Source organism: Polyangium jinanense (assembly GCF_028435265.1).
In the GTDB taxonomy this organism is placed as follows: Bacteria; Myxococcota_A; Polyangia; order Polyangiales; family Polyangiaceae; genus Polyangium; species Polyangium jinanense.
In genome coordinates this window covers 9,750-67,420 of sequence record NZ_JAGTJK010000007.1, presented here as the reverse complement: position 1 = coordinate 67,420, position 57,671 = coordinate 9,750, and the positions used below count along the sequence as shown (strand labels likewise).

The 57,671-nt window shown below is 67.5% G+C and carries 35 protein-coding genes (1 of these 35 only partly in view); 25 read left to right on the top strand and 10 right to left on the bottom strand.

Annotated elements, in window-relative coordinates; translation table 11 throughout:
* A protein-coding gene (locus KEG38_RS16980) for a non-ribosomal peptide synthetase (protein ID WP_272420602.1) crosses the window boundary here: on the bottom strand, positions 1 to 3,838 show its 5' portion. The gene continues 1,250 nt to the left of window position 1, outside the view; only the first 3,838 of its 5,088 coding nucleotides appear in the window; it begins with the start codon at positions 3,836 to 3,838; the stop codon falls past the left edge of the window.
* A gap of 213 nt (positions 3,839 to 4,051) precedes the next feature.
* On the opposite strand from KEG38_RS16980, the gene KEG38_RS55535 reads away from it, so the two are divergent.
* The 7 genes from KEG38_RS55535 (at position 4,052) to KEG38_RS16945 (ending at position 19,439) form a co-directional block, all read left to right on the top strand.
* Positions 4,052 to 5,890: a sigma 54-interacting transcriptional regulator gene (locus KEG38_RS55535; RefSeq protein ID WP_272420601.1), complete on the top strand. Its 1,839-nt coding sequence runs from the start codon at positions 4,052 to 4,054 to the stop codon at positions 5,888 to 5,890.
* A gap of 78 nt (positions 5,891 to 5,968) precedes the next feature.
* Positions 5,969 to 9,199: a serine/threonine-protein kinase gene (locus tag KEG38_RS16970; protein WP_272420599.1), complete on the top strand. Its 3,231-nt coding sequence runs from the start codon at positions 5,969 to 5,971 to the stop codon at positions 9,197 to 9,199.
* 85 nt (positions 9,200 to 9,284) lie between these two features.
* Complete coding sequence (locus KEG38_RS16965; protein ID WP_272420598.1) at positions 9,285 to 10,976, top strand: alpha/beta hydrolase domain-containing protein; 1,692 nt, start codon at positions 9,285 to 9,287, stop codon at positions 10,974 to 10,976.
* 155 nt (positions 10,977 to 11,131) lie between these two features.
* On the top strand, positions 11,132 to 14,260 hold the full coding sequence (locus KEG38_RS16960; RefSeq protein ID WP_272420587.1) for an AAA family ATPase: 3,129 nt from the start codon (positions 11,132 to 11,134) through the stop codon (positions 14,258 to 14,260).
* 173 nt (positions 14,261 to 14,433) lie between these two features.
* Positions 14,434 to 15,822, top strand: coding sequence for a GntP family permease (locus KEG38_RS16955; protein ID WP_272420585.1), 1,389 nt, complete (start codon positions 14,434 to 14,436; stop codon positions 15,820 to 15,822).
* A gap of 56 nt (positions 15,823 to 15,878) precedes the next feature.
* A complete protein-coding gene (locus KEG38_RS16950; protein WP_272420584.1) occupies positions 15,879 to 17,462 on the top strand; it encodes a hypothetical protein in 1,584 nt (527 codons plus the stop codon).
* A gap of 24 nt (positions 17,463 to 17,486) precedes the next feature.
* Positions 17,487 to 19,439 carry an acyl CoA:acetate/3-ketoacid CoA transferase gene (locus KEG38_RS16945; protein WP_272420583.1) on the top strand — a complete coding sequence of 651 codons (1,953 nt, stop codon included), beginning with the start codon at positions 17,487 to 17,489 and terminating at the stop codon, positions 19,437 to 19,439.
* A 6-nt stretch (positions 19,440 to 19,445) separates the two neighbouring features.
* Here the strand turns inward: KEG38_RS16945 and KEG38_RS16940 are convergent, their stop codons facing one another.
* Positions 19,446 to 20,555, bottom strand: a complete 1,110-nt coding sequence (locus KEG38_RS16940) for an AgmX/PglI C-terminal domain-containing protein (RefSeq protein WP_272420582.1) — start codon at positions 20,553 to 20,555, stop codon at positions 19,446 to 19,448.
* Between the two features lie 276 nt (positions 20,556 to 20,831).
* On the opposite strand from KEG38_RS16940, the gene KEG38_RS16935 reads away from it, so the two are divergent.
* From KEG38_RS16935 to KEG38_RS16905, 7 genes are all read left to right on the top strand, one after another.
* Positions 20,832 to 22,463, top strand: a complete 1,632-nt coding sequence (locus KEG38_RS16935; protein WP_272420580.1) for a DEAD/DEAH box helicase — start codon at positions 20,832 to 20,834, stop codon at positions 22,461 to 22,463.
* Positions 22,464 to 22,676: 213 nt separating this feature from the next.
* Positions 22,677 to 23,021 (top strand): hypothetical protein, encoded by a 345-nt coding sequence (locus KEG38_RS16930; protein WP_272420578.1) that lies wholly within the window; start codon positions 22,677 to 22,679, stop codon positions 23,019 to 23,021.
* 654 nt (positions 23,022 to 23,675) lie between these two features.
* On the top strand, positions 23,676 to 23,879 hold the full coding sequence (locus KEG38_RS16925) for a hypothetical protein (protein ID WP_272420576.1): 204 nt from the start codon (positions 23,676 to 23,678) through the stop codon (positions 23,877 to 23,879).
* Between the two features lie 119 nt (positions 23,880 to 23,998).
* The gene (locus KEG38_RS16920; RefSeq protein WP_272420574.1) at positions 23,999 to 27,100 is read left to right on the top strand and encodes a type 2 lanthipeptide synthetase LanM family protein; all 3,102 of its coding nucleotides are present in this window, start codon (positions 23,999 to 24,001) and stop codon (positions 27,098 to 27,100) included.
* Between the two features lie 33 nt (positions 27,101 to 27,133).
* Positions 27,134 to 27,880 carry an ABC transporter ATP-binding protein gene (locus KEG38_RS16915; protein WP_272420572.1) on the top strand — a complete coding sequence of 249 codons (747 nt, stop codon included), beginning with the start codon at positions 27,134 to 27,136 and terminating at the stop codon, positions 27,878 to 27,880.
* A gap of 44 nt (positions 27,881 to 27,924) precedes the next feature.
* Positions 27,925 to 30,336: an ABC transporter permease gene (locus KEG38_RS16910; RefSeq protein WP_272420571.1), complete on the top strand. Its 2,412-nt coding sequence runs from the start codon at positions 27,925 to 27,927 to the stop codon at positions 30,334 to 30,336.
* Between the two features lie 70 nt (positions 30,337 to 30,406).
* Positions 30,407 to 31,570 carry a TIGR02281 family clan AA aspartic protease gene (locus KEG38_RS16905; protein WP_272420569.1) on the top strand — a complete coding sequence of 388 codons (1,164 nt, stop codon included), beginning with the start codon at positions 30,407 to 30,409 and terminating at the stop codon, positions 31,568 to 31,570.
* A gap of 247 nt (positions 31,571 to 31,817) precedes the next feature.
* Here KEG38_RS16905 and KEG38_RS16900 read toward each other — a convergent pair whose 3' ends face one another.
* On the bottom strand, positions 31,818 to 33,140 hold the full coding sequence (locus KEG38_RS16900; protein WP_272420568.1) for a PEGA domain-containing protein: 1,323 nt from the start codon (positions 33,138 to 33,140) through the stop codon (positions 31,818 to 31,820).
* A gap of 58 nt (positions 33,141 to 33,198) precedes the next feature.
* On the bottom strand, positions 33,199 to 34,755 hold the full coding sequence (locus KEG38_RS16895; RefSeq protein ID WP_272420566.1) for a serine/threonine-protein kinase: 1,557 nt from the start codon (positions 34,753 to 34,755) through the stop codon (positions 33,199 to 33,201).
* Positions 34,756 to 35,112: 357 nt separating this feature from the next.
* On the opposite strand from KEG38_RS16895, the gene htpX reads away from it, so the two are divergent.
* Positions 35,113 to 36,072, top strand: coding sequence for a protease HtpX (gene htpX / locus KEG38_RS16890; protein WP_272420564.1), 960 nt, complete (start codon positions 35,113 to 35,115; stop codon positions 36,070 to 36,072).
* A gap of 284 nt (positions 36,073 to 36,356) precedes the next feature.
* On the opposite strand, the gene KEG38_RS16885 is transcribed toward htpX, so the two are convergent.
* Both KEG38_RS16885 and KEG38_RS16880 read right to left on the bottom strand, forming a co-directional pair.
* Complete coding sequence (locus KEG38_RS16885; RefSeq protein WP_272420562.1) at positions 36,357 to 37,160, bottom strand: isocitrate lyase/PEP mutase family protein; 804 nt, start codon at positions 37,158 to 37,160, stop codon at positions 36,357 to 36,359.
* Complete coding sequence (locus tag KEG38_RS16880) at positions 37,157 to 37,615, bottom strand: carboxymuconolactone decarboxylase family protein (RefSeq protein WP_272420561.1); 459 nt, start codon at positions 37,613 to 37,615, stop codon at positions 37,157 to 37,159. The genes KEG38_RS16885 and KEG38_RS16880 overlap by 4 nt, the downstream gene beginning before the upstream one ends.
* 148 nt (positions 37,616 to 37,763) lie before the next feature.
* Here KEG38_RS16880 and pdxR point away from each other — a divergent pair, with 148 nt between their 5' ends.
* Entirely contained in the window at positions 37,764 to 39,203 is a 1,440-nt protein-coding gene (pdxR, locus tag KEG38_RS16875) for a MocR-like pyridoxine biosynthesis transcription factor PdxR (RefSeq protein ID WP_272420559.1), read from the top strand.
* 17 nt (positions 39,204 to 39,220) lie between these two features.
* On the opposite strand, the gene KEG38_RS55530 is transcribed toward pdxR, so the two are convergent.
* Both KEG38_RS55530 and KEG38_RS16865 read right to left on the bottom strand, forming a co-directional pair.
* Entirely contained in the window at positions 39,221 to 39,475 is a 255-nt protein-coding gene (locus tag KEG38_RS55530) for a zinc-binding dehydrogenase (protein ID WP_272420557.1), read from the bottom strand.
* Entirely contained in the window at positions 39,472 to 39,798 is a 327-nt protein-coding gene (locus KEG38_RS16865) for a zinc-binding dehydrogenase (protein WP_272420555.1), read from the bottom strand. The genes KEG38_RS55530 and KEG38_RS16865 overlap by 4 nt, the downstream gene beginning before the upstream one ends.
* Here KEG38_RS16865 and KEG38_RS16860 point away from each other — a divergent pair.
* The 3 genes from KEG38_RS16860 to KEG38_RS16850 all read left to right on the top strand — a co-directional run bounded on the left by KEG38_RS16860 (position 39,791) and on the right by KEG38_RS16850 (position 42,012).
* Positions 39,791 to 40,294: a substrate binding domain-containing protein gene (locus KEG38_RS16860; RefSeq protein ID WP_272420553.1), complete on the top strand. Its 504-nt coding sequence runs from the start codon at positions 39,791 to 39,793 to the stop codon at positions 40,292 to 40,294. The two genes, KEG38_RS16865 and KEG38_RS16860, sit on opposite strands and share 8 nt — an antisense overlap.
* A gap of 133 nt (positions 40,295 to 40,427) precedes the next feature.
* Positions 40,428 to 40,586 carry a hypothetical protein gene (locus KEG38_RS16855; RefSeq protein ID WP_272420552.1) on the top strand — a complete coding sequence of 53 codons (159 nt, stop codon included), beginning with the start codon at positions 40,428 to 40,430 and terminating at the stop codon, positions 40,584 to 40,586.
* 130 nt (positions 40,587 to 40,716) lie between these two features.
* Positions 40,717 to 42,012 carry a serine hydrolase gene (locus KEG38_RS16850; RefSeq protein ID WP_272420550.1) on the top strand — a complete coding sequence of 432 codons (1,296 nt, stop codon included), beginning with the start codon at positions 40,717 to 40,719 and terminating at the stop codon, positions 42,010 to 42,012.
* 321 nt (positions 42,013 to 42,333) lie between these two features.
* Here KEG38_RS16850 and KEG38_RS16845 read toward each other — a convergent pair whose 3' ends face one another.
* Complete coding sequence (locus KEG38_RS16845) at positions 42,334 to 42,915, bottom strand: hypothetical protein (RefSeq protein WP_272420548.1); 582 nt, start codon at positions 42,913 to 42,915, stop codon at positions 42,334 to 42,336.
* A 452-nt stretch (positions 42,916 to 43,367) separates the two neighbouring features.
* On the opposite strand from KEG38_RS16845, the gene KEG38_RS16840 reads away from it, so the two are divergent.
* The 5 genes from KEG38_RS16840 (at position 43,368) to KEG38_RS16820 (ending at position 55,619) form a co-directional block, all read left to right on the top strand.
* A complete protein-coding gene (locus KEG38_RS16840; RefSeq protein WP_272420546.1) occupies positions 43,368 to 48,881 on the top strand; it encodes an AAA family ATPase in 5,514 nt (1,837 codons plus the stop codon).
* Positions 48,878 to 49,258 (top strand): response regulator, encoded by a 381-nt coding sequence (locus KEG38_RS16835; RefSeq protein ID WP_272420545.1) that lies wholly within the window; start codon positions 48,878 to 48,880, stop codon positions 49,256 to 49,258. The genes KEG38_RS16840 and KEG38_RS16835 overlap by 4 nt, the downstream gene beginning before the upstream one ends.
* A gap of 270 nt (positions 49,259 to 49,528) precedes the next feature.
* Positions 49,529 to 51,898: a nitric-oxide reductase large subunit gene (locus KEG38_RS16830; protein ID WP_272420544.1), complete on the top strand. Its 2,370-nt coding sequence runs from the start codon at positions 49,529 to 49,531 to the stop codon at positions 51,896 to 51,898.
* A 2-nt stretch (positions 51,899 to 51,900) separates the two neighbouring features.
* The gene (locus KEG38_RS16825) at positions 51,901 to 52,740 is read left to right on the top strand and encodes a CBS domain-containing protein (protein ID WP_272420542.1); all 840 of its coding nucleotides are present in this window, start codon (positions 51,901 to 51,903) and stop codon (positions 52,738 to 52,740) included.
* Positions 52,741 to 52,862: 122 nt separating this feature from the next.
* Complete coding sequence (locus tag KEG38_RS16820; RefSeq protein ID WP_272420540.1) at positions 52,863 to 55,619, top strand: M16 family metallopeptidase; 2,757 nt, start codon at positions 52,863 to 52,865, stop codon at positions 55,617 to 55,619.
* A gap of 19 nt (positions 55,620 to 55,638) precedes the next feature.
* On the opposite strand, the gene KEG38_RS16815 is transcribed toward KEG38_RS16820, so the two are convergent.
* Positions 55,639 to 56,187: a hypothetical protein gene (locus KEG38_RS16815; RefSeq protein ID WP_272420539.1), complete on the bottom strand. Its 549-nt coding sequence runs from the start codon at positions 56,185 to 56,187 to the stop codon at positions 55,639 to 55,641.
* A 341-nt stretch (positions 56,188 to 56,528) separates the two neighbouring features.
* On the opposite strand from KEG38_RS16815, the gene KEG38_RS16810 reads away from it, so the two are divergent.
* A partial coding sequence (locus KEG38_RS16810; RefSeq protein WP_272420537.1) for a serine/threonine-protein kinase occupies positions 56,529 to 57,671 on the top strand: 1,143 nt, incomplete at its 3' end.

The following is a 57,671-nucleotide window of genomic DNA, read 5'->3' as shown; positions in this document are numbered from 1 at the left end:
GCACGCGATCGGCCGGCGTCACCTCGAACATGTGGATTGCAGCCTCGATGGCGCTGGTGAGCCCTCGATGCTCCACGAGCACGCCCTTGGGTTTGCCCGTCGAGCCCGAGGTGTAAATGACGTACGCGAGATCCGCCGGCCGGGCCTGCGTCGAAAGTTTTTCCGCGCGCGTGGTGGCGATTTCGCATGACTCCACGGGAAGGCAGACGGTTCGTCCACGATAACCGGCGAGCCGCGCGCGGCTCCGATCGTCTGTCAGGACCATCGGAGGCCCTGCATCGTTCAGCATGAAGGCGAGCCGCTCCGGCGGATAGGACGGATCGAGCGGCAGGTACGCGCCGCCCGCCGCAAGGATCCCGAGGACCGACACGATACGCTCGATCGAGGGCGGGAGGCAGAGCCCGACCAGGGTCTCCCGGCCGACGCCGAACGATTGCAGGTGGTGAGCCAGGCGGAGTGCCCGCGTATGGAGCTCGGCATAGGAGATAGCCTCGTCCTCGTGCTCCACGGCGACGGCGTCGGGCGTCTTCGCCACCCACGTTTCGAAGAGCTCGTGCACGCTCGCGGCGTGAGGCGCCCTCGCCGCCGTGTCATTCCACTCGACGAGGAGCGTCCGGCGCTCGTCCGGCGTGAGGAGGTCGAGATCGGAGACGCGCGACGCGGGCGCGTCGACGATCGAGGCGAGACATCGCTGCAAATGGCTCGCGAGGCGCCGGACGGTGCTGCATTCGAAGAGATCGACGGAGTACTCGATGCCGCCTCGGTACCCGTCCGGCGCCCGCTCCAGGGAAAGCGTCAGATCGAACCTCGCGCTCCTCCGCTCGACGGGCCAAGGCTCGACGGAGAGCTCGCCCATGCTCGGCGCGTCCACGGTCGCTCCCTGCAGAACGAACATGACCTGGAAGAGCGGCGTACGGCTCGCGTCGCGTGGCACGTGGAGCGCGTCGACGACCGTCTCGAAGGGCACGTCCTGGTGCGTGTATCCGTCGAGCGTCGCGCGACGGACCCGCCGCAGGAGATCCTCGATGGTCGGATTGCCGGAGAGGTCGACGCGGAGCGCGAGCGTATTGACGAAGAACCCGATGAGATCTTCGAGGTCTTCGCGATTGCGGTTTGCGATGGGGCTGCCGATGACCACGTCATCCTGGCCGGCATGGCGCGAGAGCACGGCGGCAAACGCCGCGAGCAGCAGCATGAACGGCGTCACGGCCGTGGTACGGGCGAGCGCGTCGATCCCTGCGCTCAGCGCTCCGTCGAATTGAACGGGCAGCCACGCGCCGCGCCCGGAGGACACGGCCGGCCTCGGGTGATCCGTCGGTAGCTCGAGTGTCGGCGCACCCGCGAGGTTTTCCCTCCAGTAGGACAGGCGACGCTCGAGGGCGTCGCCCGTGAGCCATCGCCGTTGCCATACCGCGAAATCCACATAATCGATCTTCGGGGCCGGGAGCGTTGGCGCTCGTCCGGTGGAGAATGCCGTGTAGGCGTGCGCGAGCTCGCGCATCACGATGTTCGTCGACCAGCCGTCGAAGGCGACGTGATGCACCTCGAGGAGGAGGACATGATCGTCGTCGCCGAGCGAATACGACGTGGCGCGCAGCATCGGGCCGCTCGACAGGTCGAAGGGCCTCTGCGCCTGCTCCGCGATGCGCGCGTGGAGCGCATCCTCGTCGGGGGCAATCTCGACGGAGAGGGCCCCTTCGCCCACCGCGGCGATGCATGCAAAGGGCCCGGCCTCGTCCTCGCGCAGCGTCGTGCGCAGGATCTCGTGCCGCGCGACGAGCCAGTCGAGGGCCGCCTGCAACGCCTTCACGTCGAGCGTCCGGCCGAGGCGCAGAGCCATCGGGATATTGTAGCGCGCCGAGCCGGGGCTCAGGCGATCGAGGAACCAGAGCCGCTGCTGGGCAAACGAGAGTGGCAATCGCGTCGAACGATCGGCCCGCGCAATCGGATCGCTCCCCGTCGCGTCTCCCGCGGCGTCGACGAGGCGCGCCTGCGCTTCGAGCGTGCGCGCCTCGAAGAGAGCGCGGAGCGGGATCTCGATGCCCAGGATCGACGCGATGCGGCTCGCGACGCGGGTCGCGCTGAGCGAATGGGCGCCGAGATCGAAGACGTCATCGTGCAGGCCCACGCGGTCGATCCCGAGGACTTCGGCCCAAAGCCGGGCAAGCCTCTGCTCCGTCTTCGTCACAGGCGCGACATAGGCCCGGGGCCGCAAGACGTCCTCGTCTGCGGGCGGCGGCAGCGCCTTGCGGTCCACCTTGCCATGGGGCGTCATCGGGAGCGCGGAGAGCAGGACGATGGCGGAAGGGACCATGTACTCGGGCAGCTTCGCGCGGAGATGCTCGCGCAAGGAATGCGTCGCAGGAGGGCCCTCGACGGGCACCACATACGCCACGACGCGCGGGTCACCCGGGACATCCTCTCGCGCCGCGGCCACGCACGCACGGACGGACGGGTGCAGCCCGAGCACCGATTCGATCTCGGTCAGCTCGACGCGAAATCCGCGAATCTTGACCTGATGATCGATTCGGCCGAGGTATTCGAGGTCGCCGTCGGGAAGAATGCGGCCGAGGTCGCCGGTGCGGTAGAGACGCGCCTCGGGCTCCTCGCGGAATGGGTCTGGCAAGAATCGCCCTCGTGTGAGCTCCGGGCGATTCAGGTATCCCCGCGCGACACCCGGACCGCCGACGTACACCTCCCCCTCGACGCCGACGGGCAAAGGTTGGAGGTCGGCATCGAGCACGTGCACCGTCGCGCCCGGCAGCGGTTTGCCGAGCGGCACGCCCCGCGCGTGCATGTCTTCGTCCGTGATGCGATGGGTCGCCACGATGCCGGTCGTCTCGGTATGGCCGAACATGTTCACGAGCTCGACCCGAGGCCCGGCGAGCGCGCGGAAAGCGCGAGCAACATCGGAGGAGAGCGCTTCACTCGCGGACAGGACCAGGCGAAGGTGGGGCGCGACGAGGCGCGTTCGCGTGGCCGGGTCGACCTCCGACAGCACGAAGTTCAAGCTCCTCCAGTGCGATGGAACTAGGTCCATCACGGTGACCCCGTGCCGCTCCACCGCCGCCCATAACTCCCTCGGCGAACGCCGCTGGTCGGACGTCGCGATCACGAGCGTCGCGCCGCACACGAGAGGGAGCAGGAATTGGCGTACCGAGGACGAGAACGCGATCGATGCGGTGTGGAGATACCGATCCTCGGTCGTGATCCCGAGCGTGGACGCGAGCGTCCTCGCATAATACGACAAACTGCCACGGGTGACCATGACGCCTTTTGGCTCGCCCGTCGTGCCCGAGGTGTAAATGAGGTATGCGAGATCCGAAGGCGCGCCCCGAGAGGTTTTTGGGCTCTCGGACGCGGTCGCGCGTGCCGGTTCGAGAAAAACGACGCGCGCCGATCGCAATGGCAGGCGTGAGGCCAGGTTCGGCTGCGTGAGCAACACGTCGACCTGCGCGTCCGCGAGCATGAACGAGAGCCGCTCCGCTGGATACGCGGGGTCGAGCGGCATGTACACGCCACCCGCTTTCAGGATCGAAAGGAGCCCGACGACCATCTCGAGGGACCGCTCGACGTAAAGCCCGACCAGGTCCCCCGGCCCGACACCCAGGGATCGCAGGTGATGTGCGAGCGCATTCGCCCGACCATCGAGCTCGCTGTAGCTCAGCCTCTCGCTCCCGAACACGACCGCAATGGAGTCGGGTGATCGGGCGACACATGCTTCGAATAGCTCGTGCACACCAGCTGCGTGGTTCGTCTCCGCCGCCGTGTCGTTCCGACCCACGATCAGCCCTGGACGGTTCAATTCGAAAGCAATGGCCCACGACTGAATATGCATGCCTCGTGCCACGAAGCGTAGCGCGCCTCGCGAGCCGCTGGAAGGGCCGGAGTTCCATGCGCCCCACGCGGAACATCGGGCCGGCTCGATCGAGCCATCTGGCTCGGATGATCGAGTCCGGAGCGGCTCGTTCGATCCTTTCCTGTCAAGCGAGCCGACTCGGGGGGCCAGAACCCTCGACATGCCCACAACGGCTCTGGCATCGTGACTCTCGTGCCTCAGCTTGTCACCTTCGAGCCCGGACAAGGCCCCGTCGCGATCGAGCTTCGAGCGTCGCTCGTCGCGGGGCGGGACGCCGAGAGCGAGTTGCCCCTCCGGTATCAGCAGGTCTCGCGCCGACACGCGCGCTTCGAGCCCGATGCCGAGGGCTGGTGGGTCCGGGATCTCGGCTCCGCCAACGGCACCTTCGTCAACGGTGTGCGCGTCAAAGAGGCCCGGCTCACCCAAGGCGACGTGATCGACATCGGGACGGTGCGGCTCGTCTTTCAAGAGCAGGAAGGCGCCGAAATCGTGCTCGTCCGGACGGCGCAGAACGACGAGACCCTGGAGATCGGTCGACCGAGCAAGCGGCTCGCGTTGCTCTACGAGGTGACGCGGGCGATCCGCACCCTGGAAGATCCGGAGGCCCTCCTCGGCCACATGCTCGAAGCCGTGCTCGAGCTCGTCGGAGGGGAGCGTGTGATGGCGGCGCTCGTCGAGGGGCCAGGGCGCGACGTGCTTCGACGCGTCACACGGACGCCGACCCACGGACCCGCGACGGAACAAATTGTCGTGAGTCGCACGATGCTACAGGCGATGCTCGTGCGTCGTGAGGCGGTCATCGTGCGAGATGGTCGAGAGCGGAAGGCGCCGCGTACGCTGACACGGCAGGGCATCCTGTCGGCGATGGGCGCCCCGCTCGAGATCGCGGGTCGCGTGATGGGCTTCGTGTATGTCGACGATCGGGGCCATGAAGCACGTTTTGGGGAGGAAGATCTCGATTTTTTGACCGCCTTCGCACGGATGCTCGCCGCTGCGCTCGACGGCGCGGAGCGGCTCCAGCGTGCGAACGCGCTCGCCGAGGCGGCCTCGGGGAAAGGGCCGCTCCAGGAGCTCCTCGGTCAGAGCCCGCCGATCCAGAAGCTTCGAGCCCAGATCGCCAAGAGCGCCGCGGCAAAGGCGGCGAACGTGCTGATTCGAGGCGAAAGCGGCACAGGCAAGGAGCTCGTGGCACGGGCCCTCTGCGCGGCGTCTCCGCGGGCGCGTCGGCCGTTCGTCGTCGTCAACTGCGCGGCCATCCCCGAGACGATGATCGAGGGCACGCTCTTCGGCTACGAGAAGGGGGCCTTTACGGGCGCGGCCCAGCAGCGGCGGGGTCAGTTCACGCTCGCGGATGGAGGGACGCTTTTCCTCGACGAGATTGGCGATCTCGGCCTCTCGGCGCAGGCCAAGGTGCTGCGCGCGCTGCAGGAGGGGGAGGTCCTGCCGCTCGGCGCCGAGGCACCGATCCGCGTCGACGTGCGCGTCTTCGCGGCCACCCACAAGGACCTGCGCCAGGAGATCGCCGCGGGGCGCTTCCGCGAGGACCTTTATTATCGCCTGAACGTCCTCGACATCGAGGTGCCGCCGCTCCGGGAGCGCGGGGCCGACATCGAGCTGCTCGCGCAGACGTTCCTCGAGGCCGCGGCGCTCAACGTGGGCAAGCGGATCACGGGCTTCTCGGCGGCGGCGCGCGCGGCGCTCTCGGCATACCCGTGGCCAGGAAACGTGCGGGAGCTGCGCAATGAGGTCGAGCGCGCGGTCGTCCAGGCAGAAGGGGCCGTCGTGGAGCTCGACGACCTGAGCGCGAACCTCGGCCGGATGCTCTCGCCGCCAGAGCCCGCGTCAGCGCCGCCGAGTGGATCGCTGGCGGCGCGCTTCGCAGCCCTCGAGCCGACGGAGCGCGCGCTCGTGGAGGAGGCGCTCGCCATGGCGCGGGGTAACCTGTCGGAGGCAGCGCGGCTGCTCGGAATCACGCGCATCATGATGCGCAGGCGCGTGGAGCGCTTCGGGTTGCGGTGCAGGGACGCGTAGGGAGGGCAACATTACATGTCCGTCCAGAACGAAAAATACCGCCGTGCCATCCGGCCCATGGTAACGTAACGTTCTGTCATGGTGAGCTCGCAGCGCTTGGAGGAAATACGGGCGGACGACGCCTCCACGTGCAGGCTGGATCTCGTGTTCGACGCCACGCTGCCCGTGCCCACCACGATGTCGGCAGCGGTCGTTCCCAGCACGCCACGCCGGGACACCGTCCCGCTCGCGCTCCATGCTCGCTACCAGGACATCCGCCGCATCGGCGCCGGGGGCATGGGCGTGGTGTTCCGCGCGCGGGATCCACGCCTCGGGCGCGACGTGGCCTTGAAGCTCCTCAAGGAAAGCGATTCCGCATCCTGGGTTCGCTTCCTCGCAGAGGCACAGGCGCAGGCCCGTGTCGAGCATGATCACATCTGTCGCGTGTACGAGGTCGGCGAAGCCGAGGGCGAGCCGTTCATCGTGATGCAGCTCGTCAATGGCGAGCCGCTCGCCAGCGTTCGGCGCCACATGAGCCTCCGCCAGCTCATCGAGCTCGTGCAGAAGGTCGCGAACGCGGTGCAAGCCGCGCACGCGCGTGGGCTCGTGCACCGCGATCTCAAGCCCGGCAACATCCTCGTCGAGGCGCGCGAGGACGGCTCGTTCCGGCCCTACGTCGTGGACTTCGGCCTCGCGCGCGAGGTCGAACGAGGCTCGGAGCACACGTTGTCTCCGAGCCTCGGTACACCTGCATATATGGCTCCCGAGGTGGCCGCTTGCGGATCGTCGCGCGTCGTCGATCCGCGCGTGGACGTCTATGGTCTCGGGGCGACGCTGTACGACGCGATCGCGGGCAGGCCGCCTTACGTCGATGATCATCCGTTCCGGATTCTCGCGCGTCTGTCCCACGAGGACCCCCCTACCCTGAGAGACGTGGCGAAGGGCGTGTCACGTGAGCTCGAGGCGATCGTCATGAAATGCCTCGAGCGCAATCCGGCGCGGAGGTATGCCTCGGCCGGAGCGCTCGCCAAGGATCTCGCGCGGTTCCTCAATGGCGAGGTGCCGGAGGCGAGGCGCGCGGGGCTCGGGGCCGCGCTGCGCCGCAAGGCCCGGAAGCACGCGCGCGCGAGTGCCCTGGCGCTCGGCTTTTTGGTGCTCGGATCGGGCGGCGTGCACGTGCGTGAGCAGGGCGAGGCCGCGGCGCAGGCGGAGCTCGCGCAGGACATTGGGCGGCTCCTCACGGACATGGAGCTTTTCATGCGCACGGCCTACCAGATGCCGCCGCACGACATCGAGCGGGAGCGGGCCGTGGTGCGCGAGCGAATCAGGTCCCTCGAGCACCACGTCGCCAAGGTTGGCGCCGCTTCCGAAGGGACGGTGCAATACGCGCTCGGCAAGGCATACCTCGCGCTCGGCGAGGAGGAGCAGGCGTGCATGCACCTCGAGCAGGCCGAGGCGGCTGGATATGCATCGCCCGAGCTCGGGTATGCCCTCGCGCTTGCGCAGCTCGGGACATACTTTCGGCTTCGCTCCGAATCGTTCGTCGCGGAGGAGCAAAAGAATGCCGAGGCCGAGGGGCTCAAAGCACGCTACTACACGCCCGCGCTCGCGCGTCTGCGCGCGGCCGAGCCGGCGCGCATCCAGCATCCCGCGTATGCCGCGGCACTCGTGGCGTATCACGAGGGGCGCCACGAAGAGGCTGTCGAGAAGGCCCGCGAGGCCTTCTTGCGCGCCCCCTTGCTCTACGAGGCCAAGCAGCTCGAGGCGGACGCGCTCGTCGAAATCGCTTCGCGGCACTGGTCGAGCGGGGAGCACGATTGGTGGGAGAAGATGCACGCGGGAATGAACGCCGCGCTCGAGGCCTACGCCGCGGCGGAGAACATCGCCCGCAGCGACCCGCGCGTCCTCCAGGCCGTGTGCGGGGCGCGGACACGTCTCATGTACGCGGCGTTCGGCAAGGAAGCCTCGACACGCCCCTTTTTCGAGGCGGGCCGCGCGGCGTGCGATCGGCTCGTTCTCGTGGACCCATCGAGCAGCCGAGCCCATGCCGCGCGTGCCGCATTGTATTCGCTTTACGCGTTTGGCGCGGCGCGTTCCGACGCTCCGCCCGGCGATTTGCCATCCATTGCCGACGAGGCGATTCGCATCGCCGAGGATGCAATGCACCTGTCCGCCAAGGGCCTCATCGCGTACGGCGCGCTCGGCACCGCATTGCGGGCGCGAGCCATCGTGCTGCTCGACCGGGGAGAGGACGCCACCTCGGCGCTCGATCGCGCCGACCGCCTTTACGACGAGGCGCGGGGCATCTTCGAGCACGATCCGACGCTGCACGACTCGGCGGCGTACGTGTACCACCTGCGCGCCATGGATGAGCGCAGACGCGGGATCGACGTCGCACCGAGGATCGAGAGCGCCGAGCGTGCCCTCGACGCGGTGCTCGCGGTGCGCCCGCGCGACGTCATGGCGCACGACAAGCGCGCGCAGATTTACCTGGAGCGCGCAGAGCAAGAGCTCGATCGAGGCCAGTCGCCGATGAAATGGCTCGAAGCGTCGCTCGGCGCCCTTTCCACGGCCAAGGCGCGAAACCCGGCGTACGGCGGGCTCACGGAGCTGCGGGCGCGCGCTTTCCTCGCCATGACCCGCCATGCCCTCGCGACCGGTGGTCCTCTGCGTGAGACGCTCGAAAGAGCGGACGAGGAGCTTCGCATCTTGCGCGAGGAGGCACCGGATAGCGTGACGCTGGCCGCAATGACCGGGCTCGTCGCGACGCTGAGGGCCGAGGAGCAACTCGGTGAGGGCGCTGATCCGAAGGAGCCCGTCGCCAGGGCGAGGGCTGCATTGCGCGAGGCGACCGTGCGCTCTCCCCACAAGCTCGAGATCGCCGTGGGGGCCGCGCACGTGGAGCTCGTGGCGGCGCGGCATGCGGTATCCCAAGGGAAGGCGACGAACGCCACGTTCGAGGCGGTCCGGGCCCCGCTGAAAACGTGGATGACCGACAAGCTCGTGGATCCGGCGCCTCTCGCGGTGGTAGCGGAATCGTATGCACTCGCGGCCGAGTGGCATGTCTCGCAAAAGAAGGATCCGGGGGAGGATGTCCGCGCAGGCCTCGTGATGGTCGATCGGGCGCTCGCCAAAAACCCCCGAGATGCGCGCGCCCTGGCCTCCCGCGGGCGCCTCTTGCTCGCGCGGGCGAGGGCGACGAAGGAGGCGTCCGGCAGGAGGGAAGCGGCGAGGTCGGCGGTCGAGGCCTTCGAGGCAGCCGTTCGGGCGAATCCGCTGATCGAACGTGCACATGGGAAAGCGCTCGGGGAGGCGCAGACGTTGCGGTGAGGGGCGACTGCTTCGAGAGATAGCCACCCAGCAGCCGTGGGGAGTTCTCACGTGCAGCGCGCCTTGTTACGCTCGCGCCGCCCCCATGAAAACCATCGCTCTTCGCACCCCACTCTTCCTCGCATCGCTCGCGCTGCTTGTCGCCGGTTGCAGCAACGATCCACCGCAGAACACGAACCCCAACCCGACCTGCCAGGGCGCCGAATGCGACGCGGGTCCGACCTGTACGCCAGCGACGGGCCTCGCGGGGCTCGAGGAGGGGCTCGAGGGGGCGACCCGCAAAGAGTACGCGGGCGGCGGCGACGGAGGCCTCGCGCACATCACCTACTGGACGCTCAAGGCCGGGACGCCCGAGTTCGACGCGCTGTCCCCCGAGGAGCAGGCGAAGGTCAAAAAGGTCCAATCGACCATCCTCCACTCGCAGAAGCTACTGCCGAAGGATGACGTGGCCGGGCTCGAGATCACGGGCACGCTCGTCGTGGCCGGGAGCGACGGCGAGCGGCGCCAGGAGATCGTGCTCAAGGTTCCCACGAACTGGAACGGCGAGCTCGTCGTGGCGGGCACGCCCGGGACGCGCAATGAATTCGCGAGCGACGGGACGATCGCGCCGTGGATCCTCCGGCGCGGCTACGCGTACGTGTCGGGCAACAAGGGCCAGACGAACGGCGGGGCCGATGGCAATGCGACGCTCCTCTCGAAGACGCACCCGACGCGGCATTGGGGCGCGATGATGCTCGACATGGCGTCGTGGGCCTCGGGCCGGCTCGAAAAGGTCGCTTGCAAGAAGCCAGCGCGGATCTTCGCGGCCGGGCTCTCGAACGGCGGCTACCAGGTGCGGCGCGCGCTCGAGATCGATGCGGCGCGCGTGAAGGCGGGCGAGGCGCGCCTCTTCGATGGCGGGGTCGACTGGTCAGGCGCCTACTGGCCCGACGCGCGGGTGCTCGACACCGACGGGAATGGCAAGGTGACGCCCGCGGAGTACGCCAAGGCAAACCACCTCGTCAGCACGAACGAACGCGCGGCGCTCGTGATGCGCTGGGCCTACGATCCGGCGACGCTGACGACTCCGCAGGCGTACCTGGAGAGCCCGCCGTTCTCGGCCGCGCACGCCGAGATGACGGCCGCGGGCTTCACGCCGGACTCGGCTCCGATCTGGGGCGCGTACAACACGCTCTTCGACGCGCTCAAGGCCCAGGTGCCCTCGTTCAAGGGGATCGGGTACTTCAATTTCACCGCATACTATTACCGGGCGGAGCTCTTCGGCCACGACCTCGCCGCGAGCAGCGCCTACAGCACCTTCCAGCCGAACGCCGTGGATCCGCCGCCGTTCTACACGTGGATCCCGCAGGCCCCGGACGGCGGCTGGACGGAGGAGAGCGTCGGGTATGCGCTCGCGAACGCGAACACGGGCGAGTTCTCCGTGCCGCTCATCAGCCTGCACGGCGACGCGGATGCGCTCCTCGGGCTCGACGCGCACGGCGTGGCCTACAAGGCAGCGGTCGAAAAATATGGCTCGCCCGAGATGCACCGCCTCTACGTGATCGCATACGGGGGGCACGTGGACCTTCACTCGGACGGGGCGATCGATTTCGACTTCGACGGGACCCCCGGCGAGGAGGGCGCCGCCGACCTGTTCACGCCCATGCAGCCCTACGTGGAGCGGGCCTTCGACGCACTCGTGACCTGGGTGAAGGACGGAACCGCGCCGAAGCCCTCGGGCACGGTGGCGACCGACCCCAAAAACGACGTGCTCGACGCGGCGGGGATCGATTTCTGAACGCCTGGCCCCGCGCGAGCAGGTTCCCGGCGGAGCGCCAGAGACGCACCGCGGCAATGCGCGTCAAACAGGTAGGAAAATGGCGTCAACGCTCGCGCGGGCTCGGGAATGGCCTTGACGAACGGCACACTCTTCTGGTTCACAATTCATGAGACATGCGCACGGCGGAGACGTCGCGTTATGACGCACTTCCCTTCCCACGCGCGGTGACCGATTTCGTGGGGCGGGAGGCGGAGCTGTCGCGCGTGCGCGCCCTGCTCCCGCGCGAGCCGTTGTTCCTGGTCTACGGCGTCGCCGGCATCGGCAAGAGCGAGTTCGTCTACAAGATCGTCGAGGAGGCGCGCTCCCTGCCCGCCCTGCGCCGCGCCTCGACGATCGCGCTCGCCGCACGCGCGGGCCTGCGCTGGGAGCACCTGCTCTCCGTGCTGCGGCTACGCCTCTCCGCGGCCGCCTCCGAGCCCCACGAGAGCCTCGCCGACGACCTCTCTGCCGTGGCGAGGGCCCTGTCCGCACGCCCCGCGCTGGTCTTCATCGACGACGTCCACCACCTCGACGCCGAGGCCACGGCCGAGGTGCTCGGCTACCTGGCCCGGCACGTCTCCCGCAGCCGGCTCTTCGTCGCTTCCCGACTGGAGCTCCTGCTGCCCGAAGGCACCCCGCCGCCGGTGATATGCCGACTGCCGCCGCTCAGCCGCGAGGCCACCGAGACGCTGGTGGCGAACCTCAGCCACGTCCTCGGTCTCAGCTCGCCCGATCCGGCCGAGGTGCTCGCGCGTTCCGGGGGCAGCCCCTTTTATGTGCGGCGCGAGCTGTCGGACCTGCGCTACGCCCCGCGCCGCGACGGCGACTCGCTGGCCGCCGCCCTGCGGGAGCTGTCCCCGGCGCTACGACGCACGCTGCTTTTGGCGCGCCACGTGCGCGGGCGGCTCTCGCCCGCGGATCTGCCGGGCGAGGAGGCGCTGTGGGAGCTGTCGCGGCGCTTCCTCATCGACGTCGATCGCGGCGTCATCATGGTGCACGACCTCATCCGCGAGGCCCTGCGACGCGCAGCGGCGCCGGAGGAGATCGCGGAGGCGAGGCGCGACGCGGCGCGGCTCCTCTTGAGGCGGGCCGATGCAGCCCCAGCGGATCGGGCCGCGGACGTCTCGCTGGACGTGGTGGAGGCGGCGCAGCTCCTTCTCGACGCGGGCGAGCCCACCCGGGCCTGGGAGGCGCTCGATCGCCATGCCCGCCCGATGGCCCGCGCCGCGCTCGATCATCTCGCGCTGCCGATGCTGTCGGTGCTGCAGAAGGCCCTGCCGGAGCAGCGGCAGGCCGTGGTGTTGCACACGGCGACGATCCTGCTGCGCCACGCCCGCGTGGCCGAGGCGCGCGCTCTGCTCGATGAGCTCGGCGCCGAGGGGCGGCGGCCCCCGCTTGTGGCCCGCTACCTGCGGCTCTCGGCGGCGATCGCGCGGCGTACCGGGGCGCTCGACCGCGCTGCGACGCTGCTCGACGAGGCGCTCGGGGCGGCAAAGGACCCGCGCGAAAAACTCGGCGTCGCGCTGCAGCGGGCGTGCGTGCAGGCCCTGCGCGGCGAGGGGGCGGCGGCGCGGAGCAGGCTCGGCGCGGCGCTCGCGGAACACGGCGCGCTGGCGCCGGAAGACCAGGCGCGCATCGGATGGGTGTGGGCGCTTTCTTTCTTGACCGAAGGGCGGTTCGAAGAGGGCGCGAGCACGGCGGCCGAGGCCGCGGGGGGCACGGCGAGCGGGAAGGGGGCAGAGCACGAGCGCGCCCAGCTCACCATGCTGGAGCTGTTCGCCCGCTGTGCCTGTGACGAGGTGGACGCCGCGGCAGCGCTGCTCAAGCGCTTGCAATTGCACGAGTCGGCGACGTCGGCGCTGCCGGCTCCGGCGTCGGCGCTCTTCCGCGGCCTCGTGCACCACGCGCGTGGCGAGCTACTCGAGGCGCGCGCCGCGCTGGACGAGGCGCACCGCTACTTGCTCTCGCACGGCGACCTCCTGCCGGCGGCCGTGGCCAGCCATTGCCTGGGGCTCACGCTGCTCGGGCTGGGTGACCTGGAGGGGGCGCACGCGGCGGCGTGTCGCGCGGCGCAGATGGTGGCGGACGGGGGGCTCGCGAGCCTCGCGCCGCACTGCGCGGTGCTCAAGGCGCGGGTGCACCTCGGGGCGCTTCGGTGGAAGGAGGCGGAGGCACTGCTCGTCATGCCGCCGGAGGCACCGGCCTTGGTGCAGGCGCAGGCGGAGGCGCTGCGGGCCCAGCTCCACGCCCTGCGCGGAGAGTCGGAGGCGGCGCTCTCGGCCCTCGACCGGGCGGCGAGCCTTTCGCGGCAACAGGGTGCCGAGGCGGGGCGCGAGGTCGATCTGACAGCCGCGGAGGTGCTGCTGCTCTGCGGCAACGCAGCCGGCGCCGACGAGCGGGCCGAGCGGGCGCAGGTCTACTACGAGGCGCGCGGGCGCAGGCAGCCGCAGGCCCAGGCGGCGCTCGTGAGGGCGGCGGCGCTTTTGGTGCTCGGGGTTCGAGCCGAGGGCGAAGCGGCCGCGGCGCTGCTTGGCGAGGCGGAGGAGCACCTCGGGCTCGCCCAGGCGCTCAGCGAGCGGCACGGGCATGCGCTCCCGTGGGCGCCGCTCGTGGCGGTGGCGCTGTATCGGCGGCGCGGCGACGAGCGGCGGGCGCGGGCGGAGCTCTCGGCGGCGCTGCGGCGCATGGACGCGACAAGGACGGGGCATCGCCCTGCAGAGAGCCTGGAGGGACGCCTCCTCTCGTGGACGGCCGCGGCGCGGTCGCTCCCGGCGGACGTGGAGCCGTGTCCCCCGGGGATCGCCGCGCTCTTGCGGGCGCTCGGGCTGCTGCCGCCGGCCGAGGTCGTGGCGGCGGCTCCCCACAGCCCCGCGGCCCCCGAGGGCGCAAACCGGGCCCTCGGCCACCATGATCTGGTCGTCGACCTACGGCGCACCGTGATCCGCGCACCAGGACGCGAGGATCAGGTGACTGGCCGGCCGATCCTCTGCGCGCTCCTGGCGCATCTCGCACCCAACGACGGCGTCTACAGCGCCGAGCGCCTCTTCTACGAGGTCTGGGGGGGCCGCGAGTACCATCCCCTGCGCCATCGCAACACCATTTACGTGGCCATCACACGCCTGCGACGCGCCCTGCAGGAGCTCTTGCCCGGGCGCGAGGTCGTGGAGACCACGCCCCAGGGCTGGCGGCTCTCCGCGGGCGTCTCGCTCTGCGTCCTCGGCGGGGACGCGAGCCGGCCGCGCCCCGCCAAACCGGCCGCCTGACACGCGACGGCGTCGGATCTTACCTGCACAAGTAAGTTGTTTCTTCGGCGCGCCCTCTCGCCGCGGCCCGCCAAATAAGTCGGTGTCACTTGGTCACCGGGGCCCCATCGCCGAACATGCTGCCGCGGCGCCCCCCTTGCCCGTGGGGACGCGGCCCTCGCGGAGGTCACTCGATGGACGTCCTCACGACCCTTGCTGCCCTGTGTTTCCTCATGTTCGTGGCCTACCGCGGCTTCAGCGTGATCCTGTTCGCGCCCGTCGCCGCCTTGCTGGCCGTCATCTGCGTGAGCCCGTCCCTCGTCCCGGCCTTCTTCTCGGGCATCTACATGGAGAAGCTGGCGGGGTTTCTCAAGCCTTACTTCCCTGTTTTTCTCCTGGGGGCCCTGTTCGGCAAGCTCATCGAGATCTCAGGTTTCGCGCGGGCCATCACCCAGCGCGTCACCCGCCTCATTGGCAAGAACAACGCCATCCTCGCCGTGGTCGTCGTCTGCGCCCTCTTGACGTACGGCGGCGTCTCTCTCTTCGTGGCCGCATTCGCGGTGTATCCCTTCGCTCTGGAGCTGTTCAAGGCCGCCAACATTCCCAAGCGCCTCATTCCGGGCACCATCGCGCTGGGCTCCTTCACCTTCACCATGGATGCCCTGCCCGGCTCGCCGCAGATCCAGAACATCATCCCCACCAGCTTCTTCAAGACCACGACCTGGGCCGCCCCCTGGCTCGGCCTGGTCGGCGCGATCTTCGTCTTCACCGCGGGCATGGCTTACCTGACCTACCAGCGCAAGAAGGCCCAGGACCGCGGGGAAGGCTTCGGCGCGGAGGAGGGCGAGCCCGCGAAGGCCGACGAGAAATCGATCCATCCGCTGGTCGCATTCCTGCCGCTCGTGCTGGTGGGTGTACTCAATCTCGTCTTCACGCGCCTCTTGCCGAAGGTCTACGGGCCGAGCTTCGATTTCGCGGCCGTCGGCGTGAAGGACGTCGCGGCGCTCGATACCTCCAAGCTCATCGCGCTGTGGGCCGTCGAGGGCGCGTTGCTCGTCGGCATCGGCGCCATCGTCATCACCGCGTTCGCCCGCGTGCGCGACCCCTTCGCCAAGGCGGCCACCGTGGCCGTGGGCGGCGCGCTCTTGGCGGCCTTCAACACCGCCTCCGAGTATGGCTTCGGCGGGGTCATTGCCGCATTGCCGGGCTTCCGCGCCATCAGCGGGGCCATGGCGCAGGCCATCCACAATCCCCTGCTCAACGAGGCCATCACCACCACCACCCTCGCCGGCATCACCGGCTCGGCGTCCGGCGGCATGGGTATCGCCCTGGCAGCCATGGGCAAGCAGTACCTGGAGCAGGCCACGCAAATGGGGATCCCTCCCGAGGTCCTGCACCGCGTCGCCTCCATGGCCAGCGGCGGTATGGACACGCTTCCGCACAACGGCGCGGTCATCACGCTGCTCGCCGTCACCGGGCTGAGCCACCGCCAATCCTACGGCGACATCTTCGCCATGACCCTCATCAAGACCGCGGCCGTCTTCGTGGTCATCGCCTTCTATTACACGTTTCACATCTACTGATGGACCGCCGGGCGCGCGCCGCGCCCCCCTCGGACCCCTCGAAGGAGCGTCTTGCCATGCGCATCGCGACCGGTCTGCATTTCCTCACCCTTTGCGTCCTCGCCACGCTCGGCCGGGACGCCCTGGCCGCGGCTTCCGCGCCCGCGCCCGCGCCGCCCGCGCCCCCGGGCGGCGTGGTGGATACGAATCCGGCGAGCGTCCCGACGAAGCTCGTCCCCGCGCCGCCGTCACAGGCGCTCGCGCCGAGGCCCGCGCCCAAGCCAGTCTTCGGCCTCACCACCCTGCGCATCCTGGCCGACAAAGGCCTCATCTCGCCCGAGGAATACGAGGCTGCGAAGAAGGACCTCAATGACCTCGCGGCCGCGCGCGCCGAAAGCAGCCCCACCATCACGTTCGCCGGCTGGAAGACGACCCTCTACGGGTACGTCCAGGCCGACATGATGTACCACTCGACCCAGAGCTTCCCCGACTTCAGCAGCAATTTCCCGGTGGCCCGCCCCGATACCTACGCCGGCCAGCACGGGCGCTTTCAGGCCACCATTCGCGACACCCGCATTGGCCTGCGCATCCAGGCGCCGCCGCTGCCGAACCTGCGCGTGAGCGGCGTGATCGAGACCGATTTCCTGGGTCCCACGGGCACGGTGGGCTCGACGATCTCGGAGAACGGCTTCTACGTCAATGCGAACCTGCGCATCCGCCACGCCTTCCTGAAGATGGAGACGCCGATCGTCGACGTCATGTTCGGGCACTACTGGGATCTCTTCGGCTGGCAGCCGCACTATTTCCCCGCCATCGTGCAATGGCCTGGCCTCGTGGGCGAGCTCTTCTCCCGCACGATACAGCTCCGCCTCTCGCACACGTTCAAGACCGAGCCCGTCAACGTCGAGATCGCCGCCGCAGCCGTGCGGCCACCGGCGCGCGACAGCGCCGTCCCGGAGGGCCAGGCTGGCGTGCGGCTGGTATTCAACAAATGGACCGGCTGGCACACGGGTTATTTGACGTCCACCGCCCTGACCGCCGCCTCCATTGGGCTCTCGGGAGATCTCCGCTATTTCCGCGTGCCGGAATTTGCAGAAAAACCCCTCGGCTCGCGCACCGCGACGGGGATGGGCTTCGCCGCCAGCGCCTACCTACCCATCATCCCGGCAAAAAAGGACAAGAAGGACAACTCCCTCTCTCTGGTCGGCGAGTTCGTCACCGGTCGCTCGATCAACGACATGTACACCGGCCTGAACGGGGGCGTGAGCCACGCCGCGCTGCCGAACCCCACCGGGGCGACGCCGGCACCCATGTACACCTCCACGGTGGACGCGGGATTGGCCGTCTATGACGCAAACGGGGAGCTGCGACTGCCGCGCTGGACCACGTTTCTCGTGGGCGTGGAGTATTACCCGCCCTTCATGGGCGGCCGCGTGGCGCTCTTCGCCAACGTCTCGCGCTCGCAGCTACACGACGCCGGCTCCTATCCGAACCCCGCCAAGGTGCGCGATCACGAGAGCTTCTACGAGGTCGGCTTCTTCGTCGACCCCTCGCCGGCGGTGCGCTTTGGCCTGGACTACGCGCATATCGATGACGTATACGCCGACGGGGTGAAGGCCAGCAACGAAGCGGCACAGCTCACGGGCTTTCTCTTCTTTTAGCCGCTGGATACGCGGGGATGCGCCATGACAAAGAACAAAATCGTATCCGCTGACGAAGCTGCGACCCTGCTCCGTGACGGGGACACCCTGGCCAACGCGGGTTTCGTGGGAAACGGCACGCCCGACGAGCTACTCGCGGCCCTGGAGCGGCGTTTCCTCGCCACCTCCGCGCCGCGTGATCTGACCCTCGTCTTCGCTGCCGGCCAGGGTGACGGCAAGGAGCGCGGGCTGAACCGCCTGGGGCACGAGGGGCTCTTGCGCCGCGTGATCGGTGGCCACTGGGGCCTCGTGCCGAAGCTCAGCCGCCTGGCCCTGCACGACAAGATCGAGGCCTACAACCTCCCCCAGGGCTGTATCTCGCAGCTCTATCGCGAGATCGCCGGCAAGCGGCCGGGCGTATTCAGCAAGGTCGGGCTGTCGACGTTCGTGGATCCCCGGCAATCGGGCGGCAAGATCAACCCGCGAACCGTCGAGGACCTCGTCGAGCTCATCACGCTGAACGGCGAGGAGTGGCTTCACTACAAGGCATTCCCCATCCACGTCGCCTTCCTGCGCGGCACCACGGCCGATCCCGAGGGCAATATCACGATGGAGCGCGAGTCGCTCGTGCTCGACGGCCTCTCCATGGCCATGGCGGCGAAGAACAGCGGCGGCATCGTCATCGTGCAGGTCGAGCGGGTGGCCGCCTCGGGCACGCTGCACCCGCGGCAGGTGCAAATCCCAGGCATCCTGGTCGATTGCGTCGTGGTGGCCGCGCCGCAGAACCACATGCAGACCTACGCCACCGCCTATAGCCCGGCCTTCGCGTCCGAGCTGCGCGTCCCGCCGGACGCCGTGGTGAGCATGCCGCTCGATGCGCGCAAGGTCATCGCGCGCCGCGCTGCGTTCGAGCTCTCGGTGGGCTCGGTGGTGAACCTGGGAATCGGCATGCCGGAGGGCGTGGCATCGGTGGCGCACGAGGAGCGGGTGCTCGAGCTGGTCACGCTGACGACGGAGCCGGGGGTGATCGGCGGGGTCCCGGCGAGCGGGCTGGATTTCGGCGCGGCCGTGAACACGCAGGCGTTGATCCAGCAGCACCAGCAATTCGACTTTTACGATGGTGGGGGCCTGGACGTCGCATTTCTCGGCATGGCGCAATGCGATCGGCAAGGCAACGTGAACGTGAGCCGCTTCAATGGGCGGCTGGCCGGGGCGGGTGGGTTCATCAACATCAGCCAGAATGCGCGCAAGGTTGTCTTCCTGGGGACGTTCACGAGCGACGGGCTGGAGGTGGCCGTCGGCAATGGCGTGCTGCGCATCCTGCGCGAGGGTCGGCACAAAAAGCTCCTGGAGCACGTGGAGCAGGTGACCTTCAGCGGACCGTATGGGGCCAAGCGAGGGCAGCAGGTGCTTTACGTGACGGAGCGCTGCGTGCTGCGCTTGACCGACGATGGCCTTTTGCTCACAGAGATCGCGCCGGGCGTGGACCTGGAGGACGATATCCTGGCGCACATGGCTTTCCGGCCGCTCCTGCCGCCGGAGGGGCCCGCGCTCATGGACGAGCGCATCTTCCAGGCCGAGCCCCTCGCCCTCCGCGCCGAGTTCCTGCACCTCAGCATGGAGGAGCGGATCCATTACGACGACAAACGCGGGACGCTATTCTTGAACTTCGCCGGCATGCAGGTACGCAGCCGGAGGGACGTCGAGGTGGTGCGGCAGAGCGTGGAGCGGCGCTGCAGGACCATCGGCCGGCGGGTGGACGTCATCGTCAACTACGATACGTTCGAGATGCCGGAGGACGTCGCGGACGACTACGCGCGGATGGTCCGTTATCTGATGGACCGCTATTACAACACCGTCTCGCGCTACACGACGAGCGTGTTTCTGCGCATGAAGCTCGGGGATGCGTTGACCCGGCGTGGCGTCGCGCCGCACATCTTCGAGACCCGCGACGAAGCCAGCCAGTTCCTGGAGGCGGAGCAGAAGGCGCCGCGCTGAGCGCGCTCAGTTCCCCGCGGCGAAGTTGATGGGATATACCACGGTCACGATCCCCCCTTCCGGCGCAGGAAAAACAAGCTTCTCGAACGCTCCGACGATGCACGCGACGACCTTCTCGTCAGGCATCCGCGAGGGCGGCGCCTGGCCTTCCGGGGTCGCGGGAGACGCTGGGGAGGAAGCCGCTTGCGTGACGCGACCGTCCTTTCCGATCACGAAACGCACGTTCACAAGCCCCTCCAGATTGGGATTGCGCTTCAACCCCTCCTCGTAGCAGGTCCGGAATCCGCCGAAGCTCATGCGAACGACGCGCTGGACCTGTTCCGGCGCGAGACGGCCGGATACCTGGGTGCCTCCAAGCCGGATGGCAGGAGGGCGCTGATCGAGGGGCCCAGCACCATGGGGGCGAAAGCTCACCAAGACCTCCGCGGCCCCGCCATCGCCGGCGGGTGCTCCTTTTTGCGCATTGACGATCGCCCCGAGTGCGCCCGCAGCGTCGCGAAAGAGCACGTCCGCGTCCGCGGTCAACCACAGGCCTGCTGGACATGGACGCGGGCCCTCCTGGCAGGCCCCGACGAGCGCGCTGCCGAGCTCACGGGCTTCCGATGTCCCTCGTGATACCTTCCGGCTCAGCACTTGCTCGAGCTGCTCTCGGCCTGTGCCCGAGGCGGGCGGCACGACAGCGAAGATGGTGAGCTCGAGCTGCGCGGAGCCGAGGTGCAGCGCGATCTGCCGGCGCGAGGGAACCCTGCTCTCGGGGGTCGAGGGCGCACCGGGAGGCTGTGGAATGGGCGTCCGCAGCTTCAGCCACCCCGCGTCGGTCGATACCCAAGCCACGGAACAGCCAGCAAATGCGCTCGTCAAAATGGCACTGGCCACCGCCATGAAAGGGACATCGGGTTCTGCCTCGAAAACGCATTCACCTGGCGTTTGCCGGTCGAGCTCGGTCTTGCGAAGCTCTCGCAGGGTCTCGAAGAGCGGGTCGATCTTGTGCAGCCGGTCGCGGAAGAGCGCGGGGTCCCAAGGAATGGTCGCGTCGTCCAGGCGGATCTCCTTCAGGGCGACGCGGATACGCGGACCATCGACGTGAACCTCGGGAACGGTGGGTGGTGGTGCCACAACGTTCGCGGGTGCGGGTGAAGGAGACACCGCCTCCTGCCGCGTCTGCGGCGGTGCCTGCGTGCAACTGGCGACCGATGCGGCACATGCGAGCGCTGCGAACCACGGTAGGCTCGAGGCCCGCCCCCTCGAGCGGCAAACGATGTTCGTGGACTTCATGATCTCGATCCGCAAGGCTCGCGCAGGGTTCCTTATGTGCGGCTTGCTGGCAAGACGGAAAACGGGCCGATCCCGAGACCTTTCGCGAAAAATTCTTTTACACTCGCCGCCTTGCGCATGACCCCTCCCCCGCCCGCGACATCGCCTGCGCCCTCGCTCCGCCCCTACCAGCGCGAAGCGGTGAGCGCCGTCCTCTCCGCCCGGCGCGCGGGCCTGCGCCGCATGGTCGTCTGCCTCCCGACCGGCGCCGGTAAAACCGTCATCTTCGCCGAACTTTCTCGCCTCGCGCGCCGCGGCGTCCTCGTGCTCGCGCATCGGGAAGAGCTCGTCGAGCAGGCCCGCGACAAGATCCACCGCGCCCTCGCCGGCGAGGCCATCGTCGCCGTGGAGCAAGCCACGCGCCGCGCGCCGCGTGATGCCAAGGTCATCGTCGCCTCGATCCGCTCGCTTCACGACGCGCGCCTTTCCAACCTCCTCGCCGGCCGCGACCTCGGGCTCGTCATCTACGACGAATGCCACCACGCCGCCGCCGACGACAACCTCCGCGTCCTCCGCCGCCTCGGAGCATTCGATTCCGACTGGAATGGCACCTTGCTCGGCTTCACGGCCACCACCACCCGCGGCGACGGCCAGGGCCTCGACACGGTCTTCGAGCGCATCGTTTATGCGAAGACATTGCCGGAGCTCATCGAGCAAGGTTATCTCGTGCGGCTCTCCGGCTATCGCATCGCCACCACCGCCGACCTCTCGCGCCTCTCGGGCGAGGGTCTCGACTTCGCCGAGGACGAGCTCGCGCTCGCCGTGGACATCGAGGAACGCAACGCTCTCGTGGCCCGCGCGATCCAGGAGCTCGCGCGCGACCGGCGCACCATCGCCTTCTGCGTGACCGTGAGCCACGCGCGAAACCTCTGCTACGCGCTCAACGCCCTCGGTGTCCCCGCCGGCATCGTCCACGGCACCATGAAGCCCGAAGACCGCGCGAGAGCGCTCGAGGACTTCCGAAAAGGCCGGACGATCGTGCTCACCAACGTCGGGGTCTTGACCGAGGGCTTCGACGATCCTGGCGTGAGCTGCGTCGCAATGGCCCGCCCCACGCGGAACGAGGGGCTCTACGCGCAATGCGTGGGGCGCGGGACGCGTCTATTTCCTGGAAAAACCGATTGCTTGATCCTCGATTTTGTGGATCTTTCCGCCCTGGATCTCTGCACGCTTCCATCTCTCTTCGGCATGCCGCGGGACCTGGACCTCGAGGGCCGCGACGCCTCCGCGGCGAGGCGCACCTGGGAGCGCATCGCCTTCGATCATCCAGGATTCGACCTGGAGGCGGGCGCGATCACGCTCAGCGAGATCCAGGACCGCGCCGCGCGCTTCGATCCGCTGGGGCTCGGGCTCTCTGACGAGGTCCGCGCGATCTCCGACAACGCATGGGCGTCTCTCGGCAAATACGGGCTCGTTCTGCATTTCGAGCGTCGATCGGGAACACTCGCAGAGGCGCTCGTCGTGTGCCGCGGCGCGCGCGGCAAGCGCTGGGAGGTGCTCGTCGACGGTGAGAGCATGGCCCGCTTCAGCCGTCTCGAGGAGGCGGTGGAGGCGGTCGATTACGAGGTGCAGCGGATGGGTCGCGCGTCGCAGGCCTCGGCGCTCGCGGGCGCGGCCTGGCGGAGCGCGCCGGCACCGGCGGGATCCCGGGCAAGGACGCGGGCGGACGCGCTACGGCTCGAGGTATTTTTACGAGTCGTGCGAAGTTAGCGAGGCTCTTTCGGTGAGGACGCAGCCAACTGGGGGCGAAGATGTGGCCGAGGACGCTGCCGACGTGGTCGATACGATAACGTCCTCGACACATGGAAACCTTAAAATTGTGATATCCAGCTATGTCATCGCCCTCTTGCCCGCTGCGGCACCTTCGCGCCGCGTGCTCGATCCTCTTCAACTTGCCGGGGAGGTCATGCCATCATCGGCGATATGACAGTCTCCTCACCGGCAGTGCGCCAAGAACTCCTCACAACCATTGCCACCCTGAGACTCCGCGTCCTTATGCGCGACTCCTCCGGCACCGTTGAACTCGGCGCGCTGGTGACCAAGGGCCTCCGGCCTCCCGAGCAGAAGTTCATGATCTCGAACGCGGAGTGGACGCTGGGCATCGTCCCGCCGGGCACGACGTCGTACCTCATCGCGCACGAAACCTTCGATGTGCTTCGTCAGGCGACAGCGGCAGACGACGGCTCGTTCACCTCCGGTGGCAAGCGCTACCGGCTCATGCCGAACGATACGTCGACCCCTCCCGTCGCCGAAATCGTCCCGGCCTGATCGGCCTCCGGCACCTCGCCGGGCCTCCGTCGTACGAGAAAGCCCCTCAGAGGGTGTTCCACAGGCGTCGCGAGCGGCTCGAGGTCGACCGACGCATCGAGCCGCGCAGCAGCCTGGGGAACACCCTCTCAGGGGCCTTCCTGAAGCCCCCCACAATACGGGTGGTACTTCACGCGTCATAGGCACGAGCTTGCGCGACGACGCAACTCCTTGCTCGAAGGAGCCCGCACGCCAGAGCGTGCCCGGCGCAGCCCATCCGACTGCCGCGGGCCCCGTTTTCCGCTGGGACGGCGCGCCGGGTTCGACGAAAGCCACGGTGATCCACGGGGCCGCCGTCGGTGGCGCTCGCGGACCTTCGTGAACGTGCGGGCCCAGCGCGCGGTGTCTCCCCCCGCGTGGCACCAGCGTTGCGTGGGCGTGAAGCGCGACGCCGACAGCAAAGCTCGACCTTCGAGGTGCGCCTACGGAGCCGCTGCGAGCGGACGAGAGGCCGCCAGAAGGCGAGCCATGAGCGACGAGCCGCGAGCTCGGTCTGCTCGCCGATGCGCCGCTCCACGTCGCGCCTCATTCCATGCCCCTCACGAAATGTCGCGATTTCGCGAGGAGCACGGAATGCCACACGCACCAACCGAGAAAGGAATGGAGGATAGAATCATGAACGAAACGTTTGGCAAGGTGATCGTTGCGAAGAGCCCCCGCTGGGATGTCGAAGCGCAATGGGACGACAAGGCAGGGCCGTCCCTGCAAGCGCAGATCGACGCGGAGTTCGAGCAATCGGCGAAGCCCTACGCGGGCAGCAGCGGGTGGGTCTGTACGCTCACGATCGAGTGCGGCACCCTTGTTTGCGCCTGCCGCTGACGAAGCAGTGACGTGGGGTGTCCGACGCCGACCCGGGTCGGGCACCCCACCCTTTTAGGGATTCATCGGGACAGAGGAGCAGATACGTGAACCCGGGGGCACATCTAGACCACGTTGCCATGGCACAGGCGCTTACCGTCGTCGAGCGCCGACCGGTCGATGCCGGAGCATCTCGCACCGGACGTCCGGACTTGCTCGAGAAGTGGCGAGGAAATCACCTCTTGGACGATTCCACGTTCCACTCCTACCTGGCCAGGATCGGTATGCACGAGCAGGAACTGGCCTCGATCCTCGACGGGGGGCCATTCAAACCTCATCACGCATCCCTGGCATGGCTCCCCGATGCCATGGCCCTGCTCTTTGATACCCCCTCGACCCACGAATCGCCGCCACCCCTCGACGAGCTCGTCATTGAGAACACGCAGCTTGGCGAGCTGCCATTTGCCGGCCTGCTGGCCGACGTCGTGGCCCATCACTCCGCGCACCTGCGGGACCTGGCGGGAGCCGAGCTGTTCACCGACGCGGCGCGCGCGCAGATGTTGAGCGCGCTGGCCCAAAGGCTCGGGTCTGTGGCCATTCGATGCCTGCTCGCCGAGCTCTCCAGATGGGAAGGGTACGAGCGCTTCGACTCCGCCCTGAGATCCCGCACGATCCGAAAAGAAATCCTGGAGCGTTACCCTTTGCTGGCTCGCGATTTCGTCCGGATCGGACGCATGTGGTCGAATTCGATCACTCTGCTCACCAAGAGACTTCGAGACGATCTCCCGCAGCTCACCAGGGTCGGCCTGCTGGATCCCGCCCCAGGCCGCATCACGCGGGTCACGCTGGGCGCCGGCGACCACCACGACGGCGGGAAGACGGTGGTCCTGCTCGAGTTCGAGAACACGCAGCGTGTGGTCTACAAGCCCCGAGACACCCGGATCTACCGGTTCTACCAGCAATTCGTCGAGTGCCTCGCGCCAGCCGTCGCCGACACCATCACCCTGCGAGCCCCGAATGTCCTCGCCAGGGATTCCTACGGATGGGTGGAATTCATTCCGCATGCCGAGGCCGGCGAAACAGACCTCGAAACCTATCTTCGGAACCTCGGTGCGAGCGCCGGCGTCGCTTACCTCCTCGGCAGCTCCGACCTCCATCTCGAGAACGTCATTGCCACCTCGACATGCCCGGTCCCGGTGGACCTCGAAACCGCCATTCAGAATCATGCTCGAACATCTTCGAGCACAGCAAACGATCATGCCATCGCCAGGCTGAACGGCAGCGTCCTCGGGTCGGGGTATCTTCCCGTGCGCATTTGCATCGAGAATCAGGGGCCGATCGACGTCAGTGTCCTGACCGGCGGCCTCGCTCCGGCGGTGTACCGGGACGTCCTGCGGATCGTCGGCGCCTTCACGGCCCACATGCGCATCGAATACCAGCGGCAACAGGTGGGAAAGTCCCGGAACCAGCCTCCTGGCATGACGCTGGAGTTTGCCCGCAAGAATGCCAAGATCGTGTCCGAGGGCTTTCGCACGGTTTATGCGGCCGCCCTCGAGCGCCGCGACGACCTCCTCCGCGTCATCGCCCGAGCGGAGAACTTCTCCTTCCGCCATCTCCTGCGACCGACACGCAGCTATTCCCTCCTGCTCCAGGAGATGACCCAGCCCGCGTACGCGCGATCTGGTGTTTCCCGGGACAACCTCCTCAATCGCCTGTGGCGCCTGGCCAGAGAACGTCCCGAGGACGCAGACGCCATTGCCGTCGAGCTGTCTGCACTGCACGACCACGACATCCCACTGTTCTACGCAGAGCTGGACGGCACATCGCTGCTTTCCGCCGGCCGTGAGGTCCGGAGGGGCTACTTTGCGACCAGCGGCCGCGACGCCCTGTCGAGCCGGATCACAAACCTGTCTCGGCAAGACCTCGAATTCCAGGAGCGAATGGTCCTCGAATCGATAGCCGCTGCGACAGCCGGGCCCACCTCCGCCGAGGAGCGGCCGACGACACGGACGAGCGTCCCTGCTCCGCTCGGCCCGATGAATCCCCGAAGGATGCTCGAGCGCCTGCTTCAGCGGGCACGCCGAGACGCGATCGTCGGTGAAAAAGACGTCACCTGGATCGGCGTGACGACCGACGTGACGAATGAGGGCCTCGAATACCGCCCCCTGGGCACCACACTCTACGACGGCCTTGCGGGCGTTGGACTCGCACTCACCTACGCCAGCACCCTGGTCCCCGACGCCTGGGTGGCGGAGTACGCACGGAGGGCCCTCACCCCCGTGCACCATCACCTCAATGACTGGCTGGTCGGGACCGCGCCCCTGCCCGTGGGCGGGTTCAGCGGGGTGGCCGGCTTCCTTTATGCGCTGACCCATTATGCGGCCGTCACCGGTGACCGTGCGTGGGAAGCCACGTGCAGAGCGGCCATACGCAAGCTCAAAAGGAGCATCTGCGACGACCGGTACCTGGATGTCACCACCGGTTCCGCTGGCGTCTGCGCCGTCCTGGCCAGTCATCCCGCGCTCGAGAACGATGCGGACATCTCCGCGTGCGTACGCGCGGCGGCGGAGCACCTGCTCGCGAACAGCCTGCATCTCTCGGACGGCTCCCGGGCCTGGGCCTTCGGCGACGAACGAGTCCTCCTCGGCGGGTTCTCCCACGGAGCGACCGGAATCGGGTGGGCCCTTGCCAGGGCGGGCGCCTTCCTCGACGACGTGGAGGTCCTTCAGGCGGCACGGGAGGCCCTCGCGTTCGACGACCGGCTCTTCGACCCACGGCTCGACCGGTGGGCTGACGCCCGGCCGGAGATGCGTGGACGAGACGGGTACCAGTATCCCATTCACTGGTGCCATGGCGTGAGCGGGATCGGGCTCGCCCGCCTGGCCGCCTCGAAACTCCTGAAGGATGACGAGCTGCGCAGATCTGGCTTGAGGGCCGCTCGGACCGTTCACGACGCCGGTTTGCCCCCGAATGATTCCCTCTGTCACGGCTCCCTGGGCAACTGGGTGACGCTGCACCAGGCCTCCCTCATCGAAGACGACCTGCGACCATTGGCTCACAGCTTCCGGGAATCCGCGCTGCAGCGCATCCACACGGTCGGCGACGCTCCGGGTTTGCCGGAGGGAATTCAAACGGTGCCCGGCCTCATGCTCGGATGGTCCGGAACGCTTCTCACGCTGTGTCAGATGATTGCGCCGGAGGAAATTCCTCACGTGCTCCTCCTGGAACCTCCCCGTCGCTAATCCTTCAAAAGGACCTGTCCCATGAGGCATGTCATGCGCGTCGAACGAGCCGCAATGGAGTGTTTCAACCTGTCGAAGGTCTATGGCAACGGCGAGACGGCGGTTCACGCCGTGAACGCCGTGTCTGCCCGGTTCGAGCGGGCGCAGTTCACCGCCATCATGGGCCCCTCGGGATCGGGAAAAACCACCCTCCTGCATCTGCTCGCCGGCCTGGACACCCCGACCCGCGGCAAGGTGGAAATCGATGGCCGGGACATCACAGCCCTCGGCGACCGAGAGCTCACGGATCTTCGGCGAGATCGGATAGGTTTCATCTTCCAGGCATTCAACCTGCTGCCGACCCTGACCGCCGAGCAGAACATCCTGCTCCCGCTCAAGCTCTCCGGGCGCAGACCAGACCGACCGTTCCTGGATCAGATCGTGAGCTCCCTGGGGCTGTCGGACAGACTGTCCCACCGTCCAGGTGAGCTCTCCGGCGGACAGCAACAGCGGGTCGCCGTGGCCAGGGCGCTGCTCACGCGACCCGCCGTCATCTTCGCGGACGAACCCACAGGCGCGCTCGATCTGGCCACCGGCCGAGCCCTGCTAACAGGGTTGCGAGACGCCTGTCGCACCCTTGGACAAACCATTGTCATGGTGACCCACGACCCGGTGGCCGCAACCTACGCGGACCGTGTCCTGTTCATGGCGGACGGTCACTTACGCTACGAGATCATAAAACCCGCGCAGGACAGCGTGCTGACCGCCATGAAGAGCTTGAGCGAGGAGGTCACGCCTTGATCGCTGACGCATGGGCCCAGCTCCGATCGTATCCGTCCCGCGTCATGGCGGTGGTCGTCGCCATTGCGCTCGGGGTCGGGTTTCTCGTCGCGACCTCGGTCTTTGCCTCGACAACGACCATCGGGCTCCAGTTGACCGCGGCTGCACCGCTGACCAAGGCGGACATTTACCTCGAAAACAAGGCCCCAACCAAGGACCCGTCCTGGTTTCGGGAGGTCAGCCGCGAGCCCAACATTGCGACCGTCGATCCGGTTTATGCGCGAACGGTGGAAGCGTTTGGCCAAAGGCAACGTGGAACAGCCAACGTGCTGAGCTTGCCGGAGAACCCACAGGCTCGCTGGTTCCGCCTCCGAGAAGGAGGTCGATGGCCCTCCGGGCCCGCTGAGGTCGTCGCGGACGACAAAACCCTGGCAGAGCTCGGGGTCCACGTGGGTGACACCGTCCGGCTGCGTTCGAAGGCATCCCCCATGCAGAACGTGAAGATCACCGGGGTTGCGGAGCTCGGATTCCAGCCACTCGTCGGCGTCTCCTATCGCTTCTACGCGGCCGAAGCCTTTTTTGCCGGCGATACACCCACGGTTGCCCTGGCCCTCGTGCGAGACCCATCAAAGCTCCAGGCCACGATCCAACGTCTCGAGAACGCCTTGCCCGGACCGGTTGAGGTGTCGAGCGCCCGGGAGCAATCAGCGGCCGCAGCGGGACGGTTCGTGGGAGGGTCCAACGCCCTGACGTTCATCATGCTGGCTTTCGCTCTGCTCTCTCTGCTGGCCGCCGTCCTGGTCATTGCCAACACGTTCTCCATCCTTCTGACCCAACGCAGGAGGCAAACCGCTCTGCTGCGTCTTTTGGGTGCGCATCGCAATCAGGTCCGAAACCTGATCCTCGCCGAGGCCACCATCGTCGGCACGATTGGCTCCGTGGTCGGCACGGCATTGGGGGTCCTGCTCGGATTCGCCGGAGCCTCGTACCAAAAACTCGCCGCCGGCGGGCTGCAGATCAACACGCTCGCCCTCCTCGCGTGCAATGCGATCGGGGTGGCCTCCACGGTCATCGCCGCGTGGTTCCCGGCCCGGCATGCCATCCGCGTCCCCCCTGCGCAGGCATTACGCACCGCGCCCGATGCCATGCCGTCCCGGCAGTCCCGTCGGGTCGTGTTCGTGCTCGCGTCGACCCTGGTCATCATCGGAGCGGCGGTCGCAGCAGCGGGAATCCGCACCGTCGCCGTCGCGCCTGTGGTGGTCGGCGGGTTTGTCTCGGCGGTAGGGATCCTGACGGCTCTTCGACGGGTGGTGATGCTGCTCCTGCCCGTGGTGGAACGCGGATTCGACCGACTGGGTGTCGCCGCCGAGATCGCCGGCTCGAATCTTCGTTGCAATCCCGAACGCACCGGGTCCGCCGTCACGGCCCTGGTTCTCGGCACGGCGCTCATCGTCGCCTTGGGGGTGGCTGCCAAGAGCGGCCAGGCCACCGTCGATGCGGACCTGCAAACCCGCTATCCCGTGGACCTCAGCGTACGTACCGACGCCCCGGTCATCTCTGCCGAGACCGTGCGAGCGATCGCGTCGCTTCCTGGCCTTTCGATCACCGCAGCCCTGCCGGAGACAGCCGTCGAGCTACCTCCCGCCGCCGGACAGGAGATCACCACATTGCTCGGGGCGCCGAGCGAGGTAATCCGCGAGGCAGGCATGACGCAACTCTCGACCGTCACGCCCGACCGTCCACCTGCCATGCTCCTCCCCGGACGATACCTCGCGGCAGCCGGCCTCTCCGAGGGAGCCACCGTAACGGCTGTGGTGGACGGGGCGCGCCATGAGTTCGTCGCATACGCCTCGAAATGGGCCGATACCACCGGCCCGACCATCGGGATTGTGCGAGCGGACATCCTGTCCTCGATTTCGAGCACATCCACGCAGCGGACCGTCTGGGCCATCGCGGCTCCGTCGGCCGATCGTGATGCCCTGCAGTCCGGCGCCAACACGATCGCAGCCATGGACCCGTCGATCACGGTCTCGGGCGCACTCAGCGAGCGAGGCGACATCGCGAATATCCTCTCCATCCTGGTCAACATGTCGGTCGCAATGCTGCTGGTCACGGTCCTGATCGCGGTCATCGGCCTGGCCAACATGCTCCGGCTCTCGGTCCTGGAGCGAACCAGGGAGATCTCTCTGCTCAGAGCGCTCGGCATGCGACGCGCCGGTGTACGCACGATGCTCCTTCTGGAAGCCGCAGGGATCTCCCTCCTTGGTGCCGCGCTGGGCGCCGTGATCGGCCTGCCCTACGGACTGCTCGGAATCGCCGCCGTGGTGGGTCGACGAGCTGCCCTCGTCACCGACATCCCATGGTGGAACCTGCTCGCCGTCACCGCGCTCGTGGTACTGGCCGGAATGCTGGCGAGCGTGTTCCCCTCCCGCCGTGCCGCACGCATTGCCCCGGCCGAGGGTCTGGTCGACGAATAGCGGGGCTTCGAGACGAAATAGGCTCGACGAACGCTTGCTCGGCGGAAGGTCTTCGCGGTAAAACGGCATCATGCAGCGCCCCGTTTGCCAAGCCCACCCCGGGAGCTCCGCGGTGGCCTCGTGCAGCCAGTGCTTCGTGGCCCTCTGCGCGGTCTGCCGGCAGTTCGACGGCATGCAGGCCCTTTGCCCCAATTGCAAGCGCAAGCAGCGCCGTGCGCCGCTCGTACGCGCCCTCGTGGCCCTCGTCGTGCTGGGCGGGCTCGGGGGCGGTGGCTACTGGGCCTACCGCACCTACCAGCCGCGCTACGACTACGGGGCCGCCTCGAACACGGTACACAAGCTCGAAAGCGAGCTTCAGAAGGAGCCTTGCGACCGCCCGAAGACGCTCGAGCTCCTCGAGACGATGCTCGCGGCCGGCGACAGCCGCGGGGTGGTGGCGCGGGCCGCCACGTTTACCGCCGCCTGCGGCGAATACGTCCAGACGAGGCGCATCACCTACCGGGCGCACCAGCGCCTGGGCGAGGCGGATGCGGCGGCGGCCGATCTGACGGAGCTCGTGAATTCCGACCCTTATCAAGTCCATTATCGTGCGTGGCGGGGCGTGGTGTACCAGGAGAAGGGCGACCTCGACCGCGCGGCGGAGGATTTCCGCCAGGCGCTCCTGCTCCACCCGAAGCTTTCCGACATCCCGCTCAACCTGGCGACGGTCTACGAGAAACAAGGCAAGCCCTGCGAGGCGGCCTTTCCGTTGCAGCAACTCGTCTTTCACCACTCGCGTGCGCCCTGGACGCCGGGCATCCGGACGCGCATCGCCGATCTCCTGCAAAAAGGGGGCTGCTCGGTCGTGGGCGAGGGCCGCGCGGCGCTGCGTATGGAGCCGGGCCAGCTCCAGATTCGCGCCAAGGTTCGCCTCGACGACAAGGAGACCGCGTCCTTCGTGGTGGATACCGGGGCGAGCTACGTGACGCTGCCGCGAGCGCTCGCGGAAAAGCTGGGCCTCGACCTCGCCGGGGCACCGAAGGTCGTGCTGCAGACGGCGAACGGGCAAAAGGATGGGCTCTTCATCCTGGTTGGCTCCATCGCGGTGGACAAACTCGCGGCGAAGCGCGTGCCGGCGGTGGTGGTCGACGATCTCGGCGCGGGCGTCGAGGGGCTTCTGGGGTTGAGCTTCCTGTCGCGTTTCGAGCTCAAGCAGGCGGATGGGGTGATCGAAATCGCGGTGCCGACGCCCTGAGGCGCCCGCAGGGTCCGCGTGTTTTCGCTTGAGGCATGAGCCCTGAGCCCTGCTAGAGCGCCGAACTGTTCGGCGCTCTGCGAGATCGCGAAGCGGTTTTCGCCTCGGGGGGTGAATCGGCCGGGCTTTGCCCGGACGAGAGGGGGACGCGAGGCGTCCCCCTCGGGACGAAAAGGCTAGAACATCGAGCGGTTGTCAAACCGATCGATGTTCTAGCAGGGCGACCTGCTTGGGATCGAGTCGTCGTTCACAACGAGAGATACGTGAACGTGACCAGCTGATGAAAATCTCTTCGGGCCTGGCCGAACCGTAGCCCCTGGCTGAAGGAAATCTCGTATTGACGCCGGTCGCCGGCGCACATGGACAGGAGCGACCATTCCGGGCCCACGGAGGCGCCGTAAAGCACCGGGTCCGTCTGCAGATCCGCCACGAATCCAGCCGAGAGCCCCGCAGCCGACGAGAACCACGGGCTCCAGTTGACACGGAGCATGGCCGGTACGACCACGGAGACCTGGGTCGCCTGATACTCCGGATTCTCGTTGAATCGGTGCACGACCGTCAGCGTCCCGCCCGTCCGGAAATCGAACATCGGGGTGATGCCGATGTTCATCACGAAACCCGCAGCCGCGCCGAACATGATCGCGCCGCCTTCGGTATACACCGCCATCGCGGGGCTGAACGACCCACCGAAATGGAGGCCCTTCCGGTACCGCGCCACTTCATCCATCGGGGAAGGTCGAAACTCCACGCGCTCGGTCTTGCCGGCGTCGACGGTCGCCTGCTTTTTTTCGTTCGTGCCGCCCGGGTATTGGATCTCGACCTCGTGCACGCCCGCCGTGACCGGCACCTCCAGCGGCGTCGCGCCCACGGCTTTCCCGTCGATGAAGACGTTCCCCTCGTGTGCGGAGCTCTCGATCCGGAGCTTCCCTCCGCCCTGGATCGCCTGCGCAGGCGAGCTCGGCGCCGGCGGCGGCTTGCTGCCATCGGCCGGGACGAGCTTGAGCGTGACCTTCTCGTTTGCCCCTTCCTTCACGTTGACGGTCGCGCTCGCCGCGTGAAATCCGCTCGCGGAGGCGGTGACCGTATGCGAGCCCGGATTGACCTTGCGTGGCGCGGAGAGCGCCGCGGAGGGAATCGACGCCCCGTCCACGGCCACGGCGGCAACGTCGCTCGAAACGCCCTCCACGACGATCACCAGCGACGGGATACGGGTCGCGAGCTTTTGCGCGAGATCCGCGGCCTCTTCACGAGCCTTCACGAATGCCGCCGGCTCGTTCGCGTCCTTCGGGTGACGCGAAACTTGCAACAAGGTATCGCGCGCTTCGACGAGCAGCCCGCGCTCGATCTGGGCTCTGGCGAGCGGCAGGCCCGTGCTCGGAACCTGCATGATCGCATGCGCCGCCTGATAGGCCTTGAGGGCGCCTGCGTAGTCCTTCGAGGCAAACTTCGCGTCACCCTCTTTCATGAGGTTGCGCGCCGTCTCCTTGTCCGCCGAGGAAGGCTCAGCCGCGAGCGCGAGGGAAGGCGCGAGGAGCGTCGCGGTGACCAGCAATGCCGCGACACGAGACAACCACGCGACCCCCCTCGAAACACGAACCTTTGTGATACGTCGCGAAATCACCGACCGTTCAGAAACCATAATCCTTCTCGGGTAGCGGATTGCTTCGCTCAGGGCCGCCTGGCCTCGCCGACGGCTTCGGACGTGCCGCCGGCGCGGACGCACTCGGAGCGGAGGCACTGGACACGGACTCGCTTGGCGCAGGCGGATTCGGGGCGATGTCCATGCGGCTCGAGGCCGGCTCGACGACAGGCGGCGCCTTGTTGTCCTCTGGGGTCGGGCTCGCGGACGGGGCCGCGGTCACGGAAGGTTCATTCTCGATGACCGGCGTCGACGGCCCGCCGAGCGGCTTCGTGGGGGGCTTCAGATAGGCAAACCCGAGCGCGCCTGCCCCGAGGAGGCTCACCACCGCCGCGGCGATCATGGGCCAACGTCGACCCGGTCCGGGCGCCCCCGATCCGCGGGTCCCCGCCTCACCGACGTACGTCATCGCGGACGCGGGCCCACCGAGGGAGCTCGGCTCCTTTGCCGCGTCACGGGCGTTCGCCTCCTTGTCCATATGCGCGGAGGAAGCCACGGAGTGGACGGAGGAATCTTGTGACGCTTCGCCGTCCGACGAAAACGGCCTGTAGCTGTGTTCGACGACCGTTACCTTCTCGTCCCGCCGTCCGATGCCTCCGACGACGGATGGAGCCCCGGTCGATTCTCCACGGGAGACGTGGCGCGAAGACGAGCTGGCCCCGTTGTGGGGAGCACGCGTGAGGGACGGAGACGATATCCTGCCGAGGGCGGTGTAGAGCGCGTCCGCCATCTCCCTGGCCGAGGCGAACCGCGCCGCGGGGTCATGTGCGAGGGCGCGCTTGCACCATTCGTCGACCTCGGGCGGGATGGTGCTCACGATCTGGCTCGGCGGAACGAACTTCCCCGCTTGCATGGCCAGGAACAGCGCGCCGATCCCATTCTCGTCGGAAAATGGCAGCTTGCCTGTCATCGCGCGGTAGGCGACGACCCCCAGGGACCAGAGATCCGCGCGGAAATCAACGCTCTTGGCGTTGAGAAGCTGCTCGGGGCTCGCGTAGAGGATGGTCCCGACGATCATCCCGGTGCTCGTCACGTCGCTCGATTCGCCGCCGCCCGGCTTTGCAATGCCGAAGTCGAGCACTTTGACGAAGATGTCGCCCTCCGTGTCGAGGAGGAAGATGTTGCTCGGCTTGATGTCGCGATGCACGATCCCGAGCCGGTGGGCCTTGCCGAGCGCCTTGCTGGTCTGCGAGACGATCCTGGCGACGTCTTCGAGAGGCAGCGGGCCTGTTCGTTTGATGCACGACGACAGGTCCTCCCCATCGAGCAGCTCCATGACCATGTACGGGATCCCGTCGCCGGTGACACCGTGATCATGGATATTTACAATGTGCGGGCTCCCGATCTGGGCCGCGCTCGTGGCCTCGCGCTGGAAGCGCATTCGGGTCGCCGGGTCGCTGGCGTGCACGTCCGCCACGAACTTGACCGCGACCTGCGTCTTCAACCCGAGGTGGTCCGCGATCCACACGCTTCCCATGCCGCCCCGTCCGAGCAGGCGCACGAGTCTCACGTGCTTCGAAACCGCGTATCCGGGACCAAGCCCCATGTACCAACGAGTACCACATGTCCAGGTCGTCCGGCTATTTTCGTTGCGCAGGGAGCGCCCGATGCCACGGCCACGACTGAACGCATGGTTGTTTGCCAAACAACCAAATCCTGAACGTGGTTGATACCGCGGCCATGGCGGCCGCGCGCTGACTTTGGTGGGACGCAAGCGTCCGGCCATTGCCGTCGATACTCCGGATTCGAATGGCCGGAGGGAGGTCGTGAAAGGCCCCCACCACGGTTTTTCCGATGTCTCATTCACGGAAGCTTCGGCGCGCTTCGCCGGTTTGCCTCTTGCACCGGGACGGACGCGTCACAGGTTTACCGTGCCCGTCCTTTCGGATTGTGGAGATCACGAATGAAAGGTAAATTCATCAGCCGGATCGCCCTGTTCGTATTGACCAACCTGGCGGTCGTGGCCATGCTCGCCATCCTCGCCCAGGTTTTCGGCCTCGAGCGCTTCCTCGTGCAGCAAGGGGTGCGGATCAACCTGCCAGGGCTGCTCGTCACGGCCGCGCTGATCGGCTTCGGCGGCTCGCTGATCTCGCTCCTCCTGTCGAAGACCATGGCCAAATGGAGCACCGGCGCGCAGGTCCTCGGCGTCCCCCGTAACGCCGAGGAAACCTGGCTTTTGCAGACCGTCGCGAGGCTCGCGCGCGAGGCAGGCATCGGGATGCCCGAGGTCGCCGTCTACGACAGCCCGGAGATGAATGCTTTCGCCACGGGCGCGCGGCGCGACAAAGCCCTCGTCGCCGTCTCCACGGGCCTCTTGCGGAACATGCCGCAAAAGGAAGTCGAGGCCGTGCTCGGTCACGAGATCGCGCACGTCGCCAACGGAGACATGGTGACGCTCACGCTCTTGCAGGGCGTGCTGAACACGTTCGTCATCTTCCTGAGTCGCGTCGTGGGCTTCCTCATCGACCGATTCTTGAGCCGCTCCGAGGACGGCGAGGAGCGAGGTCCAGGCATCGCCTACTTCGTGAGCAGCATCATCTTGCAGATCGTGTTCGGCATCCTCGCGAGCTTGATCGTCGCCTGGTTCAGCCGGCGTCGCGAGTTCCGCGCGGATGATGGCGGCGCCGAGCTCGTCGGCAAGCAGCCCATGGCCGGCGCCTTGAACACGCTCCGCATGCAACAAGGCGAGCCAAGCCTCTTGCCCACCAGCATGCAGGCGTTCGGTATCCGCGGCGGCCGCATGGTTGCCCTCTTCTCGAGCCACCCGCCCCTCGAGGACCGCATCGAGAGGCTCCTCTCCGCGGAAGGAAGCGCCCGCGGCGAGCACCAGAAGCCCTACGCCCGGCGATCCCGCGTCGTGTGAACGGGCAAAGCAGTTCCGCGCGGGCCGCGCCGACCTGAGAGGGGGGAGTTTCCGGCTCGATCCAGCGCCTTTCCCCCTCTCCGCCGCGCGGACAGATCCCTCGACCTCCGTCATCGGTCTTCGACCCCGAAGAAGCAGGCCCCGGGACCTCCGGCTCGATGTTGCGCTCCGTTCAAGCAGGTCCCGGGACCTCCCGGCTCGATGTTGCGCTCCGTTCAAGCAGGTCCCGGGACCTCCCGGGTCGAGCTTGAAACCGTTCGCGCAGGTCCCTCGACCTCCCAAGGTCACCTCGCGAGCAGATCGTTCAGCGCCGGGAAGGAGAGGTCGGCGTCGAAGAGCTTCTCGTAGGAGCCGTGCTCGAAGAGATCGACACAGGCCCGGCGTGCCGCGCTGAGCGCCGCGAGGCCCAGCCAGGGTCCGGCGCTGAGACGCCGGACCCCGTACGCCTTGAGCTCGCGCACGCTCGGCAGTCCCGGCAAGGCCATGACGTTGAGGGGCAGCGGCGTGCTGCGCGCCAGGGCTTCGATCGCCGAAGGCGCCGTGACCTTCGGAACGAACAGGCCGTCCGCTCCCGCGTCCGCGTAGGTACGCCCGCGCGCAAGCGCCTCGCCCTGCGCGTTCTCGGGCGGCGCCCCGCGGCCCATGAACACGTCGATGCGCGCGTTGATGAACACGTCCGCGATCCTTGCCTCGCGCTTGCACGCTCGGATCTTGTTCGCGAGGACGTCGGGCGGCCCAAACCGATCTTCGAGGTTCACGCCGACGGCACCCGCATCCGCGATCCGCGCCACCGCCTCGACGACAGCGGCGGGATCGTCGGAGTAGCCACGCTCGAGATCGACCGTCATCGGCACCGACACGACCGCGGCAATCTCGCGCACGGCCGCGACGAGCGCGTCGAGCGGCAGGCGTTCGCCGTCCGGGTAGCCATGCGCCCAGGCAAGCGAGGCGCTGCTCGTCGCGATCGCCTCGGCGCCCGCGGCCTCCACGACGCGCGCCGAGGCCGCGTCCCAGACGTTCGCCAGAACGAGGAGATGGCCTTCCGCATGCAGGGCGCGGAATCGTTCGGCACTCTCGCGGGGCCTCATCGGGCACTCGGCGTGTAGGTGCCCGCGGGCATCCGGAAGGGAACGTTCATGCGATTCCACGCATTGATGTGGATCACGGCCACCGTCAGCTCGACGAGCTCCGCCTCCCCGAAATGTCGTCGCGCCTCCTCGTAGACCGCATCCGACACGCCGTCTTTGCCGAGCTCGGTCACGGCCTCGGCCCACGCGAGCGCGGCGCGCTCTCGGTCGGAATAGAAGGGTGCTTCCCGGTATGCCGAGAGGAGATAAAGCCGCTGCTCCGTCTCCCCGGCAGCGCGAAGCTCCTTCGTATGCATGTCGATGCAGAACGCGCATCCGTTCATCTGGGAGACCCGCAGATTGACGAGCTCGACGAGCTTGTGGTCGAGGCCGGAAGTACGCACGTGCTGCGCGAGGGCGAGGAGCGCACGAAAGGCTTTCGGGGCGACGTCTTGGTAGGCGATGCGTTGCTTCATGATTTCTCCTTGGCGAGGGTGTAGCGTTGGAGTGGTCCACGTGGAAGCTCCACTTTGCCCACCACGGGCTGGACCACTTCGCCCCCCCATGAGCCGCCGCACGCGTGTCCCCGAACTGCCGATCCCCCTTCGCGAGCACGGTGTCCCCATGCACCGTGCAGCCTACGACGCGCTTCGTGGTGCGATCCTCGAAGGACGCCTCCGGCCCGGCGCCCGCTTGCCCTCGACGCGTGATCTCGCAGAGCAGCTCGGGGTCGCGCGCGGCACGGTCGTCGCGGCGTTCGGGCAGCTCGCGGCGGAGGGCTACATCGTGGGCCGGCATGGCTCCGGCACCTTCGTCAGCAGCGATCTACCGGACGCATGGCTCCAGGTAAAACCCCCGGGCGCGAAGCGACGCGCTCGGCCGCGCGCGCCGCACCTGTCGCGCTGGGGTGCAGGGCTCGACGCATCGAAAAACCCGTTCGGCCGTTCCGGCACGCTCCGTCCCTTCCGCGCGCACCTCCCGGCCCTCGACGTCTTCCCCCACGAGGCTTGGAGCCGGATGGTGACCCGCGCCGCGCGGCGCGCGGTGGGCACACGCCTCGCCGACATCGACATCCGTGGCGTGCGCGTGCTGCGCGAGGCCATCGCAGAGCACCTGCGCGTCGCGCGGGGCGTCTCGTGCTCGGCCGAGCAGGTGATCGTCATGCCCAGCGTGCAGCAGGCGCTCGACATCACCGCGCGGCTCGTCCTCGATCCAGGCGATCGCGTCTGGATGGAAGATCCCGGCTACGTGGGCGTGCGCCCCCTGCTCGAATGCCTGGGTGCGGAGATCGTCCCGCTGCCCATCGACGAAGACGGGCTCGACGTCGCCGCCGGCATCGAGCGTGCGCCGGACGCGCGCCTCGCGTACGTCACGCCGGCGCACCAGGCGCCGCTCGGCGTCACGCTTTCCATCGAGCGCCGCCTCGCGCTGCTCGATTGGGCTGCGGCGCACGGCGCGTGGATCTTCGAGGACGATTACGACAGCGAGTACCGTTACGAGGGCCGTCCGCTCGCGGCGCTCCAGGGGCTCGATGACGCGGGGGTCGTCATTCACGCGGGGAGCTTCAGCAAAACGATGTCCCCCGCGCTGCGGCTCGCTTATGTCATCGTGCCGGACGCGCTGCTCGACCGCTTCGTCACGGCGAAGAGCGTACTCGATCGCTTCACGCCGCCGCTCGCGCAAACGGCGCTCGCCGAGTTCATCAGCGAGGGACACTTCGTATCGCACCTCCGACGAATGCGCGAGCTTTATGCCGAACGACGCGCCGCGCTGCTCGAGGCGATCACGTCCGAGCTCGGGGGCGCCATCGAGGTGATTGGCTCGAATGCCGGCCTCGCTCTCTGCGTGTGGCTACCTCCCGGCGTGGACGACCGCGCCGCTGCCTCTGCGATCGCTGCCCATTCGGTGGTCGCCACGCCGCTCTCGGCGCTCGCGATACGCCCGCTCCAGCGCGGCGGGCTCCTGCTCGGTTTCGCCGCGTTCAAGCCTGCGAGACTTCGCGCGGCTGTCGTGGCCATGAGCGCGGCTCTCGCGCCGCTCTTGCGCGATCGAGAGCGCGCCTGACGCTGCTCGCTCACGCTTCATCCGTTGACACGAACGACGATCTTTCCGAAGTGGGTCGCCGCTTTCATCTTGGCGAGGGCAACGGAAGCGCGGTCGAGCGTGAAAACGTCGTCGATGACGGGCCTCAGCTTCTTCGCCTCGAACGCGCGGTTCATCGTTTCGAACGTGTGCACCGAGCCGACGAGCACACCTTCGAGGCGCGAGGCGCGGAAGAGCACGGGCATCGGATCGATCGGGCCGGCAAAACCGGTGAGGACGCCGATGAGGCTCACCGTGCCTCCGCGACGGCTTGAAGCGATTGGGAGAGCGTCCCGGGACCGCCGACCTCGACGATGTGATCGGCACCTTCGCCGCCGGTGAGACGAAGCACGTCTTCGTGCCACGCCGGGTTCTGTCGATAGTCGATGATGTCCGTGACACCGAGTTTCTTCAGGCGCTCGGCTTTTTCGGGGCTCGACGTCGTCGCGATGACGCGTAGGCCCTCGGCGAGCGCGAGTTGCGCGGCGAAGAGCGAAACCCCGCCGGTGCCCTGGACGAGCACGGTCGCGCCGAGCTTCGGCCGCACGCCGCCTTCTCTCGACGTCCTCGTGCGCATCGGGCGGCTCGGCGAATCGAACCTCATCGCGAAGAAGCTCGGCGCGAGCCGGATCGTCCACGTCGCCGCGCCGTCGTACGTGAAGAGGCGCGGCGCCCCCAAGAGCCCGCGTGATCTCGCCCGGCACGACTGCGTCGGATACCTCCGCGACGGGCGGCCCGCCCCCTTCCAGTTCACCTCCGACGAAGGTACGGTCAACGCGGACATCCGAGGCCCGTTCCACGCGAACGACGCGGAAGCGCTCCGCGAGCTTGCGATCGCGGGAAAGGGTATCGTCGCGCTCTTCGATTTCCTCGCGCACGACGCCGTCGCGCGTGGGGACCTCGTGTTCGTCCTCGAAAAGCACCCCGGCACGACATGGCCGATTCACGCCCTCTACCCGAAAAGCCGTCACCTTCTGCCGAAGGTCGCCGTCCTCCTCGAGTTCGTCACCAAGCTCTTCGCGCCTGCCGGGCGGTCGGGGGGGCATACCGTCGCGTCGTCCTTTCGTAAATGAAGCGTCCGATAAAAAGAACTCGCGAAGCTCGATGAGGGCGTTTCTCGGCATTCGTCGAGGACGAGCACCTGGGTCGACGCGATGAGCGAAAGTCTCCTTGCGAGCGGTGACCGGCTCGATTACCGCTCTGCACATGACCGCGTTTGGTCCCGCCTTGTTCGTTCGACGTACCGATGGCAAGGAGCTCGACGAGCACGAGCAACAGGAAGAGCTCGGAACGAAGACCGCGCGCGAGGTCGAAGCCCAAGCGCCGAACACGTATCGGTTCGACAGCTATACCATCGAGGTCTGAGCATGAGCCGCGGCGAGGCGGAGCGAGCGCGGAGATGCTCGCCCTGTCTGCCGACGCGACGCTCACAGCCTGAGACACGCGCGATGTCCCCTTGCAATCCCATCGGCTCTTGGGATGCTTCCCTGTGATCATGGTGCTCCGAAGGTGCGTCTGGCTCGTCTCCGTCGCGCTCGCCGGCTGCGCGAGCGCGGCGCCACCCGTCACCTGCCCCGAGCCGGAGGTGCAGGCTGCGTCGCCGCCCACGCCACGTGTCGCGGCTGCGGATCCCGACGGGGCGCCTGTGAACGCCGAAACGGGTGCGAAGACCCCCGAGGAGGCGCTGTTGAGGCTCCTCCGCGCGGAGAGGACGGACAAGGCCTGGCTCGCGAAGTCGTTCGCCGACGCCGTGCCGGCCTCGAAGCTCGACGCGATCGTCGCGCAAATGCGAGCGTCGCTCGGCGCGCTCACGGGCCTCGAAAAGACCGAAGGCGGCTTCGTCGCCATCTTCGAGAAGGGCCGGGTGCCTACGAAGATCACGATCGACGCGTCCGGGCGGATCACCTCGCTCTGGTTCAGTGCGCCCGAGCTCACCGTCGCGCCTCCGCTCGACGCCACGCTCGCGCAAATACGCCGGCTTCCCGGGAAAACGTCCGTCCTCGTCCTGACGGACGGCAAGACCGCGGCCGAGCACGCAGCGGACGCGCCGCTCGCGGTGGGCTCCGCGTTCAAGCTCGCGGTGCTCGCCGCTTTGCGTGAGCAAATCGACGGAAAGAAGCTCGCTTGGGACCGCGTCGTCACGCTCCGCCCGGAGGACAAGAGCCTCCCCACGGGAATCTTGCAGAGCTTTCCCGACGGCGCGCCTCTCACGGTGCACACGCTCGCCGCGCTGATGATCGCGCAGAGCGACAACACCGCGACCGACGCGCTCATCCACCTGCTCGGCCGCGCCGCGGTCGAAAGACACGCGCCGGGCAACACGCCGCTCCTGACGACGCGCGAGCTATTCGTGCTCAAGACACAGCAAAACGCCGCGCTGCTCGAGCGCTTCCGCGCGGCCGATCCGGCCGGTCGGCGCGCCATGCGGGACGAGCTCCGGAAGACCCCCCTGCCGTCGCTCGAGGCCTACGCGCACGATGGGCCGCGCGCCCTCGACGTCGAATGGGTGTTCACGGCGCGCGACCTGTGCACGCTGCTCGAAAAGACGAAGGACCTGCCCGTCGCGCGGCTCAATCCCGGTCTCGCTTCGCCGAAGGAATGGGACGTGATCGCCTACAAGGGCGGCTCGGAGCCGGGCATCCTGAACCTCTCGACGTGGGCAGAACGAGGCGGACGCCGCCATTGCATCGTCGCGACGTGGAACCACACCGAGCCGCTCGACGAGGCACGCTTTTACGAGCTCTACCGAGCGCTGCTCGCAGGCGCGCGGGCCGAGCGCCAGGGGCGATGAAGAAGCTCGAGGAGCCGCCGACCGGCGCGTTGCATGACCTCGCCGGGTCGGCGAAGTGGATGGACCAGCGTGGAAAAGAAGGTGGGCTGTCCTCGCTCGCCGACGTGATTGCGGTGAGGAGGTGCTCCCGCGGGAGGGGCGGCATCCCGCTTGGATGCTGGTGCTCGAGCGCTTCGAAGAACCGGGATGGAGCAACGGGCGAACCAGGCCACACGACGAGATCGAAGGACACGAAGTCCTTCTCGTTTCAGGACCGTCCAGAAACCAGACGGTTGTCTCTCCGACGTGGGCGGCCGGCGTCTCCGGGGCCGAGCGCCGATTTCAGAGCTGGCCGATCAGGGTGAGGCCGACGCGATCCGCGGCGACCATGGGCACGACGGCCATCACGCGGGGGAGGAGGGGGGACGAGGCCCTTTTGGCAGGCACCTCGACCTCCTCCGTGGAGAGCACGGCCATATCGATCGTAGGAGCGGCCAGAATGCCAATGAAGCCGCCGGAGATCCACGAGACGCCCGGACTATAATCGGCCCACTTAAGCCCCAGCGCAAAGCCAATCCCGGCCGTGGCCGCGGGGAGGCAGAGGTTCAGCGCGAGGCTGCCGAAGCCCTTGCCGATGTGACCGTGTGACCAGTGCACGATCGGCGGCACGAAGGCCCGCAAGCCCAAGGTGATGGGCCCGAAGAGCGCGAGCTTGACCCACGACAAGGGGAAGGCAACGGTGTCGGCCGCGCCGATGCCGATCAGGGTTTGCCACCCATACCAGCGCCGGATCCGTGTCGGGGTCGGCGCGGCGCGCACGGCGGGCGACGCCGCTGGAGCCGGAGGTGGCTCCGCGGCTTGCACAGAGGAGATGCCCGCCCCGAAGGCGAGCGCGAAGAAAGCAAGCATGGTCAGGCGAGTCATCCACTCGCTTATACCATTACCGGCAGCCTGCGACGTCCGGGTTTCGACCCTACTTCACGAACTCGTCCGGCAGAGGTGGCGCAATCGCTCGATTTTCCCCACCCGCGGGATCACGTTGACAGGGCGGAGGGACGCTCGTAGGCATGTTATATGGGGGAACTTCGGAGATCCGAAGTCGCGGCCGATCTGCCCCGACTGTCGCACCTACGGCCGAGAGCGCTCGCGCCGCAGATTGCCGGTTCGGTCCTGCCCCAGGCCCTCGCCGCGACGGTCTCGAGCGCCGTGCGGCTCGGGTTGTTCGCAAGCCTCGCCGTTCCCCTCCCCTGTCGACGTGCAGCTTCTGCTCGGATGGTTGCCTCCGAACATCGTGGCGAAGCTCTCCAGAGCCTGCCCGATCCGCCGCGCGCGTGCGGTGGCGCCTGCTCGATGTCAGGCATGCGGAGGGCATACCCATGACACGCCTTCCGACGGAACCAGGGGCGGTTCATCTCAAAGGGTATCGCGTCACCGCGAAGACCGGCGAGAGCGCAGGCTCCGCCACGTATCGAGCCTACCGCGAGGCCGACGGGGTCGAGGTGGCGATGAAGATGCTGCACACCGATTACACACGGCTCGCCGACATCACGCGCTTCAAGCACACCTACGGCATCATCAAGCGCATCGATTCGGAGAGGGTCGTCAAGGTACACGATGTCGAGGAGCACGGTGACGGGCTGATGCTCATCACCGAGTATTTCCCGGGCACGGCGCTGTCCGCAAAGACGCCCGGCAAGCTCGACATCCGCGCGTTCCTCGACGCCGCCGTCTCGATGGCCGAAGCCCTGGCCGACATCCACCGGCGCGGTCTCACCCACGGCGACGTGAGGCCTCCGAACATCCTGCTCGGCGAGGGAGGACAGGTGAAGCTTACGGGATTCGGTGTCGATTCCATCGTGACGCGTGAGAAAGAGGAGATCTACAGCCCCCGCGTCCTCTCGGAGGTGCTCCCCTACACCTCGCCCGAGCAGACCGGTCGCATGAACCGCAGCGTTGATTACCGCACCGACATGTACTCGCTCGGGGTCGTATTCTACGAGATGCTCGCCGGGCGAAAGCCGTTCGAGGCGATGGACCCGCTCGAGTTGATGCACGCTCACATCGCCGTGAAGCCGATTCCCCCCTCGGAAATCAACCCGGAGGTGCCCGACGCGCTCTCGGCCATCACGATGAAGCTCCTCAGCAAGAACGCTGAAGACCGCTACCACAGCGCCGAGGGTCTGAAGGCCGATCTGGAAGAGTGCCGGTGGCAATGGGAGCAGAGCGGCAGGATCGGGTCGTTCGGCCCTGGCCAGCGCGACAGGAGAGATATCTTCCAGATCCACCAGAAGCTCTATGGCCGTGAAGGGGACATCCGGAAGCTCATCGAGTCGTTTGACGCCGTGCTCCAAGGGAAGCGCGCGATCGTCCTCGTTTCGGGCTATTCGGGCATCGGCAAATCGTCGCTCGTCCAGGAGATCCTGAAGCCGCTAGCGCGCGAGAAGGGCTACTACATCAGCGGGAAATACGACCAGCACAACCGCGACACGCCCTACAGCGCCATCGTGCAGGCATTCGACTCGCTCATCAAGCAGCTCCTCTCCGAGAGCGAGGATAGAATCACGAAATGGCGGGACGCCATCCGGAACGCCCTCGGGAGCAACGGGCAGGTCATCTGCGACGTGCTCCCGTTCTTGAAGCACATCATCGGCGAGCAACCGCCCGTCCCCGCGCTTGGTCCGCTCGAGGCACAAAATCGATTCAATCGTTATTTCCAAAATTTCGTGTCGGTCTTTGCCAGACACGCCCACCCGCTGGCCATGTTCATCGACGACCTGCAATGGGTGGATTCGGCCAGCCTCAGCCTGATCACGACCATTCTCGCGAACGACGAGATGGAATCGCTCTTCTTTTGTGGTGCTTATCGCGACAACGAAGTGAGCCCGACGCATCCCTTCATCGTCGCGCTGGACGAGCTTCAAAAGAGCGGCCTCGAGGTGGTGAACATCGTTCTCGAACCCCTCCGGCTGGTCCACCTGATCGAGCTCATCAAGGACAGCCTGCAGACCACCGATGGAGCCGCGCTCGCGAACGCGGTTCTGAAGAAGACCGGAGGCAACCCGTTCTTCGTGAAGCAGTTCATGAGGCACCTTTACGAGACGAAGGTGCTCGTCTTCGATCCCCATGCGGGCTGGGGCTGGGACCTGCCACAAATCGCGAGGCTGGAGTACACCGACAACGTCCTCAGCCTCATGGCGGAGACCATTCGGCGCCTGTCGCAGGCGACGCAGGAGGTGCTGCGGCTGGCCTCGGCGATCGGCAACATGTTCGAGCTCGACGTCCTGAACACCGTCAGCGAGCGCCCTCCCGAAGAGACGTACGGGAGCCTCGACAGAGCCCTCGGAGAAGGATTGATCGTGAGCGCAGACGAACGATACCGCTTCGCGCACGACAAGATCCAGGAGGCAGCGTACTCGCTGATTCCGGTGGGAGACCGACCGGCGTTCCACTACCGGATCGCGAAGCTCCTGCTCGGCAAGCTGGATTCCGACGCGGGTCGCAATCTGTTCGACATCGTCAATCACATGAACAGTGCAGGCGACCTGATCCAAGCCCCGCAAGAGCGCATGCAATCGGCCAAGCTCAACCTCGAGGCTGCCGGGCGAGCCGAGGAGTCGGCGGCCTTCACCGCGGCTTTGAAGTACCTGGAGCACGGCATGGCCATGCTGCCCGAGGATGCGTGGACCTCCGATTACGAGCTGACATTCCTCTATCACACGAAAAAAGGAATGATGGAGTCGCTCTGCGAGCGGCACGACGACGCTCTCGCGACCCTCGCGGGCTGCTTCGATCATGCGAAGGGACGCCGTCACAGGACAGAGGTGCGGCGCCTGAAAATGAACGTGCAGATCCTCAAGAATGATCTGCCCGCTGCCCTGGAAGAGGGGCTCGCGGCCCTGCAGGCCTTCGACATCCATTTGCCGCCCTACCCCGATGACAGCATGCTCGCCGCCGAGTTCGATCGGACGATCGCCATGATCGGCGACCGCCCCATTGCATCTCTCGTCGACCTGCCCGCGCTGAACGATCCCGAGATCGCCGTCCTGCAAGATGTCCTGCAGGAGATGTTCTCGCCCACCTATCAGCTCGGCACGAACAATTTCGGGATCACGGTGATGCGGATCCTGCAGAATACGCTCGAGCATGGCGTCTCGAAGAATTCGATCTACGCGTACGTGAATTTCGGGACGTTCCTGTGCGCCAGGCTCGATATCGACAAGGGGTACGAGTTCGGACGGGCGGCGGTCCGCCTCAACGAGATCCATCCGGACAAGAAGTCCGAGTCCATGTTGTGCAACATGTGGGGCGCGTGGGTCCAGCACTGGAAGGACACCTACGAGAACTCGAAGGCTTCTCTGCGCAAGGGCATCCACTCCGGCATCGAGACGGGGCAATACATCTGGGCGTTCTACAACACGTGCAACGCGATCCAGAACAGCCTGCTCCGCGGGGCGCACCTGCGCGATATCGTCGAGGAGGCGAAGCTGTACCTGCCGCTCTGCAAGCTCGACAAATTCAATACGATCACGTGGTTGGTCGGGGCCGCCGCGCAGGTCGCCGAGGAGCTCGGCACGCCGGCCGAGGGCGAGCGGACGCACGCGGGGGGCTGGGTGGACATCGACGCCGTCACCGAGGAGGCCCGCAGGATCAACAACCAGGCGTCCCTCTACTTCGTGAAGGTCTTCGACGTCCTCGCCGGCATCTTCCAGGGCGCGTACGAGGAGGTGGCGGAGATCTGGAACTCGACCGACCCGAAGAGCCTGGGAATGCTGACGGCATGGCACGTGTTCCCGTGCTATTATTTTTATGGCGGGCTTTCTTTCTCGCGTGCCGCCGAGACGGCCGCCCCAGCGCTCAGGGAAGTTTACCTCGCGAGGCTCGGGGAATGCGCGCGCAAGGTGGAGCTCTGGGCGCAATTCGGCCCAGCGAGCTTCCGCCACCGCAACTTGATCCTGCAGGCAGAGCTCGCCCGGGTCGAGGGGCGCGAAGGCACGGGCACCCTGTACGATAGCGGGATCGCCGCCGCGCGGGAGGGGCGTTTCCTGCATGATGCGGCGCTTGCCAGCGAGCTCTGCGCCCGCCATTACCTCGACCGCGGCAGGGAATTCCTGGCGTGCGCTTACATGACCGAGGCGCATCGCCTGTACGCCCGCTGGGGCGCCTTTCGGGTCACGGAGCGCCTGGAGAGAGACTTCCCGCAGCTCCTCCAGCGCGAGGCGACGCGCCGGCAGCCCGCCCGCCCATCCCCTGAGCGCTGGGGTGCGGCTCTGCAGGCCGAGCCGCCAGACCGGCGCAATCCATGCCAGCCGTGCCAGCAGGACCGGGGCGCGCCGGAGCCTCCCGCCTGGTTCGACGCCTCGTGCTCGGAGATCGACTTCGCCACCGTGCTCAAGGCCTCGCAGGCCGTCTCCGGCGAGCTCGTTCTCGACCGGCTCCTCGAGACGTTGCTGTCGATCGCGGTCGAACACGCGGGCGCCGAGCGGGGCCTTTTGATCCACCCCCGTGGCGCCGAATGCGACATCGAGGCCGAAGTCGTCACCGTGCGCGACCGGGTCGAGGTCACGCTGCGCCAGGCGCCCATCACCCCGGCCGATCTCCCCACGTCCATTCTGCATTACGTGATCCGCACGCGGGAGACCGTGATCCTCGACGACGCTGCCGCGCCCAACCTCTTCTCGGACGACGCCTATGTGCGCGAGCGGCGCCCCCGCTCCGTGCTTTGCCTCGCCCTCGTGAAGCAAGGAACCCTGGTGGGCGTGCTCTATCTGGAGAACAACCTGACCCCGCGTGTCTTCACCGCCGATCGGATCACGATGCTGGAGCTTTTGGCCTCCCAGTCGGCCATTTCCCTGGAGAATGCCCGCCTCTATACCCAGCTGCAGCAAGAAAACAGCGAACGCAAGCGGGCGGAGCAGGCGCTGCGGGAAAGAGAAGCGCGGATCCGGCGCCTGGTGGACTCCAACATCATCGGGATCGCGTTCTGGGATCTGAATGGCGGGATCACGTACGCGAACGACGCATTTCTGCGCTTCGTTGGCTATAGCCGGGAGGATCTGGTCTCCGGAAGCCTCGACTGGGCGAAGATGACACCTCCGGAATCTCATGCGGCCACCGAACGGGCGCTCGAGGAAATACGCTTGACGGGCCAGTTCAAGCCTTTCGAGAAAGAGTTTTTCCGAAAAGACGGTAGCCGCGTCCCGGTGCTGCTCGGCGGTGCACGATTCGAGGGGTCGGAGAGCGAGGGAGTCGCGTTTTTCCTCGATTTGACCGAGCGCAAGCAGGCGGAAGAGCGCCAGAAGATCTTGCTGAACGAGCTGAACCATCGGGTGAAGAACACGCTGGTGATCGTGCAGGCGATCGCCGGGCAGACGCTGCGCATGGCAGAGTCGCCCAAAGCCTTCACGGAAGCCTTCGTGGCCCGGCTCCTGGCCCTGTCCCAGACGCACAACCTCTTGAACGAGACCTCCTGGCAGGGCGCCAGCCTCCGCGACATCGTATGCGCCGAGCTGGCGCCGCACGCCAATGGCGACGCCGGCCGCTTCAGCCTGACCGGTGAGGAGGTGCACCTCCGCCCGGAGGCGGCGGTGACGCTCGGCATGGTCTTCCACGAACTGTCGACCAATGCGGCCAAGTACGGAGCATTATCGCTGCCGTCCGGCCACGTGAAGGTCACGTGGAACCTGACCACCTGCGCGGACGAGCGGCGGATCCACCTGGAATGGCAGGAGATGCACGGGCCGCCGGTGCGGGAGCCGCGCCGCAAGGGATTCGGGTCGCGCCTGATCGAACGCGACCTCGGGCGCCAGCTTGCCAGCGCGGTGCACCTCGAATTCCTGCCCGAGGGCGTGCGTTGCGTGATGGACCTGCCCCTGGAGCGCGTGGCCGTATGACGAACCTGGATCCCAAGAACGCGGGTGTGCTGCAGGGACTCCGCATCCTCATCGTCGAGGATGAAGCCATGATCGCCTCGTACCTCGAAGACGCCCTGACCGACCTCGGCTGCGAGGTGATCGGCCCGGCATTGAACCTGAAGGACGCGCTTCGGTTGGCCCGCGAGGAGGCGATCGATGGGGCGGGGCTGGACGTCAACATCGCCGGCGAGAAGGTCTATGCCGTGGCCGACATCCTCGCCGAGCGGGGTCTCCCGTTCGTCTTCATGACCGGATACGGGAAAGCAGGGCTGCGCGAGTCCGATCGCGACCGGCCCGTGCTGCAGAAGCCGTACAATCTCGAGCGTCTGGTGGAAATCATGACGCAATGGCGATAGCCGCGGGACGCGAGCAAAGCGTTCCACGGCCACAGGCAGCGCCTTGGCCCAGCGCGACCCTCGTGAGGCACCGCGTGGCGCAAACCCTGCCGCACACGCGCAAACCGTGCGCCACGCGCCCGGGCGCCGCGCCCCTTCGATGGGATGGGGTCCCGACGCTCCCGCGGACGGACGCATGGTTTGCCGGGATCCGACGCGTGAGCATGGTCCTTGCTCGGCAAGCGGCACGATTCCATCCGGGTCGGGAGGGGGAGAGGGCAGCAAGCGAGCATGGGAACAGGAAGAAGCACGAAGGGCACCCTCCGAGGGTTGTGGATCTCGCTCACGATCGTCATCGTGGCGTCGTTCGCGGTCCTAGGATTCTTCGGTTGGCAGATTCATCAAAAGGCGCCCCCATTGCCACAACGCGTCATCACCGAGGATGGCGTCGTGCTCTTCACGCTGGACGACATCCAGGACGGCAAGAGCGTCTGGCAGTCGATGGGGGGCCAGGAAGTGGGCTCGATCTGGGGGCACGGGGGTTACGTGGCCCCCGATTGGTCCGCGGATTGGCTTCATCGCGAAGGCACGTCCCTGGCCGAGTCCATCGCTCGCGCGGAGTATGGCCAAAGCTTCGAAGCGCTCGACGCCCCGAAGCGGGCCGCCACCGAGGCGCTCGTGCAGGCCGAGATACGAAAGAACACGTACGACCCTGCGACCGGCGACCTACGCGTCTCGTCCCGCCGCGCCGCCGCCATTCGGGCCACGGCCAGCCATTACGATGGCCTGTTCGGCGACGACCCGACGCTCGGCTCCCTGCGCGAGGCCTATGCGATCCCGCCTCGCAGCGTGCCCGATCCCGAGCGCCGGCGCATGATGAACGCCTTCTTCTTCTGGGCCTCCTGGTCCTGCGTGACCGAGCGCGCCGGCGAGCCCGTCTCCTACACGAACAACTGGCCGCCGGACGAGCTCGTAGGCAACCGCGTGACCGCGCCGATCGTGGTCTGGTCGATCGTGAGCTTCGTCCTGCTCCTCGCGGGCATCGGCGGTTTGTCCTGGTACTTTGCCGCGAAGGGGCACGAGGAGGAAGCGCCGCCGTCGCTCCTCCCCCGCAAGGATCCCCTCCTCCAGCTCGAACCGACGCCTTCCATGCGGGCCACGGTCAAGTTCTTCTGGGTCGCCGCCGCGCTGTGCATGGCGCAGGTCGGGCTCGGCGCGGTGAGCGCGCATTACGGCGTGGAGGGCTCCGGCTTTTATGGCATCCCGCTCGCCGAGATCCTGCCTTATTCCGTCACGCGGACGTGGCACGTCCAGCTCGCCATCTTCTGGATCGCCACGACCTGGCTCGCGACCGGGCTCTTCGTGGCGCCGGCCGTGGGCGGTGTGGAGCCACGTTTTCAGCGCGCAGGCGTGAATTTTCTCTTCACCTGCCTCCTCGTCATCGTCGTCGGCTCGCTCTTCGGGACGTGGTATTCGACCCGGCAGCGCATGGGGCTCGACGCGAGCTTCTGGTTCGGGCACCAGGGCCTCGAATACACGGATATCGGCCGATTCTGGCAGATCTTCCTCTTCGTGGGGCTCGTCCTTTGGCTCGTGCTCATGGTCCGCGCCCTGCGTCCGGCGCTCGCGCGGCGTGACGAACAGCGGACCCTGGTCGGGTTGTTCCTGCTCTCGTCCCTCGGCATTGCGATGTTTTATGCCGCTGGGCTCATGTGGGGGCGCCACTCCCACCTCTCGATGGTCGAATACTGGCGCTGGTGGGTGGTGCACCTCTGGGTCGAGGGCTTCTTCGAGGTCTTCGCGACCGTCATCATCGCCTTCCTCCTCGTCCGCCTCGGCCTGCTCCGGCCGGGCTCCGCGAGCCGCGCGGTGCTGTTCTCGACCATCGTCTTCCTCAGCGGCGGCGTGATCGGGACCTTCCACCACCTCTATTTCACGGGCACGCCCATGCCCGTCCTCGCGCTCGGCGCCGTGTTCAGCGCGCTCGAGGTCGTGCCGCTCTCGCTCATTGGATTCGAGGCGTACGGCAATCTCCGCCTGATCGGGCTCCGTCCCTGGGTCACGAGCTACAAATGGCCCATCTACTTCTTCGTGGCCGTGGCGTTCTGGAACCTCGTCGGCGCGGGCCTCTTCGGCTTCCTGATCAACCCGCCGATCGCGCTGTATTACATGCAGGGCCTGAACACGACGCCCGTGCACGGGCATACCGCGATGTTCGGGGTGTACGGCATGCTCGGGTTCGGGCTCATGCTCTTCTGCCTGCGCGGCGTTTCGGCGCGGTTCGTGTGGAGGACAGGCGCGCTCTCCTTCGCTTTCTGGGCCATCAACATCGGGCTCGCCGCAATGGCCTTCGTGAGCCTCTTGCCCGTAGGCATCATGCAATCGATCGCCAGCGTGGAGAAGGGCATGTGGTACGCGCGCTCGGCCGAGTTTCTCCAGACGCCCCTCATGGACGGCTTCCGCTGGTCGCGCGTCCTCGGGGATACGATCTTCGCCGCGGGGATCGTCGCCCTCGGATACTTCTTGCTCGGTCTCCGGACCGGTTGGTCGCTGTCGCCACAAGAGACCACGGCCACCCCGAGCTTGCCGCCCCCTCCGGAAAACCCCGAAGAGCTGTCCGGCACGCCCGCTACCCTGCCGCCGCTCGCGGGAGGGAATTGACGATGCAGCCACGAGCAAGGCGATTCGAGGGCAAACCCGTGCAAGAGCTGATGACGCGCACGCTGCTGACGGTCCAGGATACCGAAAGCGTGGCCGTGGCGGCACAGCTCATGTACCAGGGGAGCGTTCGGCACCTGCCCGTCATGCGCGGCGCAACGCTCGTCGGCATCCTGAGCGATCGTGACATCCTCGGATTGAAGGACGGGCCCCTGCTCGACATGGTCGTGCGCGACGTGATGACCTCCCCGGTCGAGACGACGCGCCCGGAGGCGAGCGTGGAAGAGGCGAGCGCCCGCATGGTGGCTCGCCGCATCGATTGCCTGCCCGTCCTCGACGAGCGCGAACATCTCGTCGGCATCCTGACGAGCATGGATATCCTCGCCGAACGCGGGCGCCTGGCGCACAAGGGCACGGCAGGCCCGAGCGGCATTCCGCTCGCGCGCGACATCATGCATCGCCGCGTGATGACGATAAGCACGGACCTGGCGCTCCGGGAGGCCATCCAGATCCTCGTACGATCGGAGCTACGATATCTGCCCGTCGTCAATGCGGTCGGGCGTGCCGTCGGGATGTTCAGCAGTCGAGAGCTACGCGCCTCGGTGGGCGACGCGGCGACGATGCTGAACCAAGACGGCGCGGCCGATCTGGAAGGAAAAACCGTCGGCTCCGTCATGCGGACCGGCGTCGTGACCGTCCCTCAAGACGCCTCGGTGCTCGAGATCGCCGACAAGATCCTCGACGAGCGACAGACGGCGATCTGCGTCCTGGATACGTCCGAACGAATCGTCGGAATCGTCACCTACGTCGACGTCCTCGCGGTGCTCGTCGGCCGGAAGGCCTAGCATCGACCGGTCATTGCCGGGACCGGATGTTCTCGTCGGGGCGGTCGGGGGGTCGAGAGAACGAAGGGGGGCGTATCGCCCTGCTTCAAGGAGGGGCAGCTTTCGTATAGTCTGTCCCTCCGATGCACAACCTCCTCCGCACCGGGTTCGTCGCGGCCGCGCTGGCACTTCTTCCGGCCTGCGTGGAGCAGCGGCCCTCCGTCGTCCCGGAACACGCGAACCTCCACATCCCGCCCGTTCCGATGGAGGGCGTGGAGATCATGCTGCCCTCGGGCCTACGGGTCCTCGTCGAGCGGGACACGCGCGCGCCGTTCGTTGGAGTATTCACCTTCATCGGCGCAGGCGCGAGCAGCGATCCGAAGGGAAAGGAGGGCCTCGCCCATTTCGTCGAGCACCTCGCCTACCGCGCCAGACCCTACGGCAAAGCGACGTTCGAAGGGCTGCTCGAGCAGGCCGGCGCGGCGCGCTGGAACGGGATGACCAGTTTGGATGCCACCGCCTATTACGAGATGGGGCCCGCAGATGCGTTGCCCGATCTCCTCCGGCTCGCCGGGGCGAGGATGATCGCGCCGACAGAGGGGCTCTTGCCCGACGATATCCAGGTCGAGCTCGAGATCGTGCGCGCGGAGCTGCGTGACCGCAGCGAGCTAGGCCCCGCCGGCCGCGTCTTCGGCGCCATGCAGGTCGCCCTCTTCCCCGCGGATCACCCCTACGCACGCCCCCCGATCGGCACCCTGGAGAGCCTCGCCTCCCTGACCCTCGACGACGCCAAAGGCTTCGTGCGCCAGCATTACCGCCCCCATGACACCACGATGGTCATCGTCGGCGACGTTGCTTTGAAGGAGGTCGAGCAGGCCGTGCACACGATCTTGCCCCGCGAGCTCACGGCCGCGCCGGCTTCGGGGGCGCCTTCGCGCGCGCAGGCCGCGAAGCCCGCCGTGCCGCCCGCGCCGCCGCCGCGCTCCGCCGCGCTCCCGCAGATCGAGGCCCCGGTCTCCATGCCCGAGCTCTGGATCGGCTGGTCGCTGCCGAGTGCCCTCTTCGCCGGGCGGCAGCAGCTCCGGCTGCTCAAACGCGCGCTCGACGAGTACCTGGACCGCACCTTCAGGGAAGTGCACGAATTCGGGAGCATCGGCACGCTCCTCATCGAGGGCCGCGACGCGTCGATGTTGCTGGTCTCGGTCCCGCTCCGCAACGCGTCGGACCCGGCCGCGAGCCTCGGGCGCATCCTCGGCGAGGTGGATCAGATGGTGGCCCCCCTACCCCAGACGGTGCAGGCCGCGTACTGGGAGCGCGCCTTCGTCAATCAGCAGAGAAAGGCGATCCTCGGCGCGCTGCTCGAAATGGAGCACCCTGCCGGGCACGCCCTCGAGATGGCGCGGAGCACGCATTTCGCGGGCACTTCCTCGTGGTATCTGCGCTCCATCAATGACCTCGCGGGCGCCGAGCAGGGGCAGATCGCCGGGCTCGGCGCGGAATACCTGGGGCGCAAGCGTGCGCGCGCCGTCTACGTGGTGCCCGCCAAAGGCGGCGCGCCGGGGCCCGCGCCCGCCTCGCGTAGCGACGCAGTGGGGCGCGACGACGAGCGGACGCCCGTGCAAGTGGACGCGGAGCGAATCCGCCGGATCGCGCGTGCGCCGGGGTTCGCAGGCTACCGGCAGTATGTCTTGCCAAACGGTTTGGAAGTGATCATTGGGGTTCGTTCTTCCAAACCCGTGGTCACCGCGGGGCTGCTCCTGCGCGGCAGTCCGCGGACGTCCGCCTCGCCTGCGGAGGCGCATGTCGCCATGCAAACAGGCCAAGCCGCCTCGGAGCCGTGGACCGCGTTTGGCGGGTCGCTGCGCCGCCGCATCGGCTCGGAGAGAGTCGAATACGTGCTCGACGCGGCCACGGGCAACACGGCCAGCATGCTGCAGGCCCTCGCGTGGTCCGTGCGATCCATGCAGATCCCGCCCTCGAGTTTCCTTTTGAAGGCACGCGCGGCAGCCACGGACCTCGAGCATAACCGCGCCAATCCTGCCAAGCGCGGCGAGATCGACTTCTGGAAGGGCCTGTACGGGCCTCATCCGTTCGCGCATAGCGTCCTCCCGGCCGATCTTCTGCGCGTGGAGCGCGAAGGGGCCGAGGCGTGGCTGACGCAGCACCACGCGCCGCGCAACGCGGTGCTGGCCGTGGTGGGCGACGTCGTTCCCTCGGAGGTGGAGAAGGCCATCGAGGAGGTCTTCGGGGACTGGGCGGACGATGCCCCGGCGCAAAAGCTGCCCGCATTGCCAAAGATCGGCGAAACACGCGCAAAGCAGCCACAGATCTTCGTGACGAACCGGCCCGGCGCCACCCGTGCCACGCTCCATTTCGGTTGCCTCTTGCCGCCGTTGCAAGGCCACTCGCCGGCGCGTTACGAGCTCATGGCCCAGCTCGCCGAGGCGCGGCTGCACGCGGTCTTGCGGCGCCGCCTGGGCATGACATACGTGGCGAATGGCTTCGCGGCCACGCTCTGGGGCGGCGCCGCGCACTTGTCGATTCGCGCGGACGCGGATCAAGGGCGGCTCGGCGAGGCGCTCGTGGTGCTACGCGACGTCCTGCGCGAGCTCGAAGAGGGCAAGCTCGCCCCGGGAGAGCTCGACGCGGCGCGCCTCAAGCTGGCCCGGCAGCGCGTGCTTTCGCATGTGACGAACGACGCGATTGTGGAGGCCGTGCTCGACGCGCGGCACACGGGGGTCTCGCTCGGCGTGGTCGACCAATATGGAAGCGCGCTCGCGTCGGTCACGCCTGACGACGTCAAGGAAGGCTTCCGGCGCTGCGCCGCGGGGAGCCCGACCCTCTCGCTCGTGGGCGACGAAGCCCCGACGCGCGCCGCCGCAGCGGGGGCTTTTCCGTAAGCGTGCGCTTTCGCGCCCGTCACGCAGGGTCCGTGAGGCCGAAGTAATGCGCCAGGAAGTCGCCGAAGCTTTCGTATTTGAACCAGAACTCGAAACGCTTGTGGCAGCCGAGGATCGGATATTCGCCGTCGCGATGGGCGCGGTGGAAAAGCAGGATGTGGTCCTGGTCCCCCCCGGGAAGCTCGATGGCGAGCGCGTCCGCCATCGCCGGGTCGGGCAGGAGCTCGATCCAGGACTCGACCACCTGCTCGTTGGTCATGGGATAAGGGTCTTCGTAGCCCTCGGGCATCGCGCGCGCGCTCGCGATCGCCCAGTCCATGAGAATGTCGCGCAAGGGCTTCGCGGCGAGCCGCGGCGGCGAGCCTGGCAAAAGGCCGAACCAGGTCGCGTCGTAGGCGAGCCAGGTCGAGAGGCTCGGCGGCAGCGGACGGCCGTCGGGCAGCGTGAGCGACGAGAGAGCCGAGGCGTCGAGCGGCTTCGGATCCCGGAACTCGCCAAACCAAAGCTTGGCGCGCCCACCATTGCGGCGGAGATGCTCGACGACTTCGTCCGTTTTGTCACGACTCATATCCCGTGCTCCTCTGGGCGGCCTTCCTACCCTGGCGCACCGGCCAACGCCATCTGGATTCGTCCAGCATCACGGCTGGCAGGCGTACACTCGACATCTCCGCTCGCAGGCTGCCATCGGCAAGGCAGTTGATCACGCTCCGGAGCAGTGATAGCCGAGACGAGATCCGTCAAGGAACCGACGACGGCTGCGACACACGTCATGCGCACGCTGCCACCTAGCTAGACCGACCGATGCGCCCCGTGGTCCCTGACGAGGTAGAACGCGGCCCCCGTCCCCTGACGGCAGCGAGCGTCACCGCGGACTTCGCTCGTGTCGAGAGGACCTTGCCCCCGCGGCAGATGGCCGCGTCATCCGCCACGCTCACCGAGCGAGACGCGCCCACCGAGGCCTCCTCTCTGCCCGACGGCTTCCTCAAGCACTACGAGATCATCCGCAAGCTCGGCGAAGGCGGCATGGGGGTCGTGCTGCTCGCGCGGGACACCAAGCTCGGACGCCTCGTCGCCATCAAGCTCCTCCAGGACCGCGGACAGGCGACTTCGCGCTTGCTCGCCGAGGCCCGAGCCACGGCGCTCTGCAAGCACGAAAACATCGTGGTCATCTACGATGTCGACGAGACCGACGGGCATCCGTACATGGTCCTCGAATACCTCGAGGGCCGCACGCTGCGGGACGTCCTGTCCTCGGGCGCCCGAGGATCGAGCCGTGTGCTCCCCAAGGGGCTCGCCCTCGACATCGTGATGTCGGTCCTCCGCGCGCTCGTCGCCGCGCACGAGCGCGACGTCGTCCACCGCGATCTCAAGCCCGAGAACATCATGATCCTCGACGCCGGGGGGGTCAAAGTGCTGGATTTCGGGCTGGCGAGGCGCGGGGACGGCCTGGAACCGAGCGACGGCGGCACGCTCGCGTACATGGCGCCCGAGCAATGGCGCGGCGAGAAGGTCGACGCGCGCGCCGATCTCTGGGCGGTCGGCGTCCTCTTGTACGAGCTGCTCTCTGGCGCGCATCCGCTCGCGCCGCTCACGCGGGAGCGGCTCGAAAGCGTCGCCGACGTGAATGCGCCCATGCCCAGGCTCCGCGACGTCCTGCCCGAGCTTTCGGCGCTCTCGGACGTCGTCGACCGCTGCTTGCGCAAGCAAAAGGAGGAGCGATTCGCGTCGGCCGACGAGCTGCTCGCCGCGCTCATGCCCTTGCGTGAAGGGGGAAAACCCCTCGCGCTCGCCGAGGGGGAGCTGCCGTTCGCGGGGCTCTCGGCGTTCCAGGAGGCGGACGCGGGCCGTTTTTTCGGCCGCGAGCGGGCCATCGCGGCCGTCGTGGGGCGGCTCCGTCGTCAGCGGCTCGTCACGGTGGTGGGCCCCTCCGGCGCTGGGAAATCGTCGTTTCTGCGCGCCGGCGTGATTCCGGCCTTGAAGCATTCCGGCGAGGATTGGGACGTCCTCGTCCTGCGCCCGGGCCGCGCCCCCGTGTCGGCGCTCGGCGAGGCC

Coding starts and splice junctions, on each gene's coding strand:
- KEG38_RS16835 (WP_272420545.1), top strand. CDS start 48,878: ATGACGAACCTGGATCCCAAGAACGCGGGTGTGCTGCAGGGACTCCGC.
- KEG38_RS16880 (WP_272420561.1), bottom strand. CDS start 37,615: ATGAAGCAACGCATCGCCTACCAAGACGTCGCCCCGAAAGCCTTTCGT.
- KEG38_RS16885 (WP_272420562.1), bottom strand. CDS start 37,160: ATGAGGCCCCGCGAGAGTGCCGAACGATTCCGCGCCCTGCATGCGGAA.
- KEG38_RS16950 (WP_272420584.1), top strand. CDS start 15,879: ATGCGCATCGCGACCGGTCTGCATTTCCTCACCCTTTGCGTCCTCGCC.
- KEG38_RS16855 (WP_272420552.1), top strand. CDS start 40,428: ATGACCGCGTTTGGTCCCGCCTTGTTCGTTCGACGTACCGATGGCAAG.
- KEG38_RS16845 (WP_272420548.1), bottom strand. CDS start 42,915: ATGACTCGCCTGACCATGCTTGCTTTCTTCGCGCTCGCCTTCGGGGCG.
- KEG38_RS16830 (WP_272420544.1), top strand. CDS start 49,529: ATGGGAACAGGAAGAAGCACGAAGGGCACCCTCCGAGGGTTGTGGATC.
- KEG38_RS16955 (WP_272420585.1), top strand. CDS start 14,434: ATGGACGTCCTCACGACCCTTGCTGCCCTGTGTTTCCTCATGTTCGTG.
- KEG38_RS16915 (WP_272420572.1), top strand. CDS start 27,134: ATGCGCGTCGAACGAGCCGCAATGGAGTGTTTCAACCTGTCGAAGGTC.
- KEG38_RS16815 (WP_272420539.1), bottom strand. CDS start 56,187: ATGAGTCGTGACAAAACGGACGAAGTCGTCGAGCATCTCCGCCGCAAT.
- KEG38_RS16910 (WP_272420571.1), top strand. CDS start 27,925: ATGGCGGTGGTCGTCGCCATTGCGCTCGGGGTCGGGTTTCTCGTCGCG.
- htpX (WP_272420564.1), top strand. CDS start 35,113: ATGAAAGGTAAATTCATCAGCCGGATCGCCCTGTTCGTATTGACCAAC.
- pdxR (WP_272420559.1), top strand. CDS start 37,764: ATGCACCGTGCAGCCTACGACGCGCTTCGTGGTGCGATCCTCGAAGGA.
- KEG38_RS16945 (WP_272420583.1), top strand. CDS start 17,487: ATGACAAAGAACAAAATCGTATCCGCTGACGAAGCTGCGACCCTGCTC.
- KEG38_RS16825 (WP_272420542.1), top strand. CDS start 51,901: ATGCAGCCACGAGCAAGGCGATTCGAGGGCAAACCCGTGCAAGAGCTG.
- KEG38_RS16935 (WP_272420580.1), top strand. CDS start 20,832: ATGACCCCTCCCCCGCCCGCGACATCGCCTGCGCCCTCGCTCCGCCCC.
- KEG38_RS16820 (WP_272420540.1), top strand. CDS start 52,863: ATGCACAACCTCCTCCGCACCGGGTTCGTCGCGGCCGCGCTGGCACTT.
- KEG38_RS16965 (WP_272420598.1), top strand. CDS start 9,285: ATGAAAACCATCGCTCTTCGCACCCCACTCTTCCTCGCATCGCTCGCG.
- KEG38_RS16865 (WP_272420555.1), bottom strand. CDS start 39,798: ATGCGCACGAGGACGTCGAGAGAAGGCGGCGTGCGGCCGAAGCTCGGC.
- KEG38_RS16850 (WP_272420550.1), top strand. CDS start 40,717: ATGGTGCTCCGAAGGTGCGTCTGGCTCGTCTCCGTCGCGCTCGCCGGC.
- KEG38_RS16905 (WP_272420569.1), top strand. CDS start 30,407: ATGCAGCGCCCCGTTTGCCAAGCCCACCCCGGGAGCTCCGCGGTGGCC.
- KEG38_RS16960 (WP_272420587.1), top strand. CDS start 11,132: ATGCGCACGGCGGAGACGTCGCGTTATGACGCACTTCCCTTCCCACGC.
- KEG38_RS16925 (WP_272420576.1), top strand. CDS start 23,676: ATGAACGAAACGTTTGGCAAGGTGATCGTTGCGAAGAGCCCCCGCTGG.
- KEG38_RS16840 (WP_272420546.1), top strand. CDS start 43,368: ATGACACGCCTTCCGACGGAACCAGGGGCGGTTCATCTCAAAGGGTAT.
- KEG38_RS16920 (WP_272420574.1), top strand. CDS start 23,999: ATGGCACAGGCGCTTACCGTCGTCGAGCGCCGACCGGTCGATGCCGGA.
- KEG38_RS16930 (WP_272420578.1), top strand. CDS start 22,677: ATGACAGTCTCCTCACCGGCAGTGCGCCAAGAACTCCTCACAACCATT.
- KEG38_RS16895 (WP_272420566.1), bottom strand. CDS start 34,755: ATGGGGCTTGGTCCCGGATACGCGGTTTCGAAGCACGTGAGACTCGTG.
- KEG38_RS16970 (WP_272420599.1), top strand. CDS start 5,969: ATGGTGAGCTCGCAGCGCTTGGAGGAAATACGGGCGGACGACGCCTCC.